Source organism: Hymenobacter sp. DG01 (genome assembly GCF_006352025.1).
Taxonomy (GTDB): domain Bacteria; phylum Bacteroidota; class Bacteroidia; order Cytophagales; family Hymenobacteraceae; genus Hymenobacter.
The window spans coordinates 4,634,239-4,691,112 of record NZ_CP040936.1; the positions used below are offsets into that span (position 1 = coordinate 4,634,239).

The window sequence follows — 56,874 nt, forward strand, 5'->3', positions numbered from 1 at the left end:
CGGTCAATAAGCGGGAAGTAGGCATCGGCCAGCACTACCCGCGCCTGAAAGGAAGCCGGGTGGCGGCGTAGGGCATCTACTTTTTGCTGAATGGCGTTGCGGCCCCCATCAGTCAGGCGCAGGCGCAGGCCCGCCAGACTCAGGTTTGTTGGCACCGGCACGGTTTGCGCGGTGGCCAGCAGTGGCAGCAGGAAAAAAAGCAGGAGTACAATTCGTCTCATATACAGGCAAGCAAAGGGCAGGGCCGCCCTCGTATGCGCTGCCGGCCCTGTCAGCCTACAAAGTAGAGGAAAAATCGGGTGCCGAGGGGCCTCTCCGGCGCAAATCCAACAGAATGGCAAAATACTACTCAGTGGCGGCCCCTGACTACTGCACCGTTTCCTACCCCCCGGAAACGCGCAAGGCCCCCACTAGAAGCAGGAGCCTTGGGCTGGCTGAGTGGGGTAGGGCGCTACATGCCCCCGCCGGGAGGAGGTCCCCCGAACCCGCCGGGCCGCTGTCCGCCGGGGCGCTGTCCGTCTGGGCGGGGGCCACCGGGGCCGGGCAGGGCATCGGGGCGGCCCGAGCCGCCGAAGCTACGAATGTTGTAAGTGAACATCAGCATGAAGTAGCGCTGCAGAATGTTGGTTTGAATGTCCTCGGTGTAAGCGGCCGTGATGTTCCGCTGGATGCTGTTGTTCTGGCCCAGCAAATCAAAGGCGAACAGCTTGACTTCGGCCTGCTGCTTCTGGCCCAGCTTTTTGCCCACGGAGGCGTTCCAGAGCACAAAGTTTCGGTTGTAGCCGGCCGAAAGGCCCGTAAACAGCTGGTGGTTCACATCTGACTGAACCGTAATGCCCTTAACCACAATCCAGTTGAAGCGCAGACTGGTGTTCTGGCGGAAAAAGCGGCTGTTGAGCTGCTGGCGCAGGGTGTTGCGCACGTAGCTCTGGCTGGAGTTAGACGAGAGCGTAAAGTCCAGCTCGGGGCTGATGTTGCTGCTCAGCACCACGCCCAGCCCCACGTTGGGCGTGCGGCTGTAGTTCAGTTCCCCAAACACCAGGCCTGGCGTTTGGGAATAGGTAGCGTTGGCATTCAGGTTGAGGTTGGACTTGATAAAGGCCAGCGGCAGGCTGTAGTTGATAAAGGAGCGCAGCGAGTACTGCTGGTTGAGGTTGACGGGCCGCGTGAGCTGCCCCCCGGCCGGAATGACTACCCCACCCACGACCAAGGGCTCGGCGCCAGCATAAATCGTGTTGTTGGTGATGTAGTTATCGATGTAGGAGCCCCCCAGCAAAGCAAAAAACGACGTTGATTTCTCGGGCACTGCGGAGGAGTAGCGCACAAACAGGTTGTGGCGGTTTTCCTGGCGCAGGTTGGGGTTGCCGGTGGTCAGCTGCAGCGGATTGGAGTTGTTGACTACCTCCTGCAGCTGGCTGATGCTGGGCGGGTTGGTGTTCATGCGGTAATTCACCCGCAGGTTCTGCTGCTTCGAGAAGTTGTAGCGCAGCTGGGCGTTGGGCAGCACGTTCAGGAAGGTGCGGTTGGTGGTGCCGGGGCGCGGAAACTCCTGGTCGCTGCGAAGCTGGGCGCTCTGCACGGCCGCACCCACTGCCCACTGGAAGTCCTTGGTCTGGAAGCGGTAGGTAACCTCGCCGGTGTTGGTGAGGTAGCGGCTCCGGAACACGTTGCTCAGCGTGTCGTTCAGGATGGAGTAGCGCTGCTCGCCGGGCGAGAAGTTGTAGGTTTTCTTGTCGGAGTCGTTGGGGGTGTAGGAAATGGAGTAGCCCAGCTGCAGAATGCTGTTCTGGCCCAGCGGCTCGGTGTAGTTAGCGTTGCCGGTCCAGGCCCAGCCCGTCTGCTCCAGCTCCGAGAACTGGTTAAGCGTAGTGGTGCGCAGCGTGTCGCGGCGCCGGAAGGCCGTGTTGGAGAGCAGGTTGTTGTCGCCGTCCTTGGTGTTGTAGCTCGTGTTCAGGCCCAGCGAAAAGGTACGGCCGCGGCGCTGAAACCGGTGGCGGTACAGCAGCTGATTGGTGGCCGTAACCCCGGTCAGGGCCGAGCGGTAGTTGCTGTTGTTGGTGCCCTGGTCGGTGCCCGCCTCAGTGCCGGTTGCTTCAAAAGTGCGGCCATCGAGCAGGCTGGTACCGGTGTTGCGCTGCACCGAAAGGCTGGGCCGCCACAGCAAGGAGTTCAAGGAGTCGAACTTGTGGTCGAGGCGCAGGTTGAAGCGGTTGTTGATATTGCGGCTGCTGGCCAGGGAGTTTTCGTTGTAGCGCAAGTCTTGGGTCTGGCCCGCGGGCGCCACGTAGCGGCGCAGCAGGTTGGTGCGGCTGGTGTTGTCGCTGAGGTTGAAAAAGTAGCTGCCCTGCACTTCGGTTTTCGTGCCCCAGGTGTCGGAGTAGTTCAGGCCCAGGGCGTTGGTTTTCGAGATGCCGCTCTGCTGGCTGACCAGGAAGTCGCCGGCATTATTGCCGCCACCACCTCCGCCGCCACCCGGACCGCCCCCGCCGCCCACGCGGCCGCCGCCCTGGCCCCGCTGGCCCTGGCCGCCCCCGCCGCCCTGGCGGGAGGAGCCCACTACCCCCAGCAGGTCTTCCGTGCCGAAGTTCTGCTCATTCACGTTGTTGCTCTGGGCCACCACCGAGAGGCGCTGCTTGCCCTTAAACTGGTTGAGGTTGCCACTCACGCGGTACCGGTCGTCCTGGGGGCCGTAGCCGGCCAGCACCCGCCCGAACGTGCCGTTGCGGAAGCTGGGTTTGGTTACGATGTTGATGGTTTTCTGCTGGTTTCCGTCGTCGAAGCCTGTGAACTGGGCCTGATCCGAGGCCCGGTCGTACACCTGAATCTTGTCGATAACCTCGGCCGGAATGTTCTTGAGCACGGCATCTGGGTCATTCCCGAAAAACTCTTTGCCATCTACCAGCACCCGCTGCACCTGCTCGCCCTGGGCCTGCACCCGGCCCGAGGCGGGGTCCACTGTTACGCCCGGCATTTTGGTAATCAGGTCCTGGGCGTTGGCATCGGGGTTGGTTTTGAAGGAGCCCGCGTTGAACTGGGCCGTGTCGCCTTTTTGCACGGCTGCCGCGGCCCGGCCTACTACTTCCACGCCCTTCAGGGCAATGCCCCCGCCGGCCTGCAGCCCGAGCGTGCCCAGGGCCAGGGGCTGCCCGGCCCCTACCTCCACCGTGCGGCGCAGGTTCTGGTAGCCCAGAAAAGAAACCGTCAGCACGTAGCGGCCCGGCCCTACCCCCGGTACCACGAAGGAACCATCGGCCTCCACGGCGGCCCCGCGCCGGGTGGAGTCGGGGAGTTGGGTTAGCAGCACGTTGGCCCCAATGAGCGGCGACTGGTCTTTACTATCCACTACCCGCCCGCTGACGGTAGTAGTCTGGGCCTGGGTTAGGCCAGTAAGGGCGGATAGGAGCAGCAGCAGAAGTAGGAATCGTTTTAGCATCAGGCGGCGAGAGTAAGTCACTAGCCGGGATAGACGCAAAATCTTCCTAATCGTTTAGCCGCAGGTTCCTGCCTGCCGGCTTGTTCTGCCAGATTATTGCCCTGGAGGTTGGGAATCAACAAATTATTTTCCTTCCCATTCCGGGCCAAGCGGGGCCGACAGCGGGGTGACCTTACTTTTTGCGCACCAGCAGCAGCCCGTCGCGCAGGGGCAGCAACACGTTTTCTACCCGCTCATCGGCTTTCACCTTATCATTGAAGGCGCGCACGGCGTGGGTATCCTTATCGGAAGCTTTGACGGGGTAGGAATCCAGCACCTTGCCGCCCCACAGTACGTTATCAATCAGCAGAAACCCGCCCGGCCGCACCCGGGGCAGCACCAGCTCGTAGTACGTGTCGTTGTTGATTTTATCGGCGTCGATGAACACCAAGTCCCAGGTCTCGGCCAGGGTCGGCAGCAGCTGGCGGGCGTCGCCGATGTGCAGCTGAATCTGCTGCTCCCGGCCCGCTTCGCGCAGGTAGCGCCGGATGCGGTCCTCCAGCTCCGGGTTTTGCTCCAGGGTGTGCAGCACGCCATCGGGGGCCAGCCCTTCGGCCAGGCACAGGGCCGAGTAGCCCGTGAACGTACCCAGCTCCAGTATGCGCCGGGGCCGCACCATGTGGCTGAGCATGCTCAGGAGCCGGCCCTGGGCATGCCCCGAGAGCATACGGGCGTGCAGCAGCTGCACATGCGTTTCGCGGTTGAGGCGGGCCAACAGCGGGCTTTCGGGGGTAGTGTGGCGGTCGGCGTAGAGTTGGGCTTCGTCGGGAATCACGGATTTAGACGGATTTATCGGATTGCACGGATTTCGTGCAGGAAAACCTGTGCTTCCGACGCGGGTTGAATCTAGGCTGAGTCAGTGGAGTTCAATACCCCAGATTCTTACTGCGTCGGAAGGACAGCTCATGGAGCGGGCACCAGCCGGAACTTCCAGACCAAAAAGCCGGACTTGCCGGGCTCGTACACGGCGCTGGTTACCTGGTAGAGGCCTTCGTAGCGGTAGCCGCTGGCAGTTTCATCGTTGATTTTGCGGAAGACGCGCACGGGCTGACCAGTTTCCAGGCTACGGCGCAGCATCAGGTTTCGGCCCGTCATTTCCTGGTTAGTAACCTGCCGACCGGTGCGCGGGTCGCGGCCCCCGCTGCCGGAGTAGATGATATCTTCGTCCCGAAAGTCATCATCCTCGTACTGGTCGGCCAGAATGATAGAGTCGGCTCCTTCCAGCTCGCTGCCACTCACCCCGGCCCGGGTGGGCCGGTGCAGCCCCGCCCGGCTCAGCGCCAGCCGGTTTGCCAGCACGTCGCCGGGCCGGTAGTAGCTAATGTGACCGAAAACCGGCATTTGAGTAGGGTGCGGGGGTAGGAGGAGGTTAGAAACAAGTACCACAGGGAGTTGCCATATCCAGAGGTAAGTTATTTACGCTTCTTGCCCGTAGCCTGATAGATGTTGTTCCGGTGATAACGTGCCCATTCTACCCTTACGCGATGAGCTGGGTTGAGCTGTAAGGTACCCGGCAGACCTTGTATGTTAAAATGATCATCCAGAGTCCAAGCCCCCATGTCTAAGAGTACATGATGGTTAGGACATAAGCAAAGCAGATTATCAAGTGTATCAGGACCATGATGTGGGGCACCTAATGGCTGAAGGTGAGCAGCTTCCGCGTACGGCCGCACTTGATTTGCCAATCGTTGCAGACATACCTGACAGTGAAAGTCATATAGTTGCTTTACCTGCTGCATCAAGCGCGTGTCACGTACCAATCGATTAACATTACTGGCAATGCGTGGTGTTGGCTGATACACAACGGATGGCTCCTGAAGGTCAGCGTGATTTGTTGCAGTAGGAACAATATCGGAAAGCTGCTCCAACAAAAACCGCCAGATCATGAAACCAGAGCGCCCTCGCTCATAGGAGCAACTGGCCACAACGTAAAGTACGGCATACTGATAATACCAGGAGGAACGAATTCTGGCTGGGCGAATCTGGCGGATTACTCGAACAGGAGTTTGTTGCTCAAAGCTGCGGTGTAAAGCCAGATTACCACCCGTCAATGTTTGATCCGCAACCTGCGTTCCCTCCAAGTTTCCACCTTCACCAGTGTATAAGATGGTAGCACCCGCATCCCAATCATCCTCATAGCCTCCGGATAGCACTATAGCCTCAGCCGGAAAACCATTCAAGGACGAAATTCCTTTTATCCAGTCACGATGAAGCCCAGCCGCTTGTACCTCGCGTCGGTTCATAAACTCATGACCCGGAGCAATAGAGGGCAATGCACCTAGATGTACTGGATTTGGACGAGGCATACTTTACCGCTACTCTGGCACGTACTGGAGCACGCTCAGGTTGTCTTCGCAGAGAATATCGTTGGCCAGTTCCAGCAGCTCCGACGATGTGATGCGGTGCACCTGGTCGAAGATTTCGTTGATGCTTTCTACCCGGCCCAGATCGAGGGTGCGGTTACCAAGCAGCTGCATGAAGCCTCCGTTGCTTTCCTCCGCCATAGCCAGTTGGCCCATTAACTGGGCCTTCGCCTTGTGCAGCTGGGAGGTGCTTAGGGCCTGCTCCCGCAGGCGCTTCAGCTCCTTCTGCACTAGAGAAATCGTGCGGTTTACCTGCTTCTTCTCAGTTCCGAAGTAAATGCCGAATAGCCCGGTATCGGTGTATGGCGAATAACTGGAATCGATGGTGTACACCAAACCGTATTTCTCGCGCACAGCCAGGTTGAGGCGTGAGTTCATGCCGGGGCCGCCCAGCAGGTTGTTGAGCAGAATAAATGGAATTCGCCGCTCATCGTGCGTGGAATAGGCGGGGCCGCCAATCAGGCAGTGGGCCTGGGTAATGGGTTTGCGCTCAATGCGCTCCAGGCGCTGGTAGCCGCTAAACGGTACCCGTGGCCGCTCGCCCAGCTGGGCCGGCACCGGAGCCAGAAACTTGTCGGCCAGGCGCTTTACTTCCTTGAAGGGCAGGTTGCTGACGGAGCTGAACACCAGCCGGTCGGTGCGTACGTTTTCCTGCAGAAACTGCCGGAAATCGGCCTGCTGGAAGCCCGAAACACTTTCGCGGGTGCCCAGGATGTTGTGGCCCAGGGTGTGGCGGGCAAATACCACGTCGTCGAAGTCGTCGATGATGGCGTCCTCGGGCGCATCGTGGTACATGGCCATTTCCTCCAGAATCACGCCGCGCTCCTTCTCAATTTCCTTCTCGGGAAACACCGAATGGAACGTGAGGTCCGTGAGCAGCTCGAAGGCCCGCTCGAAGTGGGTGCTGAGCAGGGAGGCGTAAAAGCAGATTTTCTCCTTGGTAGTATAAGCGTTCAGCTCGCCGCCCACAGTTTCGAGGCGGTTGAGAATGTGGAAGCTCTTGCGCTTTTCGGTGCCTTTGAAGGCCATGTGCTCCCAGAAGTGCGCCAGCCCCAGCTGGTGAGGCTTTTCGTCGCGGGAGCCAATATCCAGCAGGAAGCCGCAGTGCGCGATTTTGGTGTGCAGAACTTGTTTATGCAGAACCCGGATGCCGTTAGGCAACTCGTACAGGTCGTAATCAGACATTTGATGGGGTCTTGGATAGGTTCGGAGCTGGAATATATCAGTCCCGGCCCTGTATAACCACGCAGCCATGCGCGTGGTTGCAAAGGTACGCGAAGGGGAAATGGTGAGATGGTAAAATAGTGAACGGGCGAATTGTCATGGCGAGCGGAGCTATCCTTTCTGACCAACAGCCTACCCCTTAAGATGTGATAAAGCCTTGACGTATGGTAGCGTCAAGGCCTTGTCACGTTATTAGGCTAATCACAGAAGGGAGGTAAGGATGGCTTCGATGCCCTCGCCATGACAGCTCACCAGTTCATTATTTCACCATCTCACTTTCTGCCAGAGCCGCCAGCAACTGCGAGGTCCGGATGCCGTGGGCGCAGCGGAAATGGCCGAGCGGGCACTTGCGGTAGCCATGCAGGCCGCAGGGCTGACATTCCAGCTTCTCTTCAATCTGCACTACCCTCGAAAACGGACTGAGCGGCCCAAACCCGAAGTACGGGACCGTGGAGCAGTACACGGCGCACACGGGCGCCCCCACCGCTGAGCACAGGTGCATGGGTGCCGAGTCGTTGACGTAGTTGAGGGTAGCGCCCCGCATCAGGGCCGCCGAGGCCAGCAACGAGAGCTTTCCGGCCAGGTTTATAACTCCCGCGCGGGTAGTGGCCGCCCTGATTCGCTCGCAGCCTTCCACGTCGGGCGGGCCGCCCAGCAGAAACACGGTGTACTGTGGGGGCAGGGCCGCCAGCAGCTTCAGCCACTGCTCCTCCGGAAACTGCTTGGTAAACCACACCGAGGTAGGCGCGATACAGATATAAGGCCGACCCCCGGCCAGCGCTGCCGCTTCGGCCGCAGCAGCTTCATCGGCGGGGGTAGGGTAGAGGCGGGGCGGCGTAACCGGGCCCGCGTAAGCCGGGTCCAGCAGGTGCAGGTTCCGGGATACTTCATGCACGCCCGCACCCATTACGTGCGGCACAGCCTTGGTAAAGCGGAAAGCAAACGGGTTCTTATCAAACCCAATCCGCTCCGGAGCCCCCGAAAACGCCGTCAGGAAACCCGTGGAGGCAAACCGCTGCAGCGTCACGACGCGCCCGTAATCGGCGCGACGAACCTGCTGAAGCAGGCGCCACAGCCCGCGGTATTTGTCTTTCTTCTTATCCCAGATAAGCACCTGCCGCACATGCGGGTGGTTTTTAAGCAGCCCCTCGTTGCCTTTGCGCACCAGAAAATCGACGGGCGTACCGGGCTCCGTGCGGTGCAGATGCTCCAGCAGCGCCGTGGCCAGAATCACGTCGCCGATGAAGGCAGTTTGAATAAGCAGGACGGCGGAATGGTTGGCGGGCTCAGGCATAGTGCAATAGCGGGCTACAAAGATACCGCTTAGCCGCAGGTTCGCCGCCTTTTTGTCTTATTACCCGGCGGAAGCGGCTGGTTACTGGCCGATTACAGAATGTCGCCCGCCCAAGAGGTTCCTGGGTAACCCGGTCAGGCGCCGAAGCCTTCCGGCTGGTATAGTTGCCGACACCTGCCCGGCCGGACCCGGGCGGGCGTCAGGTAGTAGGCAGATAGCCTTAAACGCCCGCAAAAGTGCTGGTCCGATGCCTTCGGCGCCGGACCGGGCCCGGCGGCCCGAACTAACTACCCGGAAGCGGCTAAAGCCGCCGGCTTCTGCCTAACTTGCCCCGGCCGCTTCGGCGGCTTTTTCTGGTTTTCGTTTGTGCCACCTTTTCCGCTTTCCGCCCATGCGCTACGGCTCTATCGCGCCCGAACTGTTTGTTGAGAACCGCCGCCGCTTCACCCAGCAGCTGCCCCCGGCTTCCCTGGCCATTTTCCACTCCAACGACGTCATGCCCACCAACGCGGATGGCACCATGCCCTTCCGCCAGAATAACGACCTGTTCTACCTCTCCGGCGTCGATCAGGAGGAAAGCATCCTGGTGCTTTTCCCAGATGCCGTGCTGCCCCAGTACCGCGAAATCCTTTTTCTGAAGGAAACCTCCGAGCACATTCTGGTCTGGGAAGGCTACAAGCTGACCAAGGAGCAGGCCCGCGCGCAAACCGGCGTGCGTACCATCATGTGGCTCGATTCGTTTAAAACGGTGCTGCCCGCCCTTATGAACGAGGCCGAAAACGTGTTCCTGAACACCAACGAGCATATCCGCTCGGTGGTAGAGGTAGAAACCCGCGACGCCCGCTTCATCAAGTGGATGCGCGAGGCCTACCCCCTGCACACCTACCGCCGTGCCGCGCCCATCCTGCACCACCTACGCGCCATCAAGAGCGACGAGGAAATCCGGCTGATGCGCCGCGCCGCCGACATTACCGAGCAAGCCTTCCGCCGCCTGCTGGGCTTTGTGCGGCCCGGCGTGATGGAGTATGAAATTGAGGCTGAAATCTTCCACGAGTTCCTGCGCAACGGCTCCCGCGGCCCAGCCTACGGCTCCATTATTGCCAGCGGAGCCAACGCCTGCATTCTGCACTACGTCAGCAACGACCGGCAGTGCCAGGATGGCGACGTGCTGCTGCTGGACTTCGGAGCTGAGTTTGCCAACTACGCCGCCGACCTCTCGCGCTCCATCCCCGTGAACGGCAAGTTCACGAAGCGCCAGCGCGATGTGTACGAGGCGGTGCTGCGCGTAATGAAATTTGCTACCTCCCAGCTGGTGGCTGGCAATAACATTGAGGAATACCACGCCGCTGTGGGCCGCAACATGGAGCAGGAGCTTATTAAGCTGGATCTGCTGAATGAGTCGGAGGTGAAAAACCAGGACCCGGCCGCCCCGCTCTATAAGAAGTATTTCATGCACGGCACCAGCCACTACCTCGGCCTCGATGTGCACGACGTGGGCGCCAAGTACCGCGTATTCGAGCCAGGCATGGTGTACACCTGCGAACCGGGCATTTACATCCGGGAAGAAGGCCTGGGCATCCGACTGGAAAATGATATTCTCATCACCAAATCCGGCAATGAGGACCTGATGAAGAATATTCCGCTGGAGGTCGCCGACATTGAGCGGCTGATGCAGCGCCAGAGCTAGTAGCCGACAGCTATTCTACAGTCTAGCTGCCCCCAAGAAGACGCTTCGTAGCCGGAGCGTCTTCTTTTTTTACATTTTATTTAATTGATTTTATCGTAGAAAAACTTTTACTGTTAAGCTAGGAGTACAAATCGGCTTAATATTGCCGTGTGTGAATATAATTAACTGAATATGTAGGGTTTGTGCCAGGAAAAATACCGGTCAAAATGGCTTTTTGCCGGTGCCGGGGCAACTTTATTGGACAAGGGAAGGTATAGGCGGATAGTTCGGAGGCATGCCGCCCGGATGGTGGCGGCTCCCACCTGTGCAATTCTTCCACCTAATTTCGCCCTCATGAGACATCTTTTAGCAACATCAACGGCCCTGGGTCTGACGCTTCTGGCGGCAGCCCCGAAGGCCCAGGCCCAGACCGCCGACCGCAGGACGGCTATCGGCCTAAACGTGAGTGCCATGCAGTACAAGGGCAACTTCGGCTCCGACTACTGGAAGTGGAGCGAGAACAAGTACGCGCCTGGCATCACCATTAGCCGTTACCTCTCCAGCGGCCTTGATCTGCAGCTGAGCGGCAACTATGTGGAGTTCAAGAAAAATGCCCCGGCCGGTGCTCCGTACTTCGGCAGCAACTTCGCTACCAACGTAGTGAACGTGAACCTGGGCCTGAAGCTGAAGCTCAACAACGGTTGGGCCCTGAAGGAAGACGCCTTCATTCAGCCCTACCTGCTGGCCGCACCGGGCTGGACGTACACCAGCCGCGAAGGCACCATCTTCCGCAACAACCAAACCATCAACACCGACCAGGACAAGAGCTACTTCGACCTGTTCGGGGCAGCCGGTATCAACTTCCGCCTGGGTGAGGGGGTAGGCCTGTTCGTGCAGACCGGTCAGCACATTCCGCTGAACGCCAACATCGACGGCGATCCTGCCCGCGACGACAACAAGTGGGACGACAAGTTCCTGCAGCATACCGTAGGCCTGAACTTTGCCCTGGGCAAAGCCAAGGATACCGACGGTGACGGTGTTTCTGACCGCAAAGACAAGTGCCCCGACACGCCCGCCGGCGTAGCTGTTGATGAAAACGGCTGCCCCCTCGACGGCGACAAGGACGGCGTTCCAGATTACCAGGATCAGTGCCCGACTGAAGCCGGTACGGCCGCTATGCAAGGCTGCCCCGACCGTGACAACGACGGCGTGGCTGACAAAGACGACCAGTGCCCCGACCAGGCTGGCCTGCCCGCTCTGCGCGGCTGCCCCGATGCCGACGGTGACGGCGTAGCTGACCAGAACGATAAGTGCCCCGGCACGCCGGCTGGTACGCAGGTAGATGCTAACGGCTGCCCGCTGGTAGTTGACGCCGACGGTGACGGTGTTCCGGACAACGCGGATAAGTGCCCCGATACCCCCCGTGGTGCCCGCGTAGATGCTAATGGCTGCCCCATGGAAATTGATCCGGGCGTACGTAAGCTGGAGCAACCCATCCGCTTTGAAACCAACAGCACCGTGATTAAGCGCACCTCGTACGGCACGCTCGATAAGATGGTGAAAGCCCTGAACGACCACCCTGAGTACAGCCTCCGGGTTATCGGCCACGCCGACTCGCGCGGTACCGATGAGTACAACCAGGCGCTGTCAGAGCGTCGGGCCGGCTCGGTGAAGCGCTACTTCACCGGCAAACGGGTTGACCCGGCTCGCATCGTGACGGAAGGTCGCGGCGAATCGGAGCCCGCCGCTCCGAACACCTCAGCGAAAAACATGTCGCAGAACCGTCGGGTAGAGTTCAAGTTTGAATTCTTCATCCCGAATGCTCCCCAGCCGTAAGGCGCGGTAGCACCCTGCAAAAAAGCGGCGTACCACGTGGTGCGCCGCTTTTTTTATGGCCTCTTCGGCTTGGCAGCGCCCGTAGGTGCCGGGCCGCAGGAACGGTTCGGCGGGCACTCCGTAGAAACTGAAAATTTCCTCCTTATTTCAACCTCATGAAACTTCGTCACTTTTCCTTTTTGCTGGCCCTGGCCCTGATGGTGCTGGCCGGCTGCCGCGCCAGCGGGCCCGGCTCCCCGGCACGCACCGTCGCTGAGTTTTTCAATAAGTATGAAAACCGGCCTGGCTTCAAGGCTACCGACTGGAGCGCCGGCCTGACCACCCGGTTTCTGCTGGGCCGTATTGCCAAAATCGGGGGCGACAATGACATTACCCAAGCGCTTACTTCCATCCGCAGCGCTAAAATCATCACCTTCGCGCCTACCACCGGTAGCGCCCGTAACCTGGTCACGGAAGGCTTGGACAAGGAGGTAGAGGGTTTGCTGGCCAATGAGCGGTACACGCCCCTGCCCATTTCCGCCTCCGCCGACAACCCCAACCAGCTGCGCTACTCCGTGCGCGAGCAGGGCGGCCGGGTCACGGAGTTTGTGGCGGTAGGCAAGCAGGAAGCCGCCGATTCATTCGTGCTGGTGTCGGTGGCCGGCAACTTCACCCGCGAGCAGGTCGGCCAGCTTTCCAAAGTGCTGCCCAACGTAATCAGCCAAACGGGTAACTAACCGGCTCCGCAAGCCGGGGCCACCCGCTGGCCCCGCCTAAAGTCAGGCCCGTATACCAAAAAAGGCTACCCCACTCGTGTGAGGTAGCCTTTTTTGATGCAGTAAACCGGCAAAAGAGCTGCGCTGAATCTAATGTGTAACGCTTACCGAAACTCGATAACGTTCACAAAGAAGACCTCACGGCTCTGACCCTTCTCTGGGTTAACGTGTTGGTAGCCGGAAGCCAGGAAGCGGCTGCCATACCAAGCGGTCAGGTGCTCCTGCTGGGTATTCACTGATTTCTCGGGGGCGCCCGTGGTGTTGGTTTGCAGTTTCACCTGCCAGTCGTTGGGGGCAGGGGCGGCCTGATCTACTATCTTGTAGTACAAGTCATCATCTTTCAGGTAGGCCATAACCAGCCGCCGGCCATCGGCGAGGGGGCGCACCCGCACCGTTTCGTGCAGGGAAAACTGCTCCACCTCTTTCATTAGAAAGGAGTTGTCCCAGAGTAGGTTGCCCTGCCGGTCGAAGCCGCAGATCAGAGTGTGGGTGGTGCGGTACCCATCGTTGCGGCGGCTGCCCATGGGGCTGTAGGCGCGCGAAAATGCCCCCAGGCCGGGGTAACCGTAGTTGTACAGGCTCCCGAAGTTGCTGTAGGTGCTGCTGTAGTTGTAGCGCGGGTAGTACACCTCGGCCACCAGCACGTAACCGTCAGGAGTGGGCATCATGTCATGCATGAGCAGGCGGTAGCGGTGGCGATACTGGCGGTCAGTGGCTTTCAGCCGCTCACTGCGCTGGCGCATGCGGGCTACCCGGGCCGGCTTCATAAAGTCGAAGAAGTGCTTCAGGTTCAGGAAGTCGTAGTAGCGCAGGGAGCGGCGCTGCCCGGTGGGAGTTACGCCCGCGTTCAAATCGGCGGCAAACAGGCCCTGGGAGTAGCGGGAGTCGCGCAGGGTGTAGGTGCCGGCCAGCAGGCGGGCCGCGCTGTCGCCGGGGCTAAGCTGGGCTTCCAGCAGGCCCCGCTCACTGCCGGCCTGCACAAACTCAGAGTGCAGCAGCTGCCCGTTGTCGGAGAGCTGCTTCAGCTGCAGCCGCGACTTAAAGCCGTTGGTTTCGCTCAAAATCAGCTCGGCCCGCTTGGTGACGGAATCGGCCAGAAAGGTAAAGCTGGCGGGTAGGGGCTCATACACGGAAGGCAGAAACCGGAAAGTGGCCGTCTTCAGATCCAGCAGCAACAGGGTCAGGTGCATTTCCACCTCTACGGTTACAAACAGGTTGCCATCCAGGGCTTTCAAATCGTGCACCTCGCGGGCCCGCTTGGTTTTGAACTCGCCGGTGCCCAGCTCGCCCGTACGGGTGTCGAAGGCCGCCACCCACAGGGTGCCTTCCGTGGTGCCCTGAAACAAGGCGTACACATCGGTGCCTTCCGCGCAAATCTGCCGGAACTCGTAACCCCGCGGTACGGACAGCGGAACAACTTTGCTGGGCCGCAGCCGGTAGTCAAACTTCTGAAAGGTGTACTCCGTTTTGCCGGCCAGCACGGGGTCTTTTTCTACCAGCAGCACAACACTGCTGTCTTCGGGCAGAGGCTGCACCAGCACGTCGCTGGTGTAGCGTTCCAGCGGCAGCTCCAGCCGGTAGGGCTGGGTGGGCTCCAGAGGAGGTTTGGGCGGAAGTTTGGGGTTCTGGGCCAGCACTGCCCGAAGGCAGAGCAACAAGCTGAACAACACGTACAGACGTTTCATAGCAAAGACCAGAAGGAATAGAAACCGCTGGCTAAGTAAGATACGGCGAAAGCCGCGTAACACCTAGCTCCTGGCTGATTGCATACGGCATTTTCGCAGGAATAGCGCGGCCTGCCCGGGCCTAAAAAAACACTACCCCTGCTGAGGCCAGCAAGGGTAGCATACAAGCCCAAAATCGGCCCGGCCGCTTAGCTGCCTAGCTCCAGCAGCACGTCGAATTCTTCGGGTTTCAGGGGCATTACGGAAAGCCGCGACTGACGCAGCAGCCCGATTTGGGTGAGGCGGGCGTCCTGCTTGATCTGGGCCAGGGACACCGGGCGGGGTAGGGGCTGGTGGGGCTTCAGGTGCACGGCCACCCAGTTGCTGCCTTCCTCGGCCGTAGTATCGGGGGCGGCGGGGGCGGCCACGGCAGCAATACCCACTACCTGCTTGTCCGTGACGCTGTGGTAGTACAGCACCAGGTCGCCGGGCTGCATTTGCTGCAGAAAGTTGCGGGCCTGAAAGTTACGGACGCCAGTCCAGTCGGTGCCGCCGTCGCGGGTGAAATCGGCCCAGGAGTAGGCCGCGGGTTCAGATTTAACGAGCCAGTAATTCATAGCCCGCAAGCTACGAAAGAAGCCCAAGTGCCGCCCAGACTAGTGCACACGGCGAGCGTGCAAGGTTTGCTTGTCTATCAGCCTAACCTCCAGCAAATACCCTTGCCACGTATTGTCAAGAAACCGAATGCGGTACTTGTTGGCGTCTTCCCGGGTCCAGATGCCGGGGCGAAATTCCACGCCATCGGCGGGGGCTATGCCTTGCTCCTGGAACTGGCCATCGGCCTCTAACCGAAAGCTCTCGTAGCCCCGGCCCGTGGGGGGCTCCCGCTTGAAGACAAGGAACTCATCCCCGTCTTCCTGGAAGGTGTTGTACCAGGTCTGGCCGAACAACAGTTCAGCTGGCACCGAGGATTGTTCTTTCTTGCAACCGCTCAGTAAGATGAGCAATACGAAGCATAGAAGGTAGGAAGCACGCATAAGACAAGGAGATTAGTCCTTCTATGTGAGCCTCATGCCCGCCGGATAGTTGCATGGGGCTAGGGTTCTACCCGGCGCACTTTCAGCACGTCGTTTTCCAGGGACACGATTTCCAGCGTGTAATCGGGGTCTTTCTTGTCGTCGAGGGTGATGCGCAGGGAGTGGTCGGAAATGGCGCTCCAGCGGCCTTTGCGGCCCTCAATGCCATCAGTGGGGGCTATGTCGTACTGCGTAAACAGACCGTTGTGGTCGAAGGCAAAACCCGTACGGCCCCGGGAGGGCGGGAAAGCATAGGTGTTGGGACGGTACACCTGCACCTTGCCCTGATCTTCTTCGTGGGCGTGCAGCCAGGTGCGCTCCAGCTGCTTGAGCTGGCCAGCGGCGCGCGGGTCGGGGCTGCAGGTAGCGGCTAGAAGAAGCACGCTCAGACAGCATAGCAAAGCAAACAGACGCATGGATTTCCGGTTTGAGAAGGGGTAGGAGGAAGTTGAAAAGCGCAAACAGCCATTTACCTACGGCTTGCGTACCAGAAGAAGGCTATTGGGGACCTGTCTTTTGCCCCCAAGGTAGTAAAATCGGGGGCGGGGAACCTGTTTTGGCCCCACGCATCCGAAAGCCTCTCCCACAAGTTACCTTTGCCCGCCATGGACAACCGCGCCCTTATCCGAGCCTTCCGCCTCACGGCTCAACTTCTGGAACTGCACGAGGAAAATCCGTTTAAAATCCGGGCCTACGAGGGCACTGTCAATGCCCTGGAGCAGCTGAGCGTGCCCGTAGCCGATATTGAGCGCCACGGCCTCCCGGACCGCACCGGCCTAAGCAAAACCGCCGCCGCCAAGGTGGCCGAAATGCTGGATACGGGCTCGTTTGAGGAACTGACGCGCCTACTGAGCATCACGCCGCCCGGTGTTATTGAGCTGCTGAACATCAAAGGCATCGGGCCCAAAAAAATTCGGGCCCTGTGGAAAGAGCTGGGCATCGAAAGCCCCGAGCAGCTACGCCAGGCCGCCGAAAACGACGAGGTGAGCAAGCTCAAAGGCTTCGGCAAGAAAACCCAGGACTCGATTCTGGCCGCCCTGGAGTTTACCAGCCAAAGCCAGGGCAAGCTGCTTTACCCTCAGGCCGAGGAGCTGGCCGAAGACCTGGCCCGCCGGGTGCGGGAGGTGGCCGGCGTGGAGCAGGCCGCCGTGGCCGGTGAGGTGCGCCGCCGCCTCGAAACCGTAGAAACTGTGCTGCTGGTAGTAGCCACCACCCAGCCCGCTCAGGTGCACGAGCTGCTTGATCAGCTGGAAGGCATTACGCCCGATACCCAACGCAGCGGCCCCTTTGCGTGGCGCGGCACGGCTACTACCTCCGGCGTGAAGGTGGAAATTATCCTGGCTACGCCCGCTAGCTTCACTAACCAGCTGCTGCTGCACTCCGCCGCCGAGCCTCACCTTAGCGGCACTATTGCGGAGGAGGCCCGGCCGGGCCAGCCCGCTACCCTGCGCCAGTGGTTGAAACGGGAGCGGTTTGCCACGGAGCAGGACCTGTACCAGCGCGCCGGCCTGCAGTACGTTGAGCCCGAACTGCGCGAAGGCCTCGGCGAGCTGGCTCTGGCCCGCGAAAACAAGCTGCCTACCCTGCTCACCGACGCCGACCTGCGAGGCTCCCTGCACAACCACAGCACCTACTCCGACGGCAGCCACAGCCTCCGCGAAATGGCCACCTTCCTGCGCGACCAGGGCTACGAGTACCTGGGCATCTGCGACCATTCGCAGGCGGCACACTACGCCAACGGCCTGCAGCCGGAGCGCGTGCGCCAGCAGCAGCGCGAAATTGATGAGCTGAATCAGGAGCTGGCGCCCTTCCGCATTTTCAAGGGCATCGAGTCGGATATTCTGTCCGATGGCTCCCTGGACTACACCCCTTCGGTACTCGAAACCTTCGATTTCATTGTGGCCTCGGTGCACTCCAACCTGAAAATGGATGAGCGCAAAGCCACCGCCCGCGTACTGCGCGCCATCGAGAACCCCTACACCACCATGCTGGGCCACCCCACGGGCCGCCTGCTGCTGCGCCGCGAAGGCTACCCCCTCGACCACAAGGCCGTGATTGATGCCTGCGCCCAGCACAATGTCATCATCGAAATCAACGCCAACCCCTGGCGCCTCGACCTGGATTGGCGCTGGGTGCATTACGCTTTGGATAAGGGCGTGCAGCTTAGCATCAACCCCGATGCCCACCACACCAACGGTTACGCCGACATGCGCTACGGCGTGCTGATGGGCCGTAAAGGCGGCCTGACCAAGGAAATGACCTTCAATACGAAGTCGGCGGAGGAAGTGGCCGCGTATTTCGCCCAGCGCAAAGCCGGCATCAAGGCGCCGCTGGAGTTCAAGGATTCACTGTTTGGATGAGTAGGGAAGAGGTGATGGGGTGACAAGTGAATGGTGACAGGTGGTTGATAACCCGTCATGCTGAGCGAAGGCGCAGCATCTCGCCCGCATCGTTAGAGTTGGTTTGGCAGAGTCAGCATGCGAGATGCTTCGACTCCGCTCAGCATGACGTTCCTCTTACCTGTCACCATTCACCTCATCACCTCATTACCACTGACCCCCCCATGAAAATTCTGGTTCTGCGCTTTTCTTCCATCGGCGATATTGTGCTGACGACACCTGTGGTGCGGTGCCTGAAGCTGCAGGTGCCGGGGGCGCAGGTGCATTTCGCAACCAAGCCTGCCTTCCGCAGCTTCCTGGAGCCCAATCCCTACATCGATAAGGTGCACTGCCTCAGTGGCTCCCTGCAGGAGCTGGTGGCCGAGCTGCGGGCCGAAAAGTTCGATTTCATCGTGGACCTGCACCACAACCTGCGCACCACCCTCATCAAAGCTCAGCTCGGGGTGAAGTCTACCGCTTTTGACAAGCTAAATTGGCGTAAGTGGCTGCTGGTGCGCTTTAAAATCGACACCCTACCCCGCGTCCACATCGTGGACCGGTACCTGGAGGCGGCCGCGCCGCTGGGGGTGAAAAACGACGGGCAGGGGCTGGATTACTTTATTCCGGCCCGGGATGAGGTGGCGGTAGTTACCGTGCTGCCCCCGGCGTTTCAGCGGGGCTACGTGGCCTTTGCCATCGGGGCCCAGCATGCCACCAAGCGTCTGCCTGTAGAGCGCATTATTGAGCTGTGCGGCCTGCTTCGGCAGCCGGTAGTGCTGCTCGGCGGCCCCGAAGATGAAAGCACCGGCCACGTTATCGAGCTGGCTTTTGACAGCCAAACGGTGGCCTCGCCGCCTGCCCCTGGCCACATTCCGGCCAGCCCGTACTATTTCCCTACCCCCGCCGACCCGGCAGAGTCACAGACGGTTATTTTCAACGCCTGCGGCAAGTTCAACCTGAACCAGTCGGCCTCGCTGGTGCGGCAGGCCCGCCTGGTAGTCAGCCACGATACCGGCCTGATGCACATTGCAGCGGCCTTCCGGAAAGAGATATTCAGCGTGTGGGGCAACACCGTGCCGGAGTTTGGCATGTACCCGTACCGCACGGAATTTCGGGTGCTGGAAGTGCCGGGGCTGCCCTGCCGGCCGTGCTCTAAAATCGGCTACGAAAAGTGCCCGCAGGGCCATTTCCGCTGCATGCGCGACATCACCTTCAACCTCGACCTGCCACCCGCCCGCGACGGCCGGTAAAATTCAATTTCTTCGGGCAGCACAGCGCATCAGGAAGGTGCATTACTCCATTTGCCAGCTGATTGGCCTGTCAGAATCCTAAAACTGCGTGGCCTTTTTGCCCTTAGGCCGGACCGGCTGCTTTGCTTCCTTGCCGGCGAAAGGCGCGTTAGGGCAGGCAACCGGAAGTGGACGAGAATTTCACGGCAAGGTTTCTGGTTGCAGGCGCCAATTATCCGGCGTGGGAGGCTTTGCACTGCGGTAGGGGGTAGGGCGAGCCCATAAAGTGAGGCCGTTTATGTTACTGTCTGCGGCCTCGCGCCGTATGCTGTAGCCGGGCTATTCTTCTTCCTTGCTAATGCCAACCGCAACTACTGCTACCCCATCTGTTCTGGTGAAAGTCGGGCCTGAGGCCTTGCTGGCCGAAATTCAGGCCGGCCGCCATACCTACCTCATTGATGAGCCCGTGGCCGTTGGCGGCCAGGACCGCGGCCCCACGCCCTACGACCTGCTGCTGTCGGCCCTGGGAGCTTGCACGGCCATTACGCTGCGCCTTTACGCCTCTCAGAAACACTGGCCCCTCGAAGGCATTGAGGTGCGCCTGCGCCACCAGCGCGTACACCGCCACGACTGCGAGAAATGCGAGCAGGCCGGCGAAATGCTGGAAGAAATTCAGAAAGAGCTTTGCCTGTTGGGCCCCCTCACGCCGGAGCAGCGCCAGCGCCTCCAGCTGATTTCCGAGAAGTGCCCCGTTCAGAAAACCTTGACCAGCGGCGCCCTGCGCGTTGTAACCACCGTGGTGGGGTAGCAACTTGGCGTCCGTATGCTTATCATATCGGTAAATAGCTACTCCTATGTCTCTCTGCCAGCACTTACAAGCCATTGAAACTGTAGTTCCTGTACCGGCTAACCCAGTATGTACTGAGTGCCTGGCCTTGGGTGATACCTGGGTGCATCTGCGCGTATGCCAGGATTGCGGCCATGTTGGCTGCTGTGACTCCTCGAAAAACAAGCACGCTACCCATCACTTTCAGGCCACTCAGCACCCCGTGGTTGTTTCTGCCGAACCCGGCGAACAATGGGCCTGGTGCTATGTGGATAGTCAAATGGGAGAGTACTGATCAGATCAGTAAGACTAAAAAAGCCCGTCCAAATTGCTTTGGACGGGCTTTCTTTAAATCAGGAAGAACCGCTAGCCAATCTTGCTGAAGCCGCAGTAGCTGTGCAGCACTTCCGGCAGGTGGATGCCGTCTTCCTGCTGGTTGTTTTCGAGCAGGGCCGCCACAATGCGGGGCAGGGCCAGAGCCGAGCCGTTGAGCGTGTGCAGCAGCTGGGTTTTGCCGTTTTCGGCGCGGTAGCGCAGCTTGAGGCGGTTGGCCTGGTAGGTTTCGAAGTTCGAGCACGACGATACTTCCAGCCACCGGCCCTGGGCCGCCGACCATACCTCCAGGTCATAGGTCAGGGCCGAGGTAAAGCCCATGTCGCCGCCGCAGAGGCGCAGCACACGGTAGGGAAGCTGCAGCTTCTGGAGCAAGCCTTCAATGTGGGCCAGCATTTCCTCCAGCTGGGTGTAGCTCTGCTCGGGGTGGGCAATCTGCACGATTTCGACCTTATCGAACTGGTGCAGGCGGTTGAGGCCGCGCACATCGGCACCCCAGGAGCCAGCCTCGCGGCGGAAGCAGGGCGTGTAGCCGGCGTTGCGGATGGGCAGCTTCTCGGTGGCTACAATCTCGTCGCGGTAGAGGTTGGTAATCGGGACTTCCGCCGTTGGGATGAGGTAGAGGTTGTCCTGGGCATCGTGGTACATCTGGCCCTCCTTGTCGGGCAGCTGGCCCGTGCCGTAGCCTGAAGCCTCATTTACAAGCACCGGCGGCTGAATTTCGGTGTAGCCGGCGTCGCGGGCCTCATCCAGGAAAAAGTTGATGAGCGCACGCTGCAGACGGGCCCCCTGGTTTTTGTACACCGGGAAACCCGCCCCGGTAATTTTAACGCCCAGGTCGAAGTCGATGATGTCGTACTTCTTGATCAGCTCCCAGTGAGGCTGGGCATTGGCGGGCAGTGTAGGCTGCTGGCCCACCTCGCGCACTACCTCGTTGTCCTGGGCCGAGCGGCCTTCGGGTACGCTGCTGTGAGGCAGGTTGGGCAGCTTATAGAGGGTTTGCTGCAGGGCTTCCTCTACCTGGCTCAGCTCCTCGGCGTGAGCTTTGGTTTGCTGCTTCAGCTCGGCGGTACGCAGCTTCAGCGTTTCGGCCCCGGCTTTGTCGCCGCTTTTCATCAGGGCCCCAATCTGGCGGGCCAGGTCATTGGCTTCGGCCTGCCCCGAGTCGTGGGCCGTTTGTAAATCCTTGCGCCGCTGATCAAGGGCCAGAATAGCCTGCACATCGGCTTCGGCGGTTTTGTAATGTTTTTTGGCCAGGCCGGCCAGCACCGCATCGGTGTGCTCTCTCAGGACAGAAACTTGCAGCATAACAGCAGAAAACGCAGAATGGAATAAGACAAAAGTAAACGGCTTATTTAATAGATGAGGAGCCAGCCGTAAAAATCAGGGCCTGCGGGCCGAGCGGCCGGCCGCTGGCTCACCCCGAATTAGGGCCTCTGGGGAATGATAATTGCCCCGGAAAAGTTAGAGAGTAATTACCTGGCTGGGTGTATCCTTTTGGGCCGAAGCTGCGTTATGAAACCGAGCAGCAAAATCTCTGCTGTAATTTGGCAGTTCCGGCACATTGCGTTAACATTGCAAGTAGTAGCCGGCGCTGGCTGCCGGACGCGTAGGGTTTCTTTTTTCCTGCGTCTGGCCCGCAACATTATTCTGTGCCACCCGGCCCACCCACGGTTTTACCCCTCGCTTCTTTCTCGCGTCTGGCCCCGCGTTGCGGTTGTCCGTTGTGCCCGGAATGCCCTGTGCTGTCCCGTTTGGTTTCCTTTGGTTTCCGCTGCCCCGCCTGAATTTTTCGCTCAGCTTCTTATATGTACACTATTGACGAGTTGAAGGACCGATTGCTGTCCGAACTAAAGGAAATTGCTGAAAAACTGAATGTTGGCAATTTCAAAAAACTCAGCAAGCAGGATCTGATTTACAAGATTCTCGATCAGCAGGCTATTACTCCTCCGGATAAACTTCCTCAAAAAGTGAAATCAGCGGCGTCTGCAAGCTCTGCCGCGGAAGCGCCCGCACCGGCGGAGGCCCCGGCTGCGGAAGCGCCTGCCGCTAAAGCTGCGCCTGCCCGCGCCGCCCGTGCCCCGCGTACGGCCGCCCCGCGCCGTGAGCCTGCCGCCCGCGGCAAGGCTGCCGCCGCTCCCGCGGAAGCTGCCCCCGATGCACCCGTTACCGAGGCTGCCGTGGCCGCCCCGGAGCCCGCCCCTGTTGCTCCCGCTGCCCCAGAGGTAGTGCCCGTCCCGGAAGTGGCTCCGGTAGCCGCGGCAGAAGTGGATGCTGGTCCCGACCGGCCCGTGAAGCTTTACCAGCGCCCCGAGCGGCGCACCCGCACCGACCGCGCTGGTCGGCCCATTGTGGCCCCGGCTGCCAGTGAGGCCCCAGCCAGCCCCGAAGCTGCTACGGCGGTAGCGGAGGCGCCTGCCGCTGAAATCCTGGAACCAGCGGTTGCCCCGCAGGATGCTCCGGCTGGTCGTGAAGCGCGCCCTGCCGAGGCTCCGGCTCCCGCCCGCGAGGGCCGGGCCGATCAGCCCCGCATTTTCCGGGAGGGCCGTGAGTACCGCAACGATGCCCCGCGTGAAGCCCGTAACGATGCTCCTCGCGCCGATTTCCGCTCCGATGGGGCCGCCCGGCCCGAAAGCAACGGCCGCGCTGAGCAGACCCGGGAACGGGAGCTGCGCAACGATGCGCCCCGCGCTGACTTCCGCTCTGATGGAGCCGCCCGCGACGGTCGTTCCCTGGATCAGCCCCGTAACCTGCGCGAGGGTGGCCGCCCCGATGCCCGTGAGCAGCGCGAGCAGCGCCGCGAGGAACGCTACGCCGCCCGGGAACTCCAGCGCCAGCAGCGCCAGGAGCAACGCCAGGCCGCCGGTGTAGCCGAGCAGCCCCGCCCTGAACAGCGCCCCGCCCGCCAGGAAATGGACATCGTAATTCCGGGCGAAGGCACGCTGGAAATGATGCCCGATGGCGGCTATGGATTCCTGCGCAGCCCCTTCTATAACTACCTGGCTTCGCCCGACGATATTTATGTGTCGCCGCAGCAGGTCAAGCAGTTCGGCCTGAAAGCCGGCGACACCGTGAAGTGCACCATCCGCCCGCCCCGCGACGGAGAGAAGTATTTCGCCTTGGTGGGAGTGGAAGGCATCAACGGGCGCTCCGTGGAGGAAGCCCGCGACCGTATTCCGTTCAATAACCTGACCCCGCTGTTTGCTGAAGAGCGCCTGAAGCTGACTACCAAGTCGGCCCAGTACAGCACCCGGATTCTGGACTTGTTCGCGCCCATTGGCAAAGGCCAGCGCGGCCTGATTGTAGCCCAGCCCAAAACCGGTAAAACGGTGCTGCTCCAGGAAATTGCCAACGCCATTTCGGAAAACCACCCTGAGGTGTACCTGATGATTCTGCTCATCGATGAACGCCCGGAGGAAGTAACGGACATGGCCCGCTCGGTAAAAGCCGAGGTGCTGAGCTCCACCTTCGATGAAACGGCTGACCGCCACGTAAAAATTGCCACCATTGCCATGGAAAAGGCCAAGCGCCTCGTGGAGTGCGGCCACGACGTGGTGATTCTGCTTGACTCCATTACCCGTTTGGCCCGTGCTTACAACACGGTGCAGCCAGCTTCGGGCAAAATCCTCTCGGGTGGTGTAGATGCCAACGCCTTGCACAAGCCCAAGCGTTTCTTCGGGGCAGCCCGTAACGTGGAAGATGGCGGCTCCCTGACCATCATTGCTACGGCCCTCATTGAAACCGGCTCGAAGATGGACGAGGTGATTTTTGAGGAATTCAAAGGCACCGGCAACATGGAGCTGCAACTGGACCGCAAGCTGGCCAACAAGCGTATTTTCCCGGCCATCGACGTGCCCGCCTCTGGTACCCGCCGCGAAGACCTGCTCATGAGCAAGGACGAGCTGAACCGCATCTGGGTGCTACGCAAGTTTATGTCGGACATGACGGCCTCCGAAGCAATGGAGTTCCTGAAGGACCGCATGAAAGGCACCCGCGACAACGAGGAGTTCCTGATGGCTATGAACGGGTAACCTGCATAGAGTTTCTTATTTTCCAACGTAAAGGCCCGTTCTGCAAGTGCAGAACGGGCCTTTACATTTGGCGTAGGGGTAGCCTCACTTCCGGACCAGGCGTTGCACGCTGCGCCTGCCCCCTATGACAAGCTCCATGAAATAAATGCCGGCGGGCACCCGCTGCACCGAAAGGGTAGCGCCACTGCTTGCCTCGCCCGCCATGAGTGTTTTGCCGGTAGCGGCGTACAGCCGATACTTCACTGGGCCGCGGGCATAGGGCAGAATAATGGTGCCGGTGCTGGGATTGGGGAAAAGCGCCACCTCGGCTTCCGGCGGCCCAGCCACAGGCACTACCAATGAGTACGTTGCGGAACCATCGTGGTCCACTTGCCGAAGCCGGTAGTAAGCCGGAGTCCCCAGCGGGGAAAGGTCGGTAAAGGAATAAATGGCACCCTTGGCCGTAGTGGCGCTACCCCTCACCTGCCCGATAGCCCCAAACGTTTTGCCATCGGGGCTGCGCTGCACCTCAAAGTAAGCGTTGTCCTGCTCCATGGCGGTGGCCCAGGTCAGCAGGATCTGTTGGCTGCGGCGCTCCGCCGAGAAGCGGATGAGATGCACGGGCAGAGGGCGTGAGCTGGTTACGGTTATGTTGTCTATAAACAGGGCCGAGAGGGCATTGGCATTCAATATAATCCGTGCCCGGATGTTAGTCAGGTTTTCCTGCGCAATAGTGACCCTGATAGTGCTGACGGCTTCCGAACTCGTGGTAACAATACGGCTGATAGGCGTACCCAGCGTAGTGGCCGCAATGCCGGTAGCCGCATAGTCCCAGGCGGCTCCTCGGGCGCCGGTTATGGTAACCGCAGGCTGGTAACTGCTCCCACCGTCGGTGCTGAGGCTTAGTACTACCGAGCCTTGGGCCGTAAGTCCCAGCCCCGGCCCTAACCCGTGCGCCGCCAATTGAAAGCTGATGACGCTTCCGCCAGACTGCTGAAAGAGCAGGGGAATATCGAGCTGGGTAGTCTGAGCGGTGCCGCTCACCACATTCAGGTTGATAATCCCGAAAGCTGCCGAACCCCCTACCCCAACTGTAGTGCCCGGGGTAGCCGTAAGCCCGCCAACCAAGGCTGATGCAAGGCCGCTGTAGGGCTGCCCGCTACCCCCGTTGGTATTCACAACCGTGTAGGAAAGCTGATTGGGGCCAGCATCAAAGGATTGCGCATACGTGTATTGGGCCCACGCCTCGTTGGGTACACTGGCAAGAGCAATAACCCCACACGCCGCACAGTACCACACTTTGTCCTTGAATCGAGAAATCCACCCCAGCATATCCATCGGCACAGAAAGTAAAAGCAATGAACCTTTAGTAATAATATGCAAAATATTATCGATATGATCATAAAATAGTGTGATTTCTTAGGTTGATGGCCTGCAGACTAGGTGTGCGTGCGGTATTGGCTGGCCGGCTCATCAAGAAAGATCAGGCCTTGAGCGGCGCACAGTTGCGCCTCCGCTCAGAACGCCGGTTCTTTGCAGACTATGGAACAGCAGCATGATCTTCCCGAGCTTCTTTATATCTCGGACCCCCTCTGCGCGTGGTGCTACGGCACGAGCCCGGTAGTGCAGCAGGTGCAACAAGCCTTTGCCGGCCGCCTGGAGGTGTCGGTGCTCTGTGGGGGTATGATAACCGGGGAGCAGGTAGGGCCCATTGGCGAGGACTGGCCTTACCTGGCCGGGGCCCTGGCGCAGGTAGAAAAAGTTACGGGCGTGCAGTTTGGCGCGGCATTTCGGGCCCAAGGCGAGCAGGGCAGCTACCTTCAGAATTCCGAGCCGCCGAGCCGGGCCATTCATGCCTTCCGACAGTTGCGCCAGGAGCACACCGCCGAATTTGCCCACGCAGTACAGCAGGCATATTTCCGGGATGGAGCCGATTTAAATAATCTGGCCACCTACAAGCCCTTGGCTGCCGCTTACGGCCTTGACCCTACCGAGTTCCGCCAGCAGCTCACGCGCCCCGATACCATCCGGGGGACGCAGCTGGAGTTTGCTGCCGTCGGAAAAATTGGAGTGCAGGGCTTTCCTACCCTAATCCTGCGGATCGGGAGCCAGGGGTACGTGCTGGCCCGTGGCTTTGCCCCGTTTGAAACACTCAGCGCCGATATTACGGAGGCCCTTCGTCAGGCAGGGGAGCAGTAACACCAAGCCTGAGCAGCCACAAAAAAGGCGAAACGGTTGCGTTTCGCCTTTTTTGTGGGTTAGGGGAGCCGCACTACCTGCTTCCGCAATGGCGACCAGGCAATGGTATGGCGGTCTTCTTTCCCCACCAGGTACTGAAAGGCTACGGTTTCGGGGCGGCGGCGCAAATCGTCCCAGGCGGCGCGGTCGGTGCCGGTAGGGGCTTCGGTTGCGGCTGGAAAGGTAGCAGCTGAAGCTACGGCGGGGCGCCGGAAGTTTTTATCAGCAAAGAATTCCCGGACGCGGCGGCGCACGTAGGCTTCCCGCTCGGCTTGGGTGGCGGTGGGGCCCGCCATATCGTACACCATAGCCGCTTCCAGATCGGGTGCCGACAGCACTTCCCGGAAAATAACCTGGCCCGCCGCCGTAGTAATGGTAAACGTAGCCTCTCCGGTAAGCACCGAGGCCCCGCGCAGCACTAAGGAGAATACATCCGGGGAGCCGGGCGAGGAAAACAGGTGGCGGCTGCGGGCCGTCAGCAGGGTGTCGGCCGTAGCATCCACGGCGGCTGGTCGCGCCGTATCCAGGGGCTCGGGGGCAGCGGTAGCCGCGGCCGAATCGGGGTTGGCTGGGTCAGGGGCAGTACCCCCTGATTCGGGGCCGGGGGAAGAGCAGGCCAGAGCCAGCAAAAGCAGAGGGGAAAGCAGCAGGGCGCGCATCGGGAAACAACAAATAAATGTGAGCTACTATACGCAAGCTGAACCGTTGCTGGTTGCTGCCTAAGCCGCTACTGCTGCCAAAGCAGCATCAGCAGAAAGGCGGCGCTCAAACACAAGGAGGAAACCTGGTTCATGCGCATGGTGCGGTCGAAATCGGCGGCCGATTCATTTTGCCACACTGCCCGGGCCCATTGCAAAAACAAGACCACTACCGGGCCGGTGGCAAGTAGAAAGATAAGAGCGTGGGTAGGCTCCTGGCGCCACCAGTACGCGGCCACCAGCACAGCCGCACCCGTTGCCAGCGCCGCCCCCGCAAATACAAACGTTCCCCGGATGCCCAGGCGCAAACTCAGGGTCCGGTCGCCGCGGCGGCCGTCTTCGGCGTGCTGATACACCTGGGTCAGGGGGTAGGAGCCGCACAGAAACAGGCTGCTGACCAAGGCCAGCAGCAGGTTGTCGGGGGCCAGCAGCTCAGCGTGGCCGGCGCCTACCCCCACCTGCGTCATCAGAAAGGTGTAAGCGCCCTGAAACACGACTACCACGGCCGTGCTCAGCAACGGGTATTTCTTGAGTCGGATGCCCTCGTAGCTGTAGGCCTTGGAAACCAGCAGATACACGGCTACCAGGGTCCCAAAGGCCAGGCTCAGCAGCCCGGCCCCTACTACTGCCAGCGCATCGAAAAGCCAGACCATGTGCAGCAGCTCCCGCGACACTTTGGGCGGCTGGCGCAGCCCGCCAATGCTGCCTTCGTCCCGGTCGTAGTAGCTGTTGTAGCCGTTGGAGGCGGGGTAAGCCAGCAAATGCAGCACCCCGAACACCACCGCGGCCCGCCACCCACTGAAAGGCAGACGCAGAGCGCTCAGGCCAAACCAGAACACGGGCATCAGGTACACCGAAAACGGGATGCGCAGCAGCGGCAGCGCGCGGCGGTAGGCAGCAAGAGGCATAGCACAGGGAGGGGAACAGGCAGACAGCTCAGGCCGCCGGAAATGGCCTGGGGCGCAAGCTACGGCTTACCTCTCAGTTTCGTGGGGCACTCCCAGCAGATACGTAACCTCCGGCCCCCACCAGTGCCGTACTACCCCCGCCTGCCACCGGAACGTGCCCTCCGGATCGGCGCGGCGGGCCAGGGCCAGCAGCTGCTCGGGGGGGTAGAGCCGCAGAATAGAAACGCAGCCGTCCCAGATGGTAAACAGCGGAATCAGGGGGAGAATGTAAGTGAAAAAAAGCCGGCTAAATCGGAAGGGCCGGATAAAGGGCGTAATCAGGAGCTGTGCCACGGGCAGCACGGTGCAGGCCAGCAGCAGCTCGGCCCAGTGCTTGCCGGCCCCCTCAAACACCCCGATACCGGCCCGCTGCCGTACCGCGTCGGCCAGAATAGCCTCGGCGGCGGCGGGCGGAAAATGATGGAACGCCGAAAAAATGGCGCGGAATCCCGTGAGGGAAGCCGGCACGGCGGTGGCATCCACGGCGGCGGCCTCGAAGCCCAGGCCGGGCGTGTGGGCCTGCAGCAATTGCCAGGCGGCCGGCTGGGGGTAGAGGTCGGTGAGTGTAACGCGGGCTTCGGCCAAGCCGGTGGCCTGTAGGCGGCGCAGCACTCCGGCCGTGCCACCCCCGGCACCGGCGCCCAGTTCCAGCAGATGAGCCTGCCGGGTTTCGCGCAGGGCGCCCTGCAGCAGCGGCACAATGGGCTGGTAAGTGCCCAGGGCCGAAATCATAAACCGCAGGTAATCCATCATGCCCGCCCGAATGACCGACGGAAACCAGGGCAAATCTTCGAACTCAAACAACTGGAGGCGCAGCTTCATGGGAGTACCCTACGCGAAGCAGCCGAAGATGGCCGTGCCCGGCCCGGGTGGCACCCGCCGGTGGTTAGTCGCAGGCGGTGGCGCGGCCGGTGTTTTCGCGCTGGGCGGGGCTGTAAAGCCAGAGTACCGTGAGCATGGCGGCGGCCCAGTACGGCAAGGACATGCTCAGCAAATCGTGCGCTGAACTGATAGGGAGCAGTAGCTCCAGCAGCTTGTTGGCCAGCAGAAAGAACAGGGTTACGCCAATTAAAGCCAGCGAGCGGCGCGACAATCCTACCTGCAGGTGGCACATGAGGCTAAAGAAAGGAATGACGAGCGGCACGATACACAGTGAAACCAGGGCGGCTACCAGACCCGTAAGTAAGGCAATGGGGTAGTCGTCTATGCGGTCAAGAGAAAAGTCGAGCAGCAGCCACAGTGTACCCCCCAGGTTGGCAAAAGCCCAGAGAATAAAGGCGCGGGCAATAGTAGAGTAGGCCGACGTATTAAGTGTTGCCATAACAGAAGAGGTGAAGGAAACGCGTTGAGGCACCGGATGGCAGGTAGTAATAGGGGGTAGTCAGAAAGTCAATACGCCCGGAAAACACGCCCGGATTGGCGTAGAGGCAGTTTTTTGTTGGGAATGTCCTGTCTCGAATTGGGCTTTTGTTAGCAAAGGCAGGGCAAACCTTCTTCCGTATCCCGAATGCTGGTGCGCCGGCCCGCGCTAAACACTGGGCATTTTCCCGGCTGGTCCTTTCGCCGAGCGGGCGCCTCACGCTTCAATTAGCTGAAAAACTGTTGTTTGGCTCCCGGAATCACTCCAGGTGCCTAGAGCACGACAGGGAGAGTCGTAAGTTGATGAAGCTGCCGGCAGAGATTGCCGCAGTCAGAGCCAGTGAACCATCTTGGGAAGCAGGGCGGCGAAAATTTGTTACATACGGCACTAGGAAAGTACCGGAAACATTACTTGCTTTGCAGTGCAAAGTTCTTTAAGCTATGTCGAAGTCCGGACCTGACCCGCTTGCTCAACTCACCGAGATTCGCGCCATTATGGAGCGGTCTTCCCGCTTTATCTCGCTCAGCGGCCTTTCGGGGGTAGGGGCGGGGGTAGTGGCCCTGCTCGGGACGGGGCTTGGGAACTGGTACCTGCGGCAGATTTACCCGAGCGGGGGTTACACCAACCTGGTGAGCAGTACGCCCGCCGAGCGGGAGCAGCTGCTGCCTTACCTGCTGCTGCTGGCCCTGGGCATCATCGGGGCAGCCCTGGCGGTTGCTGCGTTCTTCACAGTGCGCCGCGCCCGCCGGGCCGGGCAGCCCCTGTGGAGCGCCCTGGGTCGGCGGCTGGCACTGAGCCTGCTGATTCCGCTGGCAGCCGGCGGGCTGTTCTGCCTCGCCCTGTTCTGGCAGGGGGCGGTAGGGCTGGTGGTGCCGGGGCTGCTGCTGTTCTACGGCCTGGCCCTGCTGAACGCCAGCAAGTACACCCTCGAGGAAATCCGGTGGCTGGGCCTCACGGAAATGGCCCTGGGTTTAGTGGCTGTGTTGTTCCCCGGCTTTGGGTTGGCGTTCTTTGCGCTCGGTTTCGGGCTTGGGCATATTGGCTACGGCCTGTTGATGTACAACCGCTACGAACGGTAAGTGCCTGATGAAGAGCTGAGGGAAGAAGAGAAGATGTGCCCGGTGACTGAAGCGGCGCGGGGCCATCTACAGTTTTTCTCACCTCATCACTACATCACTACCATCCTCATTACTTTTCTCCTTGAAACACGTCATCCACACGCTCAATAAAGCCTTCGACAACCGGGTCCGGTTGGGCGTTATGGCCGTGCTGATGGCCAACGACACGGTCAGTTTCAATGAGTTGAAGGAAGCCCTGGACCTCACCGACGGCAACCTGGCCAGCCACGTAGCTGCCCTCGAAAAAGCCGGGTATGTGCTGGTAACCAAGCAATTTGTGGGCAAGAAGCCCAATACCACCTACGCGGCCTCCGCTGAAGGAAAATCGGCATTTCAGGACCATTTGGCGGCGCTGGAAAAGCTGCTGCGCGGAGAGGCGTAAATTTTTTTGCCTATATACTTTGAAACACAAAGTTCTTTATAATAACTATTATCATGGATGCACTTACTTCCTCTCTGCCCCGGGCGGCCACTGCGGCACCCTCGCCCCGCACCACGCCCGTGCCGTTATCGGCCCTGCAGAAGCTCCTGATTCCGCTGGGAGCCATCTTGTTCGACGTGCTGTTCTGGAATCAGGAAGTCGGGCTTAACCTCAGCCTGTACACCGTGTTTGTGGTGGGCGCCACGCTGGCCGGCCTGCCGCGCTACGCCCCCGTGCGTCGCTCGGGTTACTTCTGGCTGATGGTAGGGGGCACGGTACTGAGTGCAGGCTGTGTGTTGCTACTAGGGTCGGGCGCGGCTAAGCTGGCCTGCGTGGCTTCCCTGGCGATGCTGCTGGGCTACGTCAATCAGCCCCACCTGCGGCTGGTGGTGTTTGCCTTGCTCACAGCCCTGACCAGCGCCCTGCGGGTGCTGCCGGGGCTGCTGCCCTACCTGCGGCTGCCGCAGAGCAAGGCGGGCTCCTGGCGCCGGACGCGCTTCTACGGGCGGGTGCTGCTGGCGCCGGTGGTTATCCTGGTGGGGTTTCATATCCTGTTCAGCCTGGCTAACCCGCGGTACAGCCAGTTGGCGGCGGCCGTATTTCAGCGGCTGGGCGAGTGGCTGGCCGCGCTGCTGCCGGCTATATCGGTGGCCCACCTGCTGTTCTTCGTGCTGGGCCTGGCGCTGACGGCCGCGGCGCTGGTGGTGGTGCCGTTTCACTTCTTTCAGGATCAGGAGTCGCGCCTGGGCGAGTTTGTGCGGCGGCAGCGCGACCGGGTGGCCTCTCTGAGCGTGCGTAACCCCAACTTCCGGGCCCGGCGCTTCGGCTCCCTCGACCTGCGTAAAGAGTTCCTGGCGGCCCTGGCCGTGTTCGGGCTGGTGAATGCCTTGCTGCTGGTGGTGAACATCATCGACATTAACTGGATCTGGCTGGGCTTCACGCCTACGCCCGGCTTCGACCTGACCCAATTTGTGCACGAGGGTACCTACGTGCTGATTCTGAGCATACTAGTGGCCATGGGCATTGTGCTGTGGTTTTTCCGCCGCAACCTCAACTTCTACGCGCCCGGCCTGCGGGCGTTACGCTGGGGGGCTACGGTGTGGGTAGTGCAAAACGCGGTGCTGGTGGTTTCGGTGGCTCTGCGCAATTATTACTACATCACCTACACAGGCTTGGCTTACAAGCGGATAGGCGTGTATGGCTTTCTGCTCCTGACCTTATTTGGGCTGGGCACCGTGCTGCTGAAAATCTGGCAGCGCCGCTCGGCCTACTCCCTGGTGCGCCTCAACGCGCTGGCTGCGTACGGCGTGTTATTGCTCCTGGCGCTGGGCAACTGGGAAATCTGGATGGTGCGCTACAATCTGAGCCCACGCTTCAAGGAAGTTGACCTGGGCTTTCTGCTGGCCATGCCCGAGCGGGTGCTGCCCGAGATGACCGCCCGCCAGAGCGTGCTACAGGGCATGACGCGCATCGTTGTCAGCCCGCCCGGTAGCTACACCGAACTGCGTGCTACCCCCTCCGAGGCCCAGGAAGCCATCCAGAGCCGCGTGGCCGCATGGCGCCGCAACTACCCCGAGTACCACAGCTGGCAGAGCTGGACCTACGCCGAAGCTACCGCTTACGAGCAGCTACGAGACTAAGGCCCGGCAGGTGAGCCAGCCTCAATGGGTGCTGGTCTGCTGTCTGATTACCAAATGATTATGTTGTTTGTGACCTGTCATTCGTTGCTATTACTACCCCGCTTTCCTATCCTCTATTTTCGGTTGCTATTGGCTACCAGGCGGTTACCGGGCCTGGTAGCCCCCGGCAGGCAATTACTTCAACTCATCTGCGCTTCTCTCACTCCCCTATTGCTACCCCATGAACCTTGCTCAAGTAGGCCTCACGCTGGGAGGCATTCTGCTCTGCGCCACCTGTATTGGTGCCTTGGCTGTTCTGCTGACCTGGCGCGAACGGGCCGCTTCCGCCCCCGAGCGGTGGCGCCGACTGATTCTGGTAGTGCTGCCCGCTTCGGGGGCGCTGCTGGGCCTCCTGCTCTGGACGCTGCTGCACGTGATGCTGCTGTGGGGGCAGCATGCGCCAGCAGTTGCGGGCGTGCAGTAACTGGCCGGAGTCATGAAAGCTCAACCAGTAACGGTAGTAGGGCAAGCCAAGTCATCAGCTGAGCCAGGGCCTGGAGCTCTGTGGCGGTGCTACTGGTAATCTGTTGGGGTTGGTGGGAGCTTTTACTGAATACTGCGGACTGGCGGTTTAACCCGGAGCAGCCATGGCTTGGTTTGTTCTAGCTACCCCTGGTCAGCAACGCCGTGGTCGTTCGGTGGACTACCCTGCCTATGTGGAGAAGCCTTGACGCAGATGATTCCGCGTTTAGCCAGGCCTCTATAACACGGGTAGTTGCCCTGATTTTAGGCCTGATATTTCATGCGGTTTTTCTGCTTTGGTGCCTGTGCATGGTAGCATTTTCCGGTACTGACATGAACATCCATTAATTCTTATGCTTACTTGGCTAGACCCACTTGTAGCCCAACTACTCCGTTTTATCCGGTACACCGTGCTGCCTGCTGTGCCCCGGGCGCTGTGGTGGGTGCTTTTAGCCATGATGGTCGCTTCTCTTAACCTTGTTTTTGAGCGCGAGGTGTGGCCGAATACCCCCAAGGCGGAGCCTGTATTCACGGGCGGACTGTGCACCGCCCTGGCTACGCTGCCTTGGTTTGCCGCGGATACCGCCCGGCGCATAAGCCAGAAAGTGGCAAGCTGGTGGTGCGGCATGTGGTGGCTGGTGGCCCTGGGATGTTACCTTGTAGCTGCAGCATCTACTTTTATATTCTGTATAGTCGTGGTAAGTATGTGCTGGAAGATGGTGGCGTTGATCTTTCACTAATACAGAACGCTAAGCTGATGGATAGTTTGCTGCCAGAAGCCAGGTAGCAGGGGTGACGCGGATGAAGGATGTCTTTTCATCTTCAGGCCGCCCGTAACTGGTATATTTGCGACTCCGTTGCCGGTTCGTCCTGCTTCGTTCGCCTCACTGCGCTCTGCATGTCCGCTCCTGATTCTTCAGCCAAGAAGTCCTCCACTCGTCCCGCCCGGAACTGGCCCAACATTCTTTCCCGCACGCTGTGGGGAATTTTTGTGCTCGGGGCCGGTATTTTTCTGCTTTACCCCATTCTGGTGAGCATGAACTTTATGTTCCTGTTCGGGAAGTCGCCGAGCCTGGAGGAACTGGAAAACCCACGGGTAGAGCAGCCCTCGCAGGTGTTCACCGCCGATGGGGTGCTGATTGGGCGCTACTTCCGCGAGAACCGCTCCCCGGTGCCGCTGAGCAAGATGTCGCCCTGGCTGATTAAGGCCCTGGTTGCCACCGAAGACGTGCGCTACCAAGAGCACTCCGGCATCGACCCTAAGGCCATTGCCCGGGCTGTGGCGGGGGTAGCTACCGGCGGCAACGGCGGCGGGGGCTCCACCATCACTCAGCAGCTGGCCAAAAACCTCTACAAAACCCGCCGCAAAGAAAATATTGGTCTGCTGGGCCACCTGCCGCTGGTAGGAACTATCATCAGCAAAACCAAAGAGTGGCTGACGGCCGTGGAGCTGGAGCGCCGCTACACCAAGGATGAAATTCTGGCCCTGTACTTTAATACCGTAGAGTATGGCTCGCAGGCCTACGGCATCAAGGTAGCCGCCAAAACCTTCTATAGCACCTCCCCCGATAGCCTGACCATTGAGCAGGCCGCTATGCTGGTGGGCATGCTCAACAACCCCACGGCCTACAACCCCAAGTTTCACCCCGTGGCGGCCCGCAAGCGCCGCGACCTGGTACTGACCCGTATGGGCCAGGCCGGGTTGCTGACGGAAACCCAGGTAAAAGCTGAGCAGGCTACCCCCATCGTGCTTCAATACCAGGTTGAAAAGCACGTCGATGGGCCGGAAACGTACTTCCGCGGAGCTGTAAGCCAGTTCGTGAATGCATGGTGCAAAAAGAACAGCTACGACATGTACCGCGACGGGCTGCGCATCTACACCACCATCGACTCGCGCATGCAGAGCCACGCCGAAGAAGCCGTGCAGAAGAAGATGAAGACGCTGCAGCGCACCTTCGACAACTTCTGGCGCAACCGTGGTAAAAACCCGTGGGTAGATGAGGAAGGCAATGAAATTCCCGACTTCATTGAAACCCAGATGAAGCGCACCGAGCAGTACAAGGAGTTGGCCGAGCAGTACAAGGGCCGGCCCGATCTGCTCGACTCCGCCCTGCACCGCAAGCGCCCCATGAAGGTGTTTACCTGGAAGGGCGACGGGGACACCACTCTGGTGATGTCGCCGCTCGATTCGCTGGCCTACTATAAGCGTTTCCTGCGGGCGGGCATGATGACCATGGACCCTTTCACGGGCCAGATTAAGGCCTGGGTGGGTGGCCTTAACTACCGCTTCTTCCAATACGACCACGTTAAGCAGGGCAAGCGCCAGGCCGGCTCTACCTTCAAGCCCTTCGTGTACCTCACGGCTCTCGATAACGGCTACTCGCCCTGCGACCGTATCCGGGATGAGCGCGTGACCATTAACTACGTGGAAAACGGGCAGCCTATGGAGTGGAAGCCCGACAACGTGACCCGCGAGTACACCGGCATGAACATGACGCTGCGCTACGCCATGGCCCGCTCGGTGAACTCCGTAACGGCTCAGCTAACCGAGAAAGTAGGCTGGGATAACGTAGCCAAGTACGCCAATAAAGTAGGCATCCGGAGCAAGCTGCTGCCGGTGCCCAGCATTGGTCTGGGCTCGGGCGGTGACGTTAGCGTGTACGAGATGGTGAATGCCTACAGCACCTTCGTGAACCAGGGCTTCCGGCCCGAACCCATGATTGTAACCCGCATTGAGGACCAGAACGGCAACGTGCTGGTTCAGTTCGACCCCCAGCAAAAGCGCGTAATTCCGGCCGAAACAGCTTGGCTAATGACCTACATGCTGCGCGGCGGCATGGAGGAGCCCGGTGGGACTTCCCAGGCCCTCTGGGACTACGAGCTCTGGAAGAAAAACAACCAGATCGGGGGCAAAACCGGCACTACCTCCAACTACTCCGACGGCTGGTACATGGGCGTCACCAAGGATCTGGTAACCGGCGTATGGGTAGGGGGTGAGGACCGAAGCATCCACTTCCTCAACTCCCAGCAGGGCGAAGGCGGCCGCACGGCCCTGCCCATTTTCGGTACCTACATGGAGAAGCTGTATCAGGACCCCGAGCTGGACATCCAAATGGGCCCCTTCCCCCAGCCTACCGTCAAAATCACGAAGAAGTACGTCTGTGTAACCGCTGAGCCGCGCCGCCGCCGTGAGGCCGAAACCGTGGATACCATTGTGGTAGATAACCTGCTGGAAAACCTCAATAACGGCAGTGTGCCCCTGCCCGATAGTCTGGGCGGTAGATAAAAAACGGGCTGACTAAAACCAGCAAGACTCCTGCAATGCACTGCAGGAGCCTTGTTGGTTTTAGCCGCGGCGAAACCGACGCAGCCCCCATAGTCCGAGCAGGCACCCGGCGGCTACTACCCCAGAAAGCAGCTGAAACTTGCGGCGCCACGGCTGCGTCGTATGCATAGCGTGGCTTGTTTCCAGGGAGTTGCTCCAGGCAATAAAGGCATCCGCAATCGGCAGGGCCCCGAAAAGGTAGCGCTTACCGGCCGCCGAGCTCCAGGGCATCCCGAACGCCTCCACGCTGTTGCGTAGCCCCAGGGCAGTAGCCGTATCGCCATAGCGCTGCATGGTGCGGCGGCCTACAATAGAGGCTGCCCCGCCCACGCCCCAGATAACGGGGCCCGAATCAATGTCCTCGGTGAGTTGTGCCCCCCGGGCCGATTCCTGCACACCCGGAAGCCCGAGCCGGGCAGTAAGGAAATGTGCCCGGTACCGCTGAAAATGCGTTTGGGCGTAGGCTGAATCGATTTCGAGCAGAAAATTGAGCAGTTGGCTTTGCGACGAGCCCCGGGCGGCTTCCACTACCCCTCCGGTAGTGGCGGATGTCTGATGAGGTATCATCTGCCGCGAATCGAGGTGCTGGTCAACGGTCCGCAGCCAGGTAGAGAGGTCGGCCCGGTACGCAGCGGGCAGTAGCCGGTCGTGCCATGCCAAGGCAGCCACGCACATCACGCCGTCGGCGGGCCAGGCCGCGCCGGAGTACGACTCAGGGTAAGGGGTAGGGCCGGCGCGCAAGGCAGTAGCAATGGCAGCGCATTGTCGCTGAAAGTGCGTCACATCAGCAGGCAGGTGTTGGGCTGTCGGCAGGGCAGCCAGGTAGCGCCCCAGCACATACGCCGACCATCCTTGGTAAAAGGCACCATAAGGCAGCGGCAAGGCCGGATCAAACGCCAGCCGCCCCTCCGGCGACTGTATCTGCCGGAGAGCCCAGTCCGCTTCGGCCTGGGCCTCCTGACGTAAGGCACTTTGGACCGGCAAGTGGGGTAGCAGCTCTATCCAGGTCAGCGCGTACAGCGCGTTCTGGTACACGAATCCTTCCGGATACAGGGCCTGCATCTGCTCAGCGGCGCCCGCATGCATTTTCGTGCGCAGGAACTGCAGCTGCTGCACCACGTCCTGATTGATACGGGCCGGACCCGTAGGAGCAAGCGTGGGCTGGTAATAGAGCCGGGTATTCAGGTACACCAGAAGCACCAGCCAGCTTCCGAGTACCAAGCGGAGCAGCCAGCGCATGCGGCAGCCTACTGCTCTCCGTAAAACGACTCCAGAGCTTCCCGCAGGGTCGGAAACTCGAACCGGAAGCCCTGTTGCAGCGTCTTCTCAGCACTTACCCGCTGGGAGGCCAGCACAATTTCGCTCATCTCACCCATCACCAGCTTCAGCCCGAACTCAGGTACTTTCGGTAGCACCAGGGGGCGGTGCAGCACGGCCGCCAGGGTTTCGGTAAACTCTTTATTCGTGACGGGGGTAGGGGCCACGGCATTGAAGGTGCCCTGCCACTGGGGCTCTTCCATGGCTTGAATAAAGAGCCGGCACAGGTCATCGAGGTGAATCCAGGACATGTACTGCCGGCCCGAGCCCAGGGGGGCGCCGGCCATCAGCTTCACGGTGCGGGCCAGCGGCACCAGAGCACCACCCTCGGGGCTCAGTACAATGCCAATCCGGAAAATAGCCGTGCGGATGCCGTCAGCCGCTACGCTCTGCGCGGCAGCTTCCCACTGTCGGCATACCTCGGCCAGAAAATCATCCGGAGCCGGAGTAGTTTCTTCTGTTACCAGGGTATCGTCCCGGTCGCCGTAGATGCCTATGGCTGAGGCCGAAATGAAGGCTTGCACGTGGTGGTTGCCGGTGGCCAGCTCTCGCGCCATCAGCTGGGTACCCGCCAGGCGGCTCGACAGAATTTCGCGTTTGCGCTCCTGGGTCCATTTGCCATCCGATACGCTACTGCCCGCCAGATTAATAATGTAGTCGGCGTAGGGTACGGCGGCTTCGTCAATGGTACCGGCCAGCGGATCCCAGCGGAAGCTGCGGTAGCGCCCATTGCCGGGTGTGCGGCTCAGCAAGGCCACTTCGTAGCCGGCATCAATAAGCATTTCGGCGAGGCGGGTGCCAATCATACCGGTGCCCCCGGTAATCAAAACTTTGCGCGACATGGGTGGGAACGGGTAGCTCAGCGCCCCCGTGGGGGTAGCGCCTGGGGTAATAGGTGCGAAAACGACGGGAAAGCTAACAGCTTTTTATTTGCCAAGCAGCCGCAGAAATTCCTGCCGCAAGGCATCGTCGCGCCCGAAAGCGCCCCCGTATTCGGCCGTAAGTGTACTGCTGCTCGTGTCGTTCACGCCGCGGCTCATTACGCAGAGGTGGTCGGCCTCAATCAGTACGGCCACGTCATTAGTGCGCAGGGTATTTTTGAGTTCCTCGGCAATCTGGCGCGTCAGGCGTTCCTGCACCTGGGGGCGGCGGGCAAAGTACTGTACTACCCGGTTAAGCTTGCTCAGCCCCACTACATGCTCGCCGGGCAGGTAAGCCACGTGGGCCTTCCCGATAATGGGCACAAAGTGGTGCTCACAACACGAAAACAGCGTGATGTCGCGCTCCACCAGCATGTTCTGGTACTGGTAGCGGTTCTCAAACAGCTTCACGTCGGGGCGGTGCTTGGGGTCGAGGCCCTTGAACCACTCCTGCACGTACATTTTCGCTACCCGCTTCGGGGTGCCGCTCAGGCTGTCATCTGTCAGGTCCAAACCAAGAATCTCCATGATTTCCCGGAAGTGACCCGAAATGGCTGTAATCTTTTCCTCGTCGCTGAGCTGGAAAGCATCAGGGCGAAGGGGGGTGCGCAGGTCGGCCGGTAATTGAGCATCAACGGCGGGACGGTTAGCGGCGCCGTCCGCGGCAGCAGCCGCAGCAGCGGTGTTATCCATGGTATTCTACAAAATTGCGTTCGGTCTCATACAGCGTGACCGACAGGGTCAGGTGCTCTTCTACGTGGAGGCGCAGCCGGTTCCAAATCACTACTGCAATATTTTCGGCCGTAGGATTGAGGTGGCGAAACTCCTCCGTATCCAGATTCAGATTCCGGTGGTCAAAGGTATCCAGAATCTCGCGTTTGATCAGGTCGCTCAACCGCTTCATATCATATACATAGCCAGTAGCCGGGTCAATCTCGCCGGTCAGGCGCACAATCAACTCGTAGTTATGTCCGTGATAGTGAGGGTTGTTGCACTTGCCAAACGTGTCCTGGTTCTGCTCTTCGCTCCAGGACGGATTGTGCAGGCGATGAGCGGCGTTGAAATGTTCCTTGCGGCAGACGGTAATAGGCATAGTCGAGACTAAACGCGCCCACGGGGCTTTTGTTCACACCATATTCGAGAATATCAGGCAGTTGGCCTTCGGGCGGATAGCTAGCTCAGCAGGAAGAAATGACAGTTTCTGGTATATAAGCAACTATGAATATTAATTTTCCAACAAAAGACAGTTTTCTTCAAAAAAAACAATCTGCTCCCTGGTGAGATGCTGGGACACTAGTTAAATTTGATGAGTTGGAACTGAGTTGACCAACCTTCAAACCTGCAAATCATTTTTTCTCAACCTATTTCATTGTCTATGAAACGAGGCGTACTCTTCTCTCTGCTGCTGATGTTGGCAACGTCGGTGACTAGCCTGGCGCAAAAGTCGCCTGTTGACGAAACGGATATGGCCGTAAAAGGCATTCCGCGCAAAGGGCAGCGTGTTTCTGTGCAGCTGGACAGCAAGCGCGTAGAAGAATCCTGGAAAAAGCAGTTGGACGAGCAGTTCGGCAGCAAAGTAAAAGCCGACAAAGGCGTGTACACCATGGACGGAGTCGTAATCGAATCCGTTTCCAAAACCCCGGTGCGTGTTATCAGCAAAGTTGACGCCGTGCCGACGGGTACTACCATCTGGTGGTCGATTGACCTGGGCAATGCTTACCTGGGCAAAGAAGCTACCCCGGTGCAGTGGAAAGCTGCCGAGGGCTACCTGAAGGATTTCGCCCGGAAGCTCTACCGCGAAGACTTGGCCGTACAGGTTGCCGAAGCTGAAAAAGCGCTGGTATCGTCGCAGAACAACCACATGGCGGTAATTGCCAAGGCCGATGCCATCAAAAAGGACATCGAGAAGAACAAGGCCCGCAAGATTGAAATTCAGCAGCAGCTGGCCCAGAACGCCGCTGAACTGCAGCAGTACAACAACCAGGTGGACATGAACCTGAAGGAGCAGGAAGCTGCCCGCGCCGACATTGTGAACATGCGCGTAGCCCTGGAAGCCGTAAAGGAGCGCATGAACAAAATTGAGTAGTCTGGTTTTTTTAACTGCTCTACAGTAAACAAGAAGCCCCGCCTGAATCCAGGCGGGGCTTCTTGTTTAGAGGATTACCGCAGCCACCGCCGGATATACTTCTCGGCCGATTTTTCGTCCTGCCAACCTGCAATGCGGGTTGCGCCGGGGCGGCCCCGGTGCTGAAACCATAGACTCAAAGATTGCCGTACGCCGGGGTAGCGGCGGTTAAGCGTGGCCCAATCGGTGGCATCGGGCAGAATACGCTGGGCCGGCCGGGCCGGCGCCGCTAATACCACGGGCGCCAGGTTGCCATCAATGTCCAGCACCAGCAAGGCCAACGGCACTACTTCCAGAACGGTGCCGGCCGGTTGACTTTCGGCTAAAACCAGCGCCGGTACGGCGCCGGTTTTAGCCGAAAGTCCGGAAGAGCCGGTTACCTGCGTGCCCGGAATAAACCCCAGGTTGCCGGGTACCGGAAGAAATTCAATCATCTGCCCGACGCCCGCCTGCTGCACCGGCTGAAACTCCTGGGCACTGGCGTTGTAGCGCAGCTCCTGGTTGGTACCGGCCGGCATTTCTACTACCACTTGCAGCAGCTTGCGCTCCGCCGAGAAGGTAGGCAGATCGGCGTAATCGGTACGGCAGCCGGCCAGTGAGCCAGCGCCTACCCCCGCAAACAACAGAATCCAGCGCCAACGCATAAACAGACGAAGAAATAGAGTTACTGAGCCAGTTGCTCGTTCAAAATCCGGAAAGGGTTTAGCTCCTCCAGGTGCAATACAAACCGAATCCGGTCGGTGAAATCTTTGCGGCTGCTGGGCAAGCCATTGGCGTACTGCGAGCCGGCCACCGGCAAGTACACCCGCAGAATGTTCTGGCCCGTTGGCAACAGATACCTAATAACCGGCACTACCAGGCCCGCATCGTAGTACAGGCTCCGGGGGCTTTGTCCTGCTGTGTTGGTCTGTCGGGTTTTGCTGACAGCCCCGAAATCGGCAAACACGGCCAGGGAAGTCACCGGCAAATCGGCCTCCAGATTCAGGGTACTCAACCAGCGTTGGCTGCCTACGGGCAGGTAGGCCTTGAAGGCCCCGTCCCGGTCATCGGTTTGGTGCAGCTGCGCCGTGAAAGTGGCCGAAATTTGTTGCCGGTCGAGGAAGGCCGTCTGACGGCGGTAATCCGGGCTACCACTCAACCCAATGAAAAACGGATTTTCGGAGGAGGATTTCAGGAAAGTTCCCCCGAACAAACGAGCCCGGATTTGCTTTTCGGCGCTGTAGTAGCGGCTGTAGGTTCCCGTCGCCCGGAGCAGAGCCGCTTCCTGGTTAGGGTTGTCAACGTCCGCATTAGGTGTGAGGTAGTTCAACTCCACGTGCGCCGACCAGTTCTGCAGGGCGTTACCTTCCCGCACTCGGTATTCCAGCGTCTGGAAGCTACTGGTTTGCCCCAGATCTTGGTTGCGGATGGTAGTGTTGGCGAAACGAACCAGCTGCTGTGCCCCTCGGAAAGCCGAATGGGGTAGCCACAAGGTTACACTAGGCTCTATCTTCCGGTAACGCTCAAACCGCTGAATCTGGACCGTCGTCAGCAACTGACGGGCGAAGGTGCGGGGTAGGACGTTCAGACTCAGGGCACCAACGCCATTCAGCTCGTTGCGGTTGAAGCTGTACATGGGCATGGCCAGGAAGTTGAGCCGCTTGGGAGCCAGTATATTGTTGTAGAACGCTGCTCCGAGCATGAATTTATCGGAGGTGTTGGCGCCAGCTACCGGTACCCAGTTGATGAAGTGCCGGTCCCACCGCTCCGGGCTGAGCAGGGGCTTTAGCTGCAGTGGGTCCCATGTACGCCACGAGCCATTGAGTTTTATCTGGTCGTCGCGGCGGTTGAGTTGAGGAGTAAGGTACCCGGGGTCAATGACCACGCGGGCAACTCCGGAGCGCCGGAAATTAAGCTGGGCTTCATCCTGCTCGTCGTTGGCGGTACCGCCGAACACAGGCGTCCACTGAGTCTCCAGCACGTTGCCCCGCGCATCGAGGGTAGCAACGGGTACGGTAAACGGGGCGGGTGAATCATTGCGAACCAGCACTTTCACCACGTCGGCCTGCACCAGAATATCGGATACGGCCGCTTCGTAGTGGTTTTGGGTGGTGAGCATCTCCTTAAAGAACCAGCCGAGCTTCTGCCCGCTGACTTCCTCAAACACAGCCTGCATATCGGCCGGATAGGGATGCCGGAACTGCCAGCGCTGATAGTACGCGTGCATGGCCGCGTCAAACTTCTCCTGGCCCAGGTAGCCCGCCAGATATTTCAGCAGAGAGGCCGTTTTGCCATACACCATGAGGCCGTAGTTGAGCCGGCCATAGTCGGCGGAAGCTATGCCTGCCGGCTGGTCGAGGCCACGCGAGGCTACCAGCTGGTACGGAATCTGGTTCAGGGCTGCCGCGGGCAGCGAATCCCAGCCTAGTTTTGTCGCCAGCTCGGGCCGCTTGGTAAAGAAGTCGAGCTGACTAGCAGCGGGGTCAGCCAGCTCGGCCACCCGATTTTCGATGTAAGAGTTTACTCCCTCATCCAGCCACGGAAAATCTCGTTCATTAGAGCCCAGAATGCCATAAAACCAGTTGTGGCCTACCTCGTGCACAATGGCGGACGGCTGGGTAACGGTTACCATCGGGTACTCCATGCCCGAGCCGGCGCTCAGCGCCCCGTCCACGGCCGTTGCGGAGGCGTACGGGTACTCGCCTACCCATTGCGAGTAGTAAGTAAGCGCCTTATTGACGTCCTGAAGACCTTTTATCCACTTTTCAGCATCCTTGTTGGTGAACATCACCCAGGAGGTTACTGGCTTGCCGGAGGGTAGCGTAACGCTGCTTTTCAGCACGTTAAAACGCTTGTCGGCAAACCAGGCAAAGTCATGCACCCGGTCCTGCACGTAACGCAGGGTTTTGGTTTCAGCGGCCGAAGCCGGGAACTTGAGGTTGTCGCCGAAATCGGCTTGCGTCTTTTTGACGGCCGTAGCCGCGGCAAGCTGGTCGAGGCGTTGTTGCTCATCGGGGTTCTGGAGCACACCCGTGGCGCCTACCACATAGTTGGCCGGCAGGGTAATACGGACATCGAAGGAGCCAAACTCCGAGTAAAATTCCCCCTGATCCAGGTAAGGCATGGGGTGCCAGCCCTTCTGGTCGTACACGGCGGGCTTGGGGTACCACTGCGTAACCTGGTAGCTTTGGCCAACGTGCCCGAAGCGCGAGAAGGAATCAGGCAGCTTAACCCGGAAGGGAGTTGTAATCGTAATGCTGGCCCCGGGTGCCAGCGGCTGGGGTAGCACCAGGCGGGCCATGTCGGGGTTGTTCGCGTCGGGCTCCAGGCGAGCCGGCTGGCCATTTACCTGAAAATCCAGTCCGTCTATAAAGCCACGCTCCTGCTGAGGGGCGAACTGAAACTTCCGGTTACCGTTGCGGAGCTGCTGCCGGGCAAAGGCCGTTGCGTTGTCGCGGTACGCGTTGGGCCACAGGTGAAACCAGAGGTAGGGCAGAGTATCGGGGGAGCTGTTGGTATAAGTAAGCTCTTCCCGGCCGCTGAGCGTGTGCTGCTGGTCGTTCAGCGTCACATCAATAGAATAATTTACCTGTTGCTGCCAGCCCGTGGCCGGCGCTTGCGCACTAGTGGTATAAGATATGAGCAGCAAGCCATACAGGCTCAGAGTCTTTTTCATGCAGAGGGGAGGGGCGGATGTCGAGGCGAAAGTAGCCCTTCGGCCCGGAACATGCGCCACAACCTTTGGCCGGTAGGCGCGTTTGCACGGGTATTCCCAACTACACCGCTGCCCTGCAGTGGCCTAACCCTACTACCTATGTCTTTCCACAAGCAGCCCAAAGACGACACCCAGCACCAGAACCACCTCGACGGCGCCGTGAATATCCTGACGGGTAATCTGCAGGAAGAAGCTACCCGCGCCGGCCTCGACAACCACTTTCAGCGTTGGATTGAGGACCTGAAAGACACTAACAACCCCGAACTGCACCAGATTGTGGTGGATATGCAGGCGTTGAAGGCGCACTTTGGCGGAGGCACTATTGATAAGGCCCTGGTAAGCCAGCTGCTCAGCCGCCTCGGAACAAATACCAGCAAAGCGGCAAGCTTTGCCGACAATCCTAACACCGCGCAACGCGTTGCCAATCTGGGTGAGGCCCTCAGCGCCGCAGCCCGTCAGGTAAGCAGCGGCGGTCAGTCAAGCCCGGAGCAAGATCTGCAGCAGAACTCGGCTCAGAATTCATAGCAGCTATCAGCAGCACACTCACTGCTGCTCTTGCCCTGTAAAAAGCAACAGGCCGGCCCTCCGCAAGGAGAGCCGGCCTGTTGCTTTTGCATATGCCGTGAAGCTTAAGCCGTAGCTTTGGCTGCCACGTTGGTGTTGCGCTTTTCTTTGATGCGAGCCGCTTTGCCCGACAGACCACGCAGATAGAACAGGCGAGCACGACGAACCTTACCGCGACGCACCAGCTCGATTTTCTCGATGTTGGGCGACAGCAGCGGGAAGATACGCTCGGTGCCGATTTGGTTTGAAATCTTACGAACCGTGAAGGTTTCGCCGTTCGAGTTGGTGTTCTTGCGCTGGATAACTACACCCTGGAACTGCTGCACGCGCTCCTTGTTGCCCTCACGAATTTTCACGTGGACATTGATGGTGTCACCGGCGGCAAAGTTGGGGAAGCTGGCGCGGCGCTCCTGGGATTCCTGCTGGATAAAATCGAGTAGTACGCTCATGGCTGGAAAAACTGTGAAGGACGGCCGCGCCGCCCTGAAGGGTTTCAGGTAAAGAGGCGCAAATATAGCCCTCTATTTTGGAATTGTGAAATGGTGAGCAGGTGAAATTGTGAGTTTGTGGTTCTGCTTGCGATACTTACAGACACACTCGGCACAATTCTACAGCTTCACTCTTGTAATAAATCTGGCCGGCGCTGTTCCGTGCGGGCCAGGGCCTGCTCGTGGCGCCAGAGGTCTATTTTCGGGGTGTTGCCCGAAAGCAGAATTTCCGGTACCGGCAAGCCACGCCATTCAGCGGGGCGGGTGTAAACAGGCGGTGCCAACAGGTTGTCCTGGAAAGAGTCGCTTAGCGCCGACTCCTCATTGCCCAGTACGCCTGGTAGCAACCGTACCACTGCATCTACCAGAATAGCCGCCCCTAGCTCTCCGCCGCTCAGAACATAGTCGCCGACGCTGATTTCGTGGGTGATGTATGCCTGGCGAATACGCTCATCTACGCCCTTGTAATGCCCGCAAAGAATAAGCAGGTTACCCTCCAGGGAAAGCCGGTTTACCAGGGGCTGACGCAGGGTTTCACCGTCCGGGGTCATGTAGATGACCGCCGCATAGGAGCGTTGCGCCAGTAGCTCATCGAAGCAAGCCGCAATCGGCTCGACGCGCAGTACCATACCGGCCCCACCTCCAAACACGTAGTCATCAATCTGACCGTGTTTGTTAATGGCGTAGCGGCGCAGGTCGTGCAGATAGATTTCGGCCAGTCCTTTGTCTTGGGCGCGCTTCACGATAGAATGCGCAAAAGGGCTGACCAGCAAATCCGGCTGGCACGTGACGATGTCAATCCGCATAGCAACGACCCGCTAAGGCTCTATGAATTCGTCCGGCTCGTCCCGCTCACGCGAGGCCGGGCTTAGGTACACGTCAAGCAGGCCTTCCGGCAGATTCACGTGCAGCTTCCGCGCTGGCTGGTCAGCGTGCAGAATCAGCTCATCCACCACCGGAATCAGGATTTCCTGTCCCTTGTAGCGCATGGCCAGTACATCCTGCTGGGGCAGCTCATAGAAGGTCTCTACGGTTCCCAGTTCGCCTAACTGCTCATCTACTACCAGGTAACCAATAACGTCGTGGAAGTAGAACTGGTCGTCGGGCAGAGCGGGCAGCTCGGTTAGCGGACGCCAGAGCTTGGCGTTACGCAGGGGTTCGGCCTCTTCAATGCGGTCGAGGCCCTTGAACTTCACGAGGGCCCGCTCGCCGCTCTGGGGCTGGAATTTCTCAACGGTGTATTCCGTGAGCTTACCGGGCGTGGTGGGCAACTCCACCCACACCGATTTCAGCTTGCGGTAATCGTCGAGGTTATCCACGTCGAAGGCAGCAACCACAAAGCCTTTTAGGCCATGGGGCTTCACTACCAAACCCAGCTCGTAGCAGTCGTCAAGAGTCATGGCGAGGAAAGATGAGGAGAGAAAACGTACAAAGGTGATGAGGCGGAATAAGGTAGAGACGGGTTAGACCATCTATTGTCCTTATTGCCTCATCACCTCCTTACGTGAGCCTGAAATTAGGCGCCGGCTTCCTCAGTGGTTTCGGCCGAAGCTTCCGCGTCGGTCGTTTCGCCTTCGGCGGCAGGAGCGTTAGCAGCCTCCAGAGCGGCTTGCTTGGCACGCTGTGCTTCGGCGCGGGCTTCTTTTACTTTGGTTTCGGCGGCCAGACGCTGCTGACGAGCTTCTTCCTTGGCGTTGCCCAGGTTGGTGCGCTTGCCTTCGATTTTAGCGTCTTTCTGCTCTTTCCAGGCGGTGTAACGCTCATCAGCAGTTTCCTGCGAGATGGCGCCTTTGATTACGCCCAGCTGCAGGTGCTTGCGGTAGAGCACACCACGGTAAGAGAGCATAGCACGCACGGTATCCGTGGGCTGGGCACCTTTCATGATCCAGTCGAACGCCTTGTCACCATCGAAGTTGATGGTAGCGGGGTTGGTCTGGGGGTTGTAGGTACCGATTTTCTCGATGAAGCGGCCGTCGCGGGGCGAGCGGGAGTCGGCAACAACGATGTCGAACTGAGCGGCCTTCTTGCGGCCGCGACGGGCGAGGCGGATTTTAACTGCCATAAACCGGTTTGGTTAAGCGACGCATCCCGTGCGTCTGGTTGAAAATGAGGTGCAAAGGTAGTCACAGATTTCGCGGATTAAAAGCATTACCCGGATTCAATCTATGCCTAAGCACAGCTGGTAAACTAAACGGCATTAAAAAAGGCTGCTTCCGGTGGGAAACAGCCTTTTCAAGAGTGGTGTCAGTTGCTTACGCAGCCATGTTTACGGGTTGCTGCCACTTGCGCTTGACCTTCACTACCCCTATCTTATCCAAACTCCAGATAAACATATAGGTGGGGTCAAGCTCCCACTTCTTCACGCCGAAGTTAACGCGCATGGGCAGCTTGTGGTGGTTGTTCTGAAACAGCTCCCCGAAGGCCAGGAAGTCGAAGGGAAGCGTGTTCTTGGAGTGGTCGTGGTTATCGAAGTTCTGGTAGCCGTATTTGTGGCCGCCCCAGTTCACGATGGCCCCGTGGATAGGACCCATTAGGAAGTGAATGGGCAGCAGCAGAAACTGCCACCAAGCAGTAGCGAACTGCACATAAAACAGCACATACAGTGCACCCCAGCCAATACGGGAATACCATTTGTCGCCCAGGTTCTCTACGGCACGCCACTCGGGGTAGTCACCCTCGAAACGTTCCGCCAGTTCGTAGCGGTTGTTCAGCACGTCATTGTAGATGTTCTTGGTCTTCCACATCATCGTGAAAGCATTAGAAGAGTACAATGGGGAGTGGGGGTCCAGCTCGGTATCGGAGTAGGCGTGGTGCATGCGGTGCAGCAACGCGTAGGCCCGGGGCGAAAGAAACGAGGAGCCCTGGCAGATGTACGTGAACAGGAAGAAGAATCGCTCCCAGAATTTGTTCATAGTGAACATTTTGTGGGCCGCGTACCGGTGCAGATAGAACGTCTGCGTAAAGAGCGACAGGTAGTAGTGCGCTACGAAAAAGAAGAGTATCGCCATGGGCAAAAAGTTAGAGGTCGAATCCAGTGGCGGCCGAAGCCCCAACGCGCAAAGCTGAAAAGCGGGGTATTAGTTCAGCCGTGGTTTTACAAAACTACGGCCACCCCTGCCCAGAGTGCAATTCGCCTTTTCAAAAGGCCAAAATGTTGTTCAGGTTCAGCAAAGGTGAGGGGGTAGCAGATAACGACCTATGATATTCGTCATCTGCTACCCCCTTTATTGGGCTGAAACGCCTTTAGTAATAGGCTTCAGCGGCTTGCCAGTGGGCTACCTCAGGCAGCGGGGCCCGGAAGCACATTTCCTCCTTCGTAACGGGATGCTGAAACTCCAGCTGCCGGGCGTGTAGGGCAATACTCACATCGGGCAGGGGCGCCAGGAACCCGTACTTCACATCCCCCACGATGGGCGTACCCAGGCCGGAGCTGAGCTGCACCCGGATCTGGTGGGGGCGGCCGGTAATAGGATTAACCTGCAGCAGCCAGCGGGAGCCCGCCTGGCCCAGCACCTGGTAGTCCAGCTCCGATTTCAGGCCCTGGCTGTGACGCTCCGAGTAGGCTTTGGTAGTGTTGCGGATGGGGTCTTTTACCAGCCAGTGCGTCAGGTGGCCGGTAGTAGGTTCCGGGCACTTACCGGTCAGGGCCCAGTACGTTTTGTGCACCTTGTTGTCGCGGAACATTTCGTTCAGGCGGCTTAGGGCCTTGCTGGTTTTGGCCAGGGCTACCACGCCGCTCACGGGCCGGTCAAGGCGGTGAGCCACGCCCACGAAAGCAGCACCAGGCTTCTTGTACTTGAAGCGCAGATATTCCTCGGCCTTAGCGGAGAGGGGCTCGTCGCCGGTGGCATCGCCCTGCACGAGCAGGCCCGCGGGCTTGTTGATGATGAGCAAGTGGTTGTCTTCGAACAGAATTTCCTTCCGCTCCGACCACAAATTCGGACGATTCACTCGGGGGGAGTTAAAAACTAAAAATTAAAAAATATGAATAGGGCAGCAGATTCATTCAAGGCGAAGTCGGCGCCAAATCATAATTCTTAATTTCTAATTCTTCATTTTTAATTGAAAACTAGTACGCTTCTTCCTGGGTAGGGAAGTCGCGCGACTTTACATCCTGAATGTAGCGCTGCACCGCGTCGTGCATCACATTGCCGAGGTCGGCGTACCGGCGCAGGAAGCGGGGCTTGAACTCCTTGGTGATGCCCAGCATATCGTGCACTACCAGCACCTGGCCGTCCACCTCGGGGCCGGCTCCGATGCCAATAACCGGAATGGTGAGCTTCTCGGCTACCTGTTTGGCCAGGGAGGAAGGTATTTTTTCCAATACCAGGGCAAAGCACCCGATTTCTTCCAGCAGCAGCGCGTCTTCGATGAGTTTTTGCGCCTCGGCTTCTTCCTTGGCCCGTACCGTGTAGGTGCCAAATTTATAAATACTTTGTGGAGTAAGGCCCAGGTGACCCATTACCGGAATGCCGGCCGTCAGAATTCGGGTAATGCTGTCCTTGATTTCGGCCCCGCCTTCCAGCTTGATGCCGTGGGCCCCCGATTCCTTCATAATCCGGATGGCCGAGCGCAGGGCCTCCGACGAGTTGCCCTGGTAGGAGCCAAAGGGCATATCTACCACCACGAAGGCCCGCTTTACGGCCCGCACCACACTCTGGGCGTGGTAGATCATTTGATCAAGGGTAATGGGTAGGGTGGTTTCGTGGCCGGCCATGACGTTGGAGGCCGAGTCGCCGACCAGCAGCACATCCACCCCGGCGCCGTCCAGAATCTGGGCCATCGAGAAGTCGTAGGCAGTGAGCATGGAAATTTTCTCGCCGCGTTGCTTCATGGCCAGCAGCTGATGCGTGGTCACGAGTTTGACTTCTTTGTGCTGGGACATGGGCTTGGGGTCTTAGAGTCTTGGATATCGTGCGGAAAGTCGGTGACCTAACCGGAAGCCAAAACTGCGGATTTTTTTAGAAAGAGGGCCACCCACCTGCCCATCCTGCCCAAAGCCTACTACCCCGTAAGGCCCCAAACTCCTGCTTAGAAATTCAGGAAGGTTTTGTTGCGGCTCAGCTTCAGATCCTGCAGCAGGGTTGATTTGGCGGCAATGTTGACGAAGTAGCCCCGGGTAGGACCAAATGGGCGCCAGTTACCAGTAATCTGCCAGCAGTGCAGGTCCTTGGTGATATCGAGGTTGGTGAAGGCTGGCGTCTTGTTCACGAAGTCGTAGTTGGTGCTGAAGCCGAAGCGCAGAGTTTCGGTAAGCTTGACGGACCCGTTAAGGTTCAGCGAGGCTCCTGTGTAGGCATTGGGGCGCACCCGGTTGGGGCGGGAAGGCAAAGGCCCTGGGTCGCGGTAGGTTACGGTCAGGTTGGTATTCAAGTCCCAGGGAATACTAAAATCCACGTAGTCCTCGTAGGGGTCAATGCGGGTAGGGGAGCCCAGCGAGGGGTCGTTAACGGGGGCCACGTCGCGGCGAATAGTGGATTTTCGGTTGCCCTGGGCCGGGTTGAACTGGTACGTGATGGTAGTGGAAGCGTCGGCCAGACGAGCCAGCCGGATTTTGTCCTGCTGCCACAGATACTTGTCCTTCAGTACCCCCAACGAGTCGCGCTGATAAAAGCTGAAGCGCCCCGTTACGGTCACGCTCAGCTTCCGGGCTACCTGCGTGCGGAAGCTGCTATTCAAGTCCTGCAGCTTGAAGCTGGGCGCGGCAAAATCGTAGGCTGTGTTGAAATCCAGCCCATCAATCAGGCTTACTTTATTGAAGGGGGTAGTACCCGTGGTATCGTTGGAGTTGCGGACCTTCATTTCCACCTGGTTTTGCAGGGAGAAGGACAGCAGGCGCACGTCGCGGGTGGTGCGGGCCGCGAACAGGGAGTTGGAGAAACGGGGCAGCAGCAGCCCGCCCTGGTTGTCGCGGTACAAAGCCGACTCGGAGTAAAGCTGGCCGGTGGAAGGGTCGCGCAAGTCACCCAGCTGCACTAACTGGAAGGGCTGGTTTCTATTGTTTCGGTCGAGCGGAGAAGCTGGGGCCGGCGAGTAGCTGAACGTAAGCTGGGGCGTAACCTTGTGGCGCAGTGCCTGAATCTTGTGGGTGCCCTTGCGTACGATGGTGCCGTAGAAATTGGTGCCCAGGCTGGCGTTGGCCGAGAAGTTATACAAGCGGTAAAAGCCGCGGGTGGTATCGACGCGCACGGCCTGGGCCTCCCGCACGAACTGGTAGTTCAACTCCTTGAAGTACCAGGTTTCGCCGTACGTTACTCCCGGGTTGAAGTTGAAATACTTCAGCAGGTTAAAGCTGCCCAGCGTAATGCCAAAATCGTGCTGCATACCGGCCTGGGAGTTGCGTAGCAGCTTATTGAGGTTAGAAAACCGCACGGGCAGCACGGTGGTCTGGTTAGAGCCGCCCAGCAGCGGAATAGCTCCCCCGTTAATCTGGCGGGCCGGCAGCGAGTTGGACAGCGTATTGTTGTAGCGGACCGTGTAGGAAAAGGCCAGCTGCTCATAAATCTTACCCCGCGACTCCAGGCCCAGCAGCTCGTACACGTACTGGCGCGCCAGCTGCGCCGACACATCGGGCAGGATAAAGTCCATGGTGCCGGCCTGCGTGTTCTGGTTCTGGCTCAGGTTGACGCTGTAGTTGATAGGGGCGTTGCGCAGCTGCTTGGAGTAGCTGATGTTGGACTGGAAGGCGGGCGTGAGGTAAAGGCGCTGGTTGTAGGAGTTCTGGCGATAGTAATTGTTGCTGCTCACGTTCACGTTGGCCGAGAAGCGGCCGCCGTTGGGGCGGGCCACCGGCGTGTGGTTCCAGGCCAGGGCGAAGTTGCGCGAGGAGCGCGGAATGTTGTAGGCCGGGTTGGTATTCACGTCGGTGCTGCCCAGCAGGCGCTCGGTCGGCTGCTCGCTGTAATTAAAGGAGAACAGCCCGCTGAAGCGGTAGCGCGTGATGTACTGCATTTCGGCTGTGCCGCGCCAGCCTCCAAACCGGTCGGCGTTGCCGGAGTAGATGTCGCCGGTAAGGCGCACGCCAATGTGCTCGTTAGCGGCCCAGTAGTAGCCGCCGTTGCGCAGGAAAAAGCCCCGGTCAGCGGCCTGCCCGAAGGTAGGAATGATCAGCCCCGAAGCCCTTTTGTTGCTTTTGGGGCTGGGGAAATAGCCGAACAGAAAGCCCAGCGGCGTCGGAATATCACCGATAACCAGATTGAAAGGACCCGTTACTACCTTCTGCTTCGGGCCCGGGACCAGCTTCATTTTGCTGGCGTTGATGTAGAAGTGCGGGTGCTCCAGGTTGCAGGTGGTATATACCGCATTGCGCCCGAAGGCTTCTCCCAGGGCATTCTTTTTGAGCGTTTCGGCGTGAATAAAGCCCTCACCCTGCTGGGTTACCACATCAGTAATGCGGCCGCGCTTGGTTTTGATGTTATAGTCGATGCGGCCGGCCTGGTAGGTTTCGGCGCCCTGCTTGAACAGGGGGCGGTCCTGCACGCGGCCGGTAGAGTCCTTGGTGCCTTCGGCCGTAACCAGGTTTTTGCTGTAGTCAACGGTAATCAGCGCGGCCTTCAGGTTCATGGTCCCGTAGTCCACGTTGGCCTTATCGTACAGGATGGCGCGCTTGTTCTGCACCTCAAACCGGATGGAGTCCTGGGCCTTGTATTTGACGGTGGTTTCTACGGCGCCTTTGCGGCCCCCGGCGGCTACGTTCAGCGAGTCGGGGGTGCCGCTCACCGCGGCGGTGGTGTCGCGGGTGGGGGAATTGGGCTGGGGTGCGTTCAGAATGCGAGGCGTGGGTCGCACGTCCTCGGGTACGTTGGTCGTGCGAGGCCGCTGCTGCGCCTGACCGGAGTGCAGCAGGCCCAGACTCAGGAATAGAAAAAGCAGTAGTGGTAGCCGCAGCAGCGGAGAAAGCGCACTCCACATAGAATTGAACACAGGCGCGAGTGGGGCCACGTAGTTTTTATCGTTTATTTTGTGGCGGTTTGCAAAGGTAGCGGGTCGCTGCCCCAACTAACGAACTCCGTGCGGAATATTGTCGCTCTGGGCACGGCGGCCCTGCTATTTCTCGCCGGCTCTACTTCTTCCTCTACTCCGCGGGCTACGGCGCCTGGCGGGGCGGCTCCCTATAAGTATCGGCTTCGGACGGTGGTGCTGGATGCCGGCCACGGCGGCAAGGACCGCGGCTGCGCTGGCGTGAAGGCCCGCGAGGCTGACGTAGCCCTGAAAATTATTCTGGAACTGGGCCGGCAGATCGAGGAAAACATGCCCGAAGTGAAGGTGGTGTACACCCGCAAAACCGACGTGTTTGTGGAGCTGGCCGACCGCGCGGGCATTGCCAATAAGCATAACGCCGACCTGTTCATCTCCGTCCACTGCAACGCCAGCGCCCCAGCAGCCATCGGCACGGAGGTCTGGACCATGGGGCCGCACAAAACGGACGCCAACCTCTCGGTAGCCAAGCGCGAAAACGCGGTAATTCTGCAGGAAGAAAACTACCAGGAGCGCTACAACGGCTTCGACCCTACCTCGCCCCAGAGTCACATTCTGTTTTCTCTCTATCAGAGCGCCCACATGGTAAACAGCCTGCGGTTTGCCCAGAAGGTGGACCGGCAGTTCCGCACCACCGTGGGACGGCCCTCGCGAGGAGTAAAGCAGGCCGGCTTTCTGGTGCTCTGGAAATCCACCATGCCCTCGGTCCTGATTGAGTCGGGGTTCCTGACGAACCGGCAGGAAGAGCAATACCTAAACGATAAAGCCGGGCAGTCGTATATGGCCTCGGGTATCTACCGGGCTTTCCGCGAGTATAAAAATGAGCTGGAAGCTACCACCGGCGAATAACCTTTCCGGGCCGGTGCAACCCCGCCCGCTGCTCCCGACTCCCTTTCTAACCAACTGCTGACCCCGTGTCGAAAGAAATTAAAGTGGCCCTGCTGGGCATTGTGGCCGTGGCCCTGCTGATTGTAGGCTTCAACTTCCTGAAAGGGAGTAATATTCTCTCCACTGACCGCACGTACTACGCCAAGTACGATAACGTGGACGGCCTGAACGTGGGTAACCCGGTTATCCTCAACGGTATCAAGGTAGGCCAGGTAAAGGAAATGACCCTGGTGCCGGAGGAAGGCAACCGCGTGAAAGTGGCCGTGGAGCTGCAGAAAGGCGTTACCGTCGGCGACTCCACCGTGGCCAGCCTCAGCGGCTCGCTGCTGGGTTCCAAAACCATTACCCTGTTTCTGGGCAAGAATACCAAGGTGTATGAGGGAGGCGAGGAGCTGAAATCGTACACCGTAGCCAGCATTACGGACGCCTTCCAGGCCAAGGCCCTACCCGTACTGGGTACCGTCGATTCTACGCTGATCAAGGTGAACGGCTTCCTGAACAAGGATGCCAAAGTAAGCCTGCAGGCTACCCTGCAAAACGCCCAGGGCAGCACCGAGGCCCTGAAAAACCTGCTGCTGATGAACCAGCGCAACATCAACCAGATTACCACCAACATGGCCCGCCTCACGGCCGACCTGAACAAGACTAGCGCCAAATTCGACCGGATTGCGGCCAACTTCTCTACCCTGAGCGACTCGCTGAAGAACGCTCCGGTAGGCCCGGCCATGCGCAAGCTCAACGCTACCATGTCGGAGGCCCAGAGCACCATGACCACGCTGAACCGCTCCCTCACCGACCAGAAAGGCTCTTTGGGCAAGCTCATCAGCGACACGGCGCTCTACAACAACTTGAACGCCACGGCTGCCAGCTCCAATACCCTGATCAAGGACCTGCAGGCCAACCCCAAGCGCTACGTGCACTTCTCGGTATTCGGCGGGGGTAAGGAGAAGAAGAAAACCGAAACTACCACCAAGCCCAACGGCGAGGTAGAAAAGGAAACAAAAACCGTGACGCCTACTACCGGTGCCGTAGTTACGCCCTAACGTTGTGCCGGCTTCCCACACAAAACGTACCTTTGAAATCCGCCCCACCCAGGGCGGATTTTTTGCTCTTATCCACCTATCCCACCCACTTTTCATCCCACCCCAATGGACCTCGAGTTCAACAAGAACGAAGACAGCATCAAGCAACTCAACTTTCAATTGCAGCAGCGTTTGCAGCGCGTGGCCCTGGGCGGCGGCGAGAAGCGCATCGCGGCTCACAAAGCCAAAGGCAAGCTCACGGCCCGGGAGCGAATAGCCTACCTGCTCGACAAAGACTCTGAAACCCTGGAAATCGGGGCGTTTGCGGGGGAGGGGATGTACAAGGAAGAAGGCGGCTGCCCCTCGGGAGGCGTGGTAGTGGTTATTGGCTGGGTGCAGGGCAGGCAGTGCGTGGTAGTCGCCAACGACGCCACCGTGAAGGCCGGGGCCTGGTTCCCGATTACGGCCAAGAAAAACCTGCGCGCCCAGGAAATCAGCATCGAAAACAAGCTGCCCATTATTTACCTCGTGGACTCAGCGGGCGTGTATCTGCCCATGCAGGATGAAATCTTTCCGGATAAAGAGCACTTCGGGCGCATCTTTCGCAACAACGCCGTGATGAGCAGCATGGGCATCGTGCAGCTGGCGGCCATTATGGGGCCCTGCGTGGCCGGTGGCGCCTACTTGCCCATTATGAGCGACGAGGCCATGATTGTGGACGGTACCGGATCGGTGTTTCTGGCGGGCTCCTACCTGGTGAAGTCGGCCATCGGCGAAACCATCGACAACGAAACCCTGGGCGGGGCTACTACCCACTCCGAAATTTCGGGCGTCACGGACTATAAGTTTGCCAATGACGAGGAATGCCTCGACCACATCCGTAACATCTTCGACAAGCTGGGTGGCCACGCCACGGCCGGCTTCTCGCGCAAGGCGGCGGCCCCGCCCAAGGAAAACCCCGCTGAAATCTACGGCCTGCTGCCCTCAGATCGGGTGAAGCCCTACGACATGATGGACATCATCCGGCGCCTGGTGGATGACTCGGAGTTTGAGCCTTACAAGGACCTCTATGGCCAGAGCCTCATCTGCGGCTTGGCCCGCATTGATGGCTGGGCCGTGGGCATTGTGGCCAACCAGCGCAAAATCGTGAAGACCAAGAAGGGCGCCATGCAGATGGGCGGCGTTATCTACTCTGACTCCGCCGACAAAGCCGCGCGCTTCATCATGAACTGCAACCAGAAGCGCATTCCGCTGGTGTTCCTGCACGACGTTTCGGGCTTTATGGTGGGTAGCCAGAGTGAGCACGGCGGCATTATCAAGGACGGGGCCAAGATGGTGAATGCCATGAGCAACTCCGTAGTACCTAAGTTTTCGGTGATTGTGGGCAACTCCTACGGGGCCGGTAACTACGCCATGTGCGGCAAAGCCTACGACCCGCGCCTGATTGTGGCCTGGCCCACGGCCCAGCTGGCCGTAATGAGCGGAGCCGCCGCCGCCAACACCCT

Annotated in this window: 50 protein-coding genes (2 of these 50 cut by a window edge); 19 read left to right on the forward strand and 31 right to left on the reverse strand. The window is 59.5% G+C overall.

Going from position 1 to position 56,874, the window contains the following annotated elements; genetic code table 11:
- The 7 genes from FGZ14_RS19785 to FGZ14_RS19815 form a co-directional block, all read right to left on the reverse strand.
- Positions 1–221, reverse strand: partial view of a LysM peptidoglycan-binding domain-containing protein gene (locus FGZ14_RS19785; protein ID WP_139925875.1) — the start only. The gene continues 2,002 nt to the left of window position 1, outside the view; only the first 221 of its 2,223 coding nucleotides appear in the window; it begins with the start codon at positions 219–221; its stop codon lies beyond the left edge, outside the window.
- 230 nt (positions 222–451) lie between these two features.
- Positions 452–3,433, reverse strand: coding sequence for a TonB-dependent receptor (locus FGZ14_RS19790; RefSeq protein ID WP_139925876.1), 2,982 nt, complete (start codon positions 3,431–3,433; stop codon positions 452–454).
- A gap of 172 nt (positions 3,434–3,605) precedes the next feature.
- A complete protein-coding gene (locus FGZ14_RS19795; protein WP_139925877.1) occupies positions 3,606–4,247 on the reverse strand; it encodes an O-methyltransferase in 642 nt (213 codons plus the stop codon).
- A 128-nt stretch (positions 4,248–4,375) separates the two neighbouring features.
- Complete coding sequence (locus FGZ14_RS19800) at positions 4,376–4,813, reverse strand: YDG/SRA domain-containing protein (protein WP_139925878.1); 438 nt, start codon at positions 4,811–4,813, stop codon at positions 4,376–4,378.
- A 71-nt stretch (positions 4,814–4,884) separates the two neighbouring features.
- Positions 4,885–5,778 carry a YDG/SRA domain-containing protein gene (locus FGZ14_RS19805; protein WP_139925879.1) on the reverse strand — a complete coding sequence of 298 codons (894 nt, stop codon included), beginning with the start codon at positions 5,776–5,778 and terminating at the stop codon, positions 4,885–4,887.
- Between the two features lie 9 nt (positions 5,779–5,787).
- Entirely contained in the window at positions 5,788–7,020 is a 1,233-nt protein-coding gene (locus tag FGZ14_RS19810) for a pitrilysin family protein (RefSeq protein WP_139925880.1), read from the reverse strand.
- Positions 7,021–7,318: 298 nt separating this feature from the next.
- Entirely contained in the window at positions 7,319–8,353 is a 1,035-nt protein-coding gene (locus FGZ14_RS19815; RefSeq protein WP_139925881.1) for a glycosyltransferase family 9 protein, read from the reverse strand.
- A gap of 391 nt (positions 8,354–8,744) precedes the next feature.
- Here FGZ14_RS19815 and FGZ14_RS19820 point away from each other — a divergent pair, with 391 nt between their 5' ends.
- The 3 genes from FGZ14_RS19820 (at position 8,745) to FGZ14_RS19830 (ending at position 12,571) form a co-directional block, all read left to right on the forward strand.
- Entirely contained in the window at positions 8,745–10,040 is a 1,296-nt protein-coding gene (locus FGZ14_RS19820; RefSeq protein WP_139926175.1) for an aminopeptidase P N-terminal domain-containing protein, read from the forward strand.
- Positions 10,041–10,373: 333 nt separating this feature from the next.
- Positions 10,374–11,855, forward strand: a complete 1,482-nt coding sequence (locus FGZ14_RS22275; protein WP_139925882.1) for an OmpA family protein — start codon at positions 10,374–10,376, stop codon at positions 11,853–11,855.
- A 155-nt stretch (positions 11,856–12,010) separates the two neighbouring features.
- Positions 12,011–12,571: a DUF4252 domain-containing protein gene (locus FGZ14_RS19830; RefSeq protein ID WP_139925883.1), complete on the forward strand. Its 561-nt coding sequence runs from the start codon at positions 12,011–12,013 to the stop codon at positions 12,569–12,571.
- Between the two features lie 143 nt (positions 12,572–12,714).
- Here the strand turns inward: FGZ14_RS19830 and FGZ14_RS19835 are convergent, their stop codons facing one another.
- The 4 genes from FGZ14_RS19835 to FGZ14_RS19850 all read right to left on the reverse strand — a co-directional run bounded on the left by FGZ14_RS19835 (position 12,715) and on the right by FGZ14_RS19850 (position 15,766).
- Positions 12,715–14,295 (reverse strand): hypothetical protein, encoded by a 1,581-nt coding sequence (locus FGZ14_RS19835; RefSeq protein ID WP_139925884.1) that lies wholly within the window; start codon positions 14,293–14,295, stop codon positions 12,715–12,717.
- A gap of 188 nt (positions 14,296–14,483) precedes the next feature.
- On the reverse strand, positions 14,484–14,891 hold the full coding sequence (locus tag FGZ14_RS19840) for an EVE domain-containing protein (protein ID WP_139925885.1): 408 nt from the start codon (positions 14,889–14,891) through the stop codon (positions 14,484–14,486).
- Between the two features lie 39 nt (positions 14,892–14,930).
- A complete protein-coding gene (locus FGZ14_RS19845; RefSeq protein ID WP_139925886.1) occupies positions 14,931–15,311 on the reverse strand; it encodes a hypothetical protein in 381 nt (126 codons plus the stop codon).
- A 59-nt stretch (positions 15,312–15,370) separates the two neighbouring features.
- Complete coding sequence (locus FGZ14_RS19850; RefSeq protein WP_139925887.1) at positions 15,371–15,766, reverse strand: hypothetical protein; 396 nt, start codon at positions 15,764–15,766, stop codon at positions 15,371–15,373.
- A gap of 189 nt (positions 15,767–15,955) precedes the next feature.
- Here FGZ14_RS19850 and FGZ14_RS19855 point away from each other — a divergent pair, with 189 nt between their 5' ends.
- The 4 genes from FGZ14_RS19855 (at position 15,956) to FGZ14_RS19870 (ending at position 20,078) form a co-directional block, all read left to right on the forward strand.
- The gene (locus FGZ14_RS19855) at positions 15,956–17,710 is read left to right on the forward strand and encodes a helix-hairpin-helix domain-containing protein (RefSeq protein WP_139925888.1); all 1,755 of its coding nucleotides are present in this window, start codon (positions 15,956–15,958) and stop codon (positions 17,708–17,710) included.
- 203 nt (positions 17,711–17,913) lie between these two features.
- Positions 17,914–18,978, forward strand: a complete 1,065-nt coding sequence (locus FGZ14_RS19860) for a glycosyltransferase family 9 protein (protein WP_139925889.1) — start codon at positions 17,914–17,916, stop codon at positions 18,976–18,978.
- Positions 18,979–19,315: 337 nt separating this feature from the next.
- Entirely contained in the window at positions 19,316–19,765 is a 450-nt protein-coding gene (locus FGZ14_RS19865) for an OsmC family protein (protein WP_139925890.1), read from the forward strand.
- Positions 19,766–19,811: 46 nt separating this feature from the next.
- Positions 19,812–20,078 carry a UBP-type zinc finger domain-containing protein gene (locus FGZ14_RS19870; RefSeq protein WP_139925891.1) on the forward strand — a complete coding sequence of 89 codons (267 nt, stop codon included), beginning with the start codon at positions 19,812–19,814 and terminating at the stop codon, positions 20,076–20,078.
- A gap of 71 nt (positions 20,079–20,149) precedes the next feature.
- Here the strand turns inward: FGZ14_RS19870 and serS are convergent, their stop codons facing one another.
- Positions 20,150–21,424: a serine--tRNA ligase gene (gene serS, locus FGZ14_RS19875; protein WP_139925892.1), complete on the reverse strand. Its 1,275-nt coding sequence runs from the start codon at positions 21,422–21,424 to the stop codon at positions 20,150–20,152.
- A 500-nt stretch (positions 21,425–21,924) separates the two neighbouring features.
- Here serS and rho point away from each other — a divergent pair, with 500 nt between their 5' ends.
- Positions 21,925–24,147, forward strand: a complete 2,223-nt coding sequence (rho, locus tag FGZ14_RS19880) for a transcription termination factor Rho (protein ID WP_139925893.1) — start codon at positions 21,925–21,927, stop codon at positions 24,145–24,147.
- An 84-nt stretch (positions 24,148–24,231) separates the two neighbouring features.
- Here the strand turns inward: rho and FGZ14_RS19885 are convergent, their stop codons facing one another.
- Positions 24,232–25,485, reverse strand: coding sequence for a T9SS type A sorting domain-containing protein (locus FGZ14_RS19885; protein WP_139925894.1), 1,254 nt, complete (start codon positions 25,483–25,485; stop codon positions 24,232–24,234).
- Positions 25,486–25,668: 183 nt separating this feature from the next.
- On the opposite strand from FGZ14_RS19885, the gene FGZ14_RS19890 reads away from it, so the two are divergent.
- Positions 25,669–26,325 carry a DsbA family protein gene (locus tag FGZ14_RS19890; RefSeq protein WP_139925895.1) on the forward strand — a complete coding sequence of 219 codons (657 nt, stop codon included), beginning with the start codon at positions 25,669–25,671 and terminating at the stop codon, positions 26,323–26,325.
- Between the two features lie 59 nt (positions 26,326–26,384).
- Here the strand turns inward: FGZ14_RS19890 and FGZ14_RS19895 are convergent, their stop codons facing one another.
- The 4 genes from FGZ14_RS19895 to FGZ14_RS19910 all read right to left on the reverse strand — a co-directional run bounded on the left by FGZ14_RS19895 (position 26,385) and on the right by FGZ14_RS19910 (position 29,330).
- On the reverse strand, positions 26,385–27,023 hold the full coding sequence (locus FGZ14_RS19895) for a hypothetical protein (protein ID WP_139925896.1): 639 nt from the start codon (positions 27,021–27,023) through the stop codon (positions 26,385–26,387).
- Between the two features lie 68 nt (positions 27,024–27,091).
- On the reverse strand, positions 27,092–27,970 hold the full coding sequence (locus FGZ14_RS19900) for a UbiA family prenyltransferase (protein ID WP_139925897.1): 879 nt from the start codon (positions 27,968–27,970) through the stop codon (positions 27,092–27,094).
- A 66-nt stretch (positions 27,971–28,036) separates the two neighbouring features.
- On the reverse strand, positions 28,037–28,831 hold the full coding sequence (locus FGZ14_RS19905) for a class I SAM-dependent methyltransferase (RefSeq protein WP_139925898.1): 795 nt from the start codon (positions 28,829–28,831) through the stop codon (positions 28,037–28,039).
- 64 nt (positions 28,832–28,895) lie between these two features.
- The gene (locus FGZ14_RS19910; protein WP_139925899.1) at positions 28,896–29,330 is read right to left on the reverse strand and encodes a hypothetical protein; all 435 of its coding nucleotides are present in this window, start codon (positions 29,328–29,330) and stop codon (positions 28,896–28,898) included.
- A 479-nt stretch (positions 29,331–29,809) separates the two neighbouring features.
- On the opposite strand from FGZ14_RS19910, the gene FGZ14_RS19915 reads away from it, so the two are divergent.
- The 5 genes from FGZ14_RS19915 (at position 29,810) to FGZ14_RS19935 (ending at position 36,335) form a co-directional block, all read left to right on the forward strand.
- Complete coding sequence (locus FGZ14_RS19915) at positions 29,810–30,448, forward strand: hypothetical protein (protein WP_139925900.1); 639 nt, start codon at positions 29,810–29,812, stop codon at positions 30,446–30,448.
- 121 nt (positions 30,449–30,569) lie between these two features.
- On the forward strand, positions 30,570–30,869 hold the full coding sequence (locus FGZ14_RS19920) for a transcriptional regulator (RefSeq protein WP_139925901.1): 300 nt from the start codon (positions 30,570–30,572) through the stop codon (positions 30,867–30,869).
- Positions 30,870–30,922: 53 nt separating this feature from the next.
- A complete protein-coding gene (locus FGZ14_RS19925) occupies positions 30,923–32,548 on the forward strand; it encodes a DUF4173 domain-containing protein (protein WP_139925902.1) in 1,626 nt (541 codons plus the stop codon).
- A 220-nt stretch (positions 32,549–32,768) separates the two neighbouring features.
- A complete protein-coding gene (locus tag FGZ14_RS19930) occupies positions 32,769–33,011 on the forward strand; it encodes a hypothetical protein (protein ID WP_139925903.1) in 243 nt (80 codons plus the stop codon).
- A gap of 936 nt (positions 33,012–33,947) precedes the next feature.
- Positions 33,948–36,335, forward strand: a complete 2,388-nt coding sequence (locus FGZ14_RS19935; RefSeq protein WP_257883291.1) for a transglycosylase domain-containing protein — start codon at positions 33,948–33,950, stop codon at positions 36,333–36,335.
- A 60-nt stretch (positions 36,336–36,395) separates the two neighbouring features.
- Here FGZ14_RS19935 and FGZ14_RS19940 read toward each other — a convergent pair whose 3' ends face one another.
- The 4 genes from FGZ14_RS19940 to FGZ14_RS19955 form a co-directional block, all read right to left on the reverse strand.
- Positions 36,396–37,613: a hypothetical protein gene (locus FGZ14_RS19940; protein WP_139925904.1), complete on the reverse strand. Its 1,218-nt coding sequence runs from the start codon at positions 37,611–37,613 to the stop codon at positions 36,396–36,398.
- An 8-nt stretch (positions 37,614–37,621) separates the two neighbouring features.
- On the reverse strand, positions 37,622–38,533 hold the full coding sequence (locus tag FGZ14_RS19945) for a TIGR01777 family oxidoreductase (RefSeq protein WP_139925905.1): 912 nt from the start codon (positions 38,531–38,533) through the stop codon (positions 37,622–37,624).
- 84 nt (positions 38,534–38,617) lie between these two features.
- Positions 38,618–39,304 (reverse strand): GTP cyclohydrolase I FolE, encoded by a 687-nt coding sequence (gene folE / locus FGZ14_RS19950; RefSeq protein ID WP_139925906.1) that lies wholly within the window; start codon positions 39,302–39,304, stop codon positions 38,618–38,620.
- Complete coding sequence (locus tag FGZ14_RS19955) at positions 39,297–39,704, reverse strand: 6-carboxytetrahydropterin synthase (protein WP_139925907.1); 408 nt, start codon at positions 39,702–39,704, stop codon at positions 39,297–39,299. Before FGZ14_RS19955 ends, folE begins: the two co-directional genes overlap by 8 nt.
- A 282-nt stretch (positions 39,705–39,986) precedes the next feature.
- Here FGZ14_RS19955 and FGZ14_RS19960 point away from each other — a divergent pair, with 282 nt between their 5' ends.
- Complete coding sequence (locus tag FGZ14_RS19960; RefSeq protein WP_139925908.1) at positions 39,987–40,697, forward strand: DNA repair ATPase; 711 nt, start codon at positions 39,987–39,989, stop codon at positions 40,695–40,697.
- A 74-nt stretch (positions 40,698–40,771) separates the two neighbouring features.
- Here the strand turns inward: FGZ14_RS19960 and FGZ14_RS19965 are convergent, their stop codons facing one another.
- Together FGZ14_RS19965 and FGZ14_RS19970 are read right to left on the reverse strand one after the other, a co-directional pair.
- Positions 40,772–41,380, reverse strand: a complete 609-nt coding sequence (locus tag FGZ14_RS19965; protein ID WP_139925909.1) for an inorganic diphosphatase — start codon at positions 41,378–41,380, stop codon at positions 40,772–40,774.
- Positions 41,381–41,400: 20 nt separating this feature from the next.
- Positions 41,401–44,391, reverse strand: a complete 2,991-nt coding sequence (locus tag FGZ14_RS19970; protein ID WP_139925910.1) for a M1 family metallopeptidase — start codon at positions 44,389–44,391, stop codon at positions 41,401–41,403.
- 138 nt (positions 44,392–44,529) lie between these two features.
- Here FGZ14_RS19970 and FGZ14_RS19975 point away from each other — a divergent pair, with 138 nt between their 5' ends.
- Positions 44,530–44,955, forward strand: a complete 426-nt coding sequence (locus FGZ14_RS19975) for a hypothetical protein (protein WP_139925911.1) — start codon at positions 44,530–44,532, stop codon at positions 44,953–44,955.
- 104 nt (positions 44,956–45,059) lie between these two features.
- Here FGZ14_RS19975 and rplS read toward each other — a convergent pair whose 3' ends face one another.
- From rplS to FGZ14_RS20015, 8 genes are all read right to left on the reverse strand, one after another.
- The gene (gene rplS / locus FGZ14_RS19980; RefSeq protein WP_139925912.1) at positions 45,060–45,443 is read right to left on the reverse strand and encodes a 50S ribosomal protein L19; all 384 of its coding nucleotides are present in this window, start codon (positions 45,441–45,443) and stop codon (positions 45,060–45,062) included.
- A 167-nt stretch (positions 45,444–45,610) separates the two neighbouring features.
- Positions 45,611–46,288: a tRNA (guanosine(37)-N1)-methyltransferase TrmD gene (trmD, locus tag FGZ14_RS19985; protein ID WP_139925913.1), complete on the reverse strand. Its 678-nt coding sequence runs from the start codon at positions 46,286–46,288 to the stop codon at positions 45,611–45,613.
- Positions 46,289–46,300: 12 nt separating this feature from the next.
- Complete coding sequence (gene rimM / locus FGZ14_RS19990; protein WP_139925914.1) at positions 46,301–46,882, reverse strand: ribosome maturation factor RimM; 582 nt, start codon at positions 46,880–46,882, stop codon at positions 46,301–46,303.
- A 116-nt stretch (positions 46,883–46,998) separates the two neighbouring features.
- Positions 46,999–47,544 carry a 30S ribosomal protein S16 gene (locus tag FGZ14_RS19995; protein ID WP_139925915.1) on the reverse strand — a complete coding sequence of 182 codons (546 nt, stop codon included), beginning with the start codon at positions 47,542–47,544 and terminating at the stop codon, positions 46,999–47,001.
- Between the two features lie 190 nt (positions 47,545–47,734).
- Positions 47,735–48,490, reverse strand: coding sequence for an acyl-CoA desaturase (locus tag FGZ14_RS20000; protein WP_139925916.1), 756 nt, complete (start codon positions 48,488–48,490; stop codon positions 47,735–47,737).
- 235 nt (positions 48,491–48,725) lie between these two features.
- Positions 48,726–49,433 (reverse strand): RluA family pseudouridine synthase, encoded by a 708-nt coding sequence (locus tag FGZ14_RS20005; RefSeq protein WP_139925917.1) that lies wholly within the window; start codon positions 49,431–49,433, stop codon positions 48,726–48,728.
- Between the two features lie 118 nt (positions 49,434–49,551).
- A complete protein-coding gene (gene panB, locus FGZ14_RS20010; RefSeq protein ID WP_139925918.1) occupies positions 49,552–50,367 on the reverse strand; it encodes a 3-methyl-2-oxobutanoate hydroxymethyltransferase in 816 nt (271 codons plus the stop codon).
- Positions 50,368–50,513: 146 nt separating this feature from the next.
- On the reverse strand, positions 50,514–53,393 hold the full coding sequence (locus FGZ14_RS20015) for a putative LPS assembly protein LptD (protein WP_219601036.1): 2,880 nt from the start codon (positions 53,391–53,393) through the stop codon (positions 50,514–50,516).
- A gap of 99 nt (positions 53,394–53,492) precedes the next feature.
- Here FGZ14_RS20015 and FGZ14_RS20020 point away from each other — a divergent pair, with 99 nt between their 5' ends.
- The 3 genes from FGZ14_RS20020 to FGZ14_RS20030 all read left to right on the forward strand — a co-directional run.
- Positions 53,493–54,308 (forward strand): N-acetylmuramoyl-L-alanine amidase, encoded by an 816-nt coding sequence (locus tag FGZ14_RS20020; RefSeq protein ID WP_139925920.1) that lies wholly within the window; start codon positions 53,493–53,495, stop codon positions 54,306–54,308.
- Between the two features lie 65 nt (positions 54,309–54,373).
- The gene (locus FGZ14_RS20025) at positions 54,374–55,390 is read left to right on the forward strand and encodes an MlaD family protein (protein ID WP_139925921.1); all 1,017 of its coding nucleotides are present in this window, start codon (positions 54,374–54,376) and stop codon (positions 55,388–55,390) included.
- Between the two features lie 105 nt (positions 55,391–55,495).
- Positions 55,496–56,874, forward strand: the 5' portion of a protein-coding gene (locus tag FGZ14_RS20030; protein WP_139925922.1) for an acyl-CoA carboxylase subunit beta. 250 nt of this gene lie beyond the right edge of the window; 1,379 of the gene's 1,629 nt are visible here — the first part of the coding sequence; it begins with the start codon at positions 55,496–55,498; its stop codon lies off the right edge, out of view.

What these genes read in the sequence shown, in the direction of transcription:
- FGZ14_RS19790 (WP_139925876.1), bottom strand. Translation starts at nt 3,433, where the DNA reads ATGCTAAAACGATTCCTACTTCTGCTGCTGCTCCTATCCGCCCTTACT.
- FGZ14_RS19800 (WP_139925878.1), bottom strand. Translation starts at nt 4,813, where the DNA reads ATGCCGGTTTTCGGTCACATTAGCTACTACCGGCCCGGCGACGTGCTG.
- FGZ14_RS19805 (WP_139925879.1), bottom strand. Translation starts at nt 5,778, where the DNA reads ATGCCTCGTCCAAATCCAGTACATCTAGGTGCATTGCCCTCTATTGCT.
- FGZ14_RS19810 (WP_139925880.1), bottom strand. Translation starts at nt 7,020, where the DNA reads ATGTCTGATTACGACCTGTACGAGTTGCCTAACGGCATCCGGGTTCTG.
- FGZ14_RS19815 (WP_139925881.1), bottom strand. Translation starts at nt 8,353, where the DNA reads ATGCCTGAGCCCGCCAACCATTCCGCCGTCCTGCTTATTCAAACTGCC.
- FGZ14_RS19820 (WP_139926175.1), top strand. Translation starts at nt 8,745, where the DNA reads ATGCGCTACGGCTCTATCGCGCCCGAACTGTTTGTTGAGAACCGCCGC.
- FGZ14_RS22275 (WP_139925882.1), top strand. Translation starts at nt 10,374, where the DNA reads ATGAGACATCTTTTAGCAACATCAACGGCCCTGGGTCTGACGCTTCTG.
- FGZ14_RS19830 (WP_139925883.1), top strand. Translation starts at nt 12,011, where the DNA reads ATGAAACTTCGTCACTTTTCCTTTTTGCTGGCCCTGGCCCTGATGGTG.
- FGZ14_RS19835 (WP_139925884.1), bottom strand. Translation starts at nt 14,295, where the DNA reads ATGAAACGTCTGTACGTGTTGTTCAGCTTGTTGCTCTGCCTTCGGGCA.
- FGZ14_RS19840 (WP_139925885.1), bottom strand. Translation starts at nt 14,891, where the DNA reads ATGAATTACTGGCTCGTTAAATCTGAACCCGCGGCCTACTCCTGGGCC.
- FGZ14_RS19845 (WP_139925886.1), bottom strand. Translation starts at nt 15,311, where the DNA reads ATGCGTGCTTCCTACCTTCTATGCTTCGTATTGCTCATCTTACTGAGC.
- FGZ14_RS19850 (WP_139925887.1), bottom strand. Translation starts at nt 15,766, where the DNA reads ATGCGTCTGTTTGCTTTGCTATGCTGTCTGAGCGTGCTTCTTCTAGCC.
- FGZ14_RS19855 (WP_139925888.1), top strand. Translation starts at nt 15,956, where the DNA reads ATGGACAACCGCGCCCTTATCCGAGCCTTCCGCCTCACGGCTCAACTT.
- FGZ14_RS19860 (WP_139925889.1), top strand. Translation starts at nt 17,914, where the DNA reads ATGAAAATTCTGGTTCTGCGCTTTTCTTCCATCGGCGATATTGTGCTG.
- FGZ14_RS19865 (WP_139925890.1), top strand. Translation starts at nt 19,316, where the DNA reads ATGCCAACCGCAACTACTGCTACCCCATCTGTTCTGGTGAAAGTCGGG.
- FGZ14_RS19870 (WP_139925891.1), top strand. Translation starts at nt 19,812, where the DNA reads ATGTCTCTCTGCCAGCACTTACAAGCCATTGAAACTGTAGTTCCTGTA.
- serS (WP_139925892.1), bottom strand. Translation starts at nt 21,424, where the DNA reads ATGCTGCAAGTTTCTGTCCTGAGAGAGCACACCGATGCGGTGCTGGCC.
- rho (WP_139925893.1), top strand. Translation starts at nt 21,925, where the DNA reads ATGTACACTATTGACGAGTTGAAGGACCGATTGCTGTCCGAACTAAAG.
- FGZ14_RS19890 (WP_139925895.1), top strand. Translation starts at nt 25,669, where the DNA reads ATGGAACAGCAGCATGATCTTCCCGAGCTTCTTTATATCTCGGACCCC.
- FGZ14_RS19895 (WP_139925896.1), bottom strand. Translation starts at nt 27,023, where the DNA reads ATGCGCGCCCTGCTGCTTTCCCCTCTGCTTTTGCTGGCTCTGGCCTGC.
- FGZ14_RS19900 (WP_139925897.1), bottom strand. Translation starts at nt 27,970, where the DNA reads ATGCCTCTTGCTGCCTACCGCCGCGCGCTGCCGCTGCTGCGCATCCCG.
- FGZ14_RS19905 (WP_139925898.1), bottom strand. Translation starts at nt 28,831, where the DNA reads ATGAAGCTGCGCCTCCAGTTGTTTGAGTTCGAAGATTTGCCCTGGTTT.
- FGZ14_RS19910 (WP_139925899.1), bottom strand. Translation starts at nt 29,330, where the DNA reads ATGGCAACACTTAATACGTCGGCCTACTCTACTATTGCCCGCGCCTTT.
- FGZ14_RS19915 (WP_139925900.1), top strand. Translation starts at nt 29,810, where the DNA reads ATGTCGAAGTCCGGACCTGACCCGCTTGCTCAACTCACCGAGATTCGC.
- FGZ14_RS19925 (WP_139925902.1), top strand. Translation starts at nt 30,923, where the DNA reads ATGGATGCACTTACTTCCTCTCTGCCCCGGGCGGCCACTGCGGCACCC.
- FGZ14_RS19930 (WP_139925903.1), top strand. Translation starts at nt 32,769, where the DNA reads ATGAACCTTGCTCAAGTAGGCCTCACGCTGGGAGGCATTCTGCTCTGC.
- FGZ14_RS19935 (WP_257883291.1), top strand. Translation starts at nt 33,948, where the DNA reads ATGTCCGCTCCTGATTCTTCAGCCAAGAAGTCCTCCACTCGTCCCGCC.
- FGZ14_RS19940 (WP_139925904.1), bottom strand. Translation starts at nt 37,613, where the DNA reads ATGCGCTGGCTGCTCCGCTTGGTACTCGGAAGCTGGCTGGTGCTTCTG.
- FGZ14_RS19945 (WP_139925905.1), bottom strand. Translation starts at nt 38,533, where the DNA reads ATGTCGCGCAAAGTTTTGATTACCGGGGGCACCGGTATGATTGGCACC.
- folE (WP_139925906.1), bottom strand. Translation starts at nt 39,304, where the DNA reads ATGGATAACACCGCTGCTGCGGCTGCTGCCGCGGACGGCGCCGCTAAC.
- FGZ14_RS19955 (WP_139925907.1), bottom strand. Translation starts at nt 39,704, where the DNA reads ATGCCTATTACCGTCTGCCGCAAGGAACATTTCAACGCCGCTCATCGC.
- FGZ14_RS19960 (WP_139925908.1), top strand. Translation starts at nt 39,987, where the DNA reads ATGAAACGAGGCGTACTCTTCTCTCTGCTGCTGATGTTGGCAACGTCG.
- FGZ14_RS19965 (WP_139925909.1), bottom strand. Translation starts at nt 41,380, where the DNA reads ATGCGTTGGCGCTGGATTCTGTTGTTTGCGGGGGTAGGCGCTGGCTCA.
- FGZ14_RS19970 (WP_139925910.1), bottom strand. Translation starts at nt 44,391, where the DNA reads ATGAAAAAGACTCTGAGCCTGTATGGCTTGCTGCTCATATCTTATACC.
- FGZ14_RS19975 (WP_139925911.1), top strand. Translation starts at nt 44,530, where the DNA reads ATGTCTTTCCACAAGCAGCCCAAAGACGACACCCAGCACCAGAACCAC.
- rplS (WP_139925912.1), bottom strand. Translation starts at nt 45,443, where the DNA reads ATGAGCGTACTACTCGATTTTATCCAGCAGGAATCCCAGGAGCGCCGC.
- trmD (WP_139925913.1), bottom strand. Translation starts at nt 46,288, where the DNA reads ATGCGGATTGACATCGTCACGTGCCAGCCGGATTTGCTGGTCAGCCCT.
- rimM (WP_139925914.1), bottom strand. Translation starts at nt 46,882, where the DNA reads ATGACTCTTGACGACTGCTACGAGCTGGGTTTGGTAGTGAAGCCCCAT.
- FGZ14_RS19995 (WP_139925915.1), bottom strand. Translation starts at nt 47,544, where the DNA reads ATGGCAGTTAAAATCCGCCTCGCCCGTCGCGGCCGCAAGAAGGCCGCT.
- FGZ14_RS20000 (WP_139925916.1), bottom strand. Translation starts at nt 48,490, where the DNA reads ATGGCGATACTCTTCTTTTTCGTAGCGCACTACTACCTGTCGCTCTTT.
- panB (WP_139925918.1), bottom strand. Translation starts at nt 50,367, where the DNA reads ATGTCCCAGCACAAAGAAGTCAAACTCGTGACCACGCATCAGCTGCTG.
- FGZ14_RS20015 (WP_219601036.1), bottom strand. Translation starts at nt 53,393, where the DNA reads ATGTGGAGTGCGCTTTCTCCGCTGCTGCGGCTACCACTACTGCTTTTT.